The sequence below is a fragment of the Campylobacter concisus genome (assembly GCF_002912895.1).
Classification (GTDB): domain Bacteria; phylum Campylobacterota; class Campylobacteria; order Campylobacterales; family Campylobacteraceae; genus Campylobacter_A; species Campylobacter_A concisus_G.
The window spans coordinates 1-44,176 of the sequence record NZ_POZX01000023.1 but is presented as its reverse complement, the minus strand read 5'-3'; the positions used below and the strand labels follow the sequence as shown (position 1 = coordinate 44,176).

General features: G+C 38.2%; 49 protein-coding genes and 1 other RNA gene. 32 read left to right on the top strand and 18 right to left on the bottom strand.

Annotation, left to right across the window (positions count from 1 at the left end):
- From CYP51_RS03005 to CYP51_RS02995, 3 genes are all read right to left on the bottom strand, one after another.
- A partial coding sequence (locus CYP51_RS03005; RefSeq protein ID WP_103624322.1) for an Rrf2 family transcriptional regulator occupies positions 1–349 on the bottom strand: 349 nt, incomplete at its 3' end.
- Positions 350–449: 100 nt separating this feature from the next.
- Positions 450–1,067: an NAD(P)-dependent oxidoreductase gene (locus tag CYP51_RS03000; protein ID WP_258032773.1), complete on the bottom strand. Its 618-nt coding sequence runs from the start codon at positions 1,065–1,067 to the stop codon at positions 450–452.
- Positions 1,068–1,109: 42 nt separating this feature from the next.
- Positions 1,110–1,484 carry a cupin domain-containing protein gene (locus CYP51_RS02995; RefSeq protein ID WP_103624320.1) on the bottom strand — a complete coding sequence of 125 codons (375 nt, stop codon included), beginning with the start codon at positions 1,482–1,484 and terminating at the stop codon, positions 1,110–1,112.
- Positions 1,485–1,636: 152 nt separating this feature from the next.
- Here CYP51_RS02995 and CYP51_RS02990 point away from each other — a divergent pair, with 152 nt between their 5' ends.
- The 7 genes from CYP51_RS02990 to CYP51_RS02960 all read left to right on the top strand — a co-directional run bounded on the left by CYP51_RS02990 (position 1,637) and on the right by CYP51_RS02960 (position 7,565).
- Positions 1,637–2,521, top strand: coding sequence for an ABC transporter six-transmembrane domain-containing protein (locus CYP51_RS02990; RefSeq protein WP_103624319.1), 885 nt, complete (start codon positions 1,637–1,639; stop codon positions 2,519–2,521).
- The gene (locus CYP51_RS02985) at positions 2,499–3,419 is read left to right on the top strand and encodes a cation diffusion facilitator family transporter (RefSeq protein ID WP_103624318.1); all 921 of its coding nucleotides are present in this window, start codon (positions 2,499–2,501) and stop codon (positions 3,417–3,419) included. Before CYP51_RS02990 ends, CYP51_RS02985 begins: the two co-directional genes overlap by 23 nt.
- 80 nt (positions 3,420–3,499) lie before the next feature.
- Entirely contained in the window at positions 3,500–5,290 is a 1,791-nt protein-coding gene (lepA, locus tag CYP51_RS02980) for a translation elongation factor 4 (RefSeq protein WP_103624317.1), read from the top strand.
- Positions 5,291–5,480: 190 nt separating this feature from the next.
- Positions 5,481–5,711, top strand: a complete 231-nt coding sequence (locus CYP51_RS02975) for a 2-hydroxymuconate tautomerase family protein (RefSeq protein WP_009294206.1) — start codon at positions 5,481–5,483, stop codon at positions 5,709–5,711.
- Positions 5,705–6,427: a hypothetical protein gene (locus tag CYP51_RS02970; RefSeq protein WP_103624316.1), complete on the top strand. Its 723-nt coding sequence runs from the start codon at positions 5,705–5,707 to the stop codon at positions 6,425–6,427. Before CYP51_RS02975 ends, CYP51_RS02970 begins: the two co-directional genes overlap by 7 nt.
- Before the next feature lie 11 nt (positions 6,428–6,438).
- Positions 6,439–6,996, top strand: coding sequence for a YajG family lipoprotein (locus tag CYP51_RS02965; protein WP_103624315.1), 558 nt, complete (start codon positions 6,439–6,441; stop codon positions 6,994–6,996).
- The gene (locus CYP51_RS02960; protein ID WP_103624314.1) at positions 6,996–7,565 is read left to right on the top strand and encodes a ComF family protein; all 570 of its coding nucleotides are present in this window, start codon (positions 6,996–6,998) and stop codon (positions 7,563–7,565) included. The genes CYP51_RS02965 and CYP51_RS02960 overlap by 1 nt, the downstream gene beginning before the upstream one ends.
- A 96-nt stretch (positions 7,566–7,661) precedes the next feature.
- Here CYP51_RS02960 and CYP51_RS02955 read toward each other — a convergent pair whose 3' ends face one another.
- From CYP51_RS02955 to murJ, 10 genes are all read right to left on the bottom strand, one after another.
- Complete coding sequence (locus tag CYP51_RS02955; RefSeq protein WP_103624313.1) at positions 7,662–8,297, bottom strand: YggS family pyridoxal phosphate-dependent enzyme; 636 nt, start codon at positions 8,295–8,297, stop codon at positions 7,662–7,664.
- Positions 8,297–9,406: an RIP metalloprotease RseP gene (gene rseP / locus CYP51_RS02950; RefSeq protein WP_103624312.1), complete on the bottom strand. Its 1,110-nt coding sequence runs from the start codon at positions 9,404–9,406 to the stop codon at positions 8,297–8,299. Before rseP ends, CYP51_RS02955 begins: the two co-directional genes overlap by 1 nt.
- A gap of 196 nt (positions 9,407–9,602) precedes the next feature.
- Positions 9,603–10,148 carry a CDP-diacylglycerol--glycerol-3-phosphate 3-phosphatidyltransferase gene (gene pgsA, locus CYP51_RS02945; RefSeq protein ID WP_103624311.1) on the bottom strand — a complete coding sequence of 182 codons (546 nt, stop codon included), beginning with the start codon at positions 10,146–10,148 and terminating at the stop codon, positions 9,603–9,605.
- A gap of 31 nt (positions 10,149–10,179) precedes the next feature.
- Entirely contained in the window at positions 10,180–10,968 is a 789-nt protein-coding gene (locus CYP51_RS02940) for an enoyl-ACP reductase (protein WP_103624310.1), read from the bottom strand.
- On the bottom strand, positions 10,968–11,837 hold the full coding sequence (gene dapA, locus CYP51_RS02935; RefSeq protein WP_219809027.1) for a 4-hydroxy-tetrahydrodipicolinate synthase: 870 nt from the start codon (positions 11,835–11,837) through the stop codon (positions 10,968–10,970). The genes CYP51_RS02940 and dapA overlap by 1 nt, the downstream gene beginning before the upstream one ends.
- A gap of 26 nt (positions 11,838–11,863) precedes the next feature.
- Positions 11,864–13,105, bottom strand: coding sequence for a M16 family metallopeptidase (locus CYP51_RS02930; RefSeq protein ID WP_103624308.1), 1,242 nt, complete (start codon positions 13,103–13,105; stop codon positions 11,864–11,866).
- An 11-nt stretch (positions 13,106–13,116) separates the two neighbouring features.
- A complete protein-coding gene (locus CYP51_RS02925; protein WP_103624324.1) occupies positions 13,117–14,190 on the bottom strand; it encodes a quinone-dependent dihydroorotate dehydrogenase in 1,074 nt (357 codons plus the stop codon).
- 53 nt (positions 14,191–14,243) lie between these two features.
- Entirely contained in the window at positions 14,244–15,968 is a 1,725-nt protein-coding gene (locus CYP51_RS02920) for an ABC transporter ATP-binding protein (RefSeq protein ID WP_103624307.1), read from the bottom strand.
- A complete protein-coding gene (gene cysS / locus CYP51_RS02915; RefSeq protein WP_103624306.1) occupies positions 15,961–17,355 on the bottom strand; it encodes a cysteine--tRNA ligase in 1,395 nt (464 codons plus the stop codon). Before cysS ends, CYP51_RS02920 begins: the two co-directional genes overlap by 8 nt.
- Positions 17,342–18,742 (bottom strand): murein biosynthesis integral membrane protein MurJ, encoded by a 1,401-nt coding sequence (gene murJ, locus CYP51_RS02910; protein WP_103624305.1) that lies wholly within the window; start codon positions 18,740–18,742, stop codon positions 17,342–17,344. The genes cysS and murJ overlap by 14 nt, the downstream gene beginning before the upstream one ends.
- Positions 18,743–18,865: 123 nt before the next feature.
- On the opposite strand from murJ, the gene CYP51_RS02905 reads away from it, so the two are divergent.
- The 7 genes from CYP51_RS02905 (at position 18,866) to CYP51_RS02875 (ending at position 25,331) form a co-directional block, all read left to right on the top strand.
- Positions 18,866–20,779: a flagellar assembly protein A gene (locus CYP51_RS02905; protein ID WP_103624304.1), complete on the top strand. Its 1,914-nt coding sequence runs from the start codon at positions 18,866–18,868 to the stop codon at positions 20,777–20,779.
- Positions 20,780–20,796: 17 nt separating this feature from the next.
- Entirely contained in the window at positions 20,797–21,351 is a 555-nt protein-coding gene (ruvA, locus tag CYP51_RS02900) for a Holliday junction branch migration protein RuvA (protein ID WP_103624303.1), read from the top strand.
- Between the two features lie 11 nt (positions 21,352–21,362).
- A complete protein-coding gene (locus CYP51_RS02895) occupies positions 21,363–22,403 on the top strand; it encodes a D-alanine--D-alanine ligase (RefSeq protein ID WP_103624302.1) in 1,041 nt (346 codons plus the stop codon).
- A 64-nt stretch (positions 22,404–22,467) separates the two neighbouring features.
- Complete coding sequence (locus CYP51_RS02890) at positions 22,468–22,698, top strand: type II toxin-antitoxin system Phd/YefM family antitoxin (RefSeq protein WP_021091404.1); 231 nt, start codon at positions 22,468–22,470, stop codon at positions 22,696–22,698.
- Positions 22,688–23,473, top strand: a complete 786-nt coding sequence (locus CYP51_RS02885) for an alpha/beta fold hydrolase (RefSeq protein ID WP_103624301.1) — start codon at positions 22,688–22,690, stop codon at positions 23,471–23,473. The genes CYP51_RS02890 and CYP51_RS02885 overlap by 11 nt, the downstream gene beginning before the upstream one ends.
- Positions 23,470–24,894, top strand: a complete 1,425-nt coding sequence (locus CYP51_RS02880; protein WP_103624300.1) for a Mur ligase family protein — start codon at positions 23,470–23,472, stop codon at positions 24,892–24,894. Before CYP51_RS02885 ends, CYP51_RS02880 begins: the two co-directional genes overlap by 4 nt.
- Entirely contained in the window at positions 24,891–25,331 is a 441-nt protein-coding gene (locus tag CYP51_RS02875; RefSeq protein ID WP_087580158.1) for a hypothetical protein, read from the top strand. The genes CYP51_RS02880 and CYP51_RS02875 overlap by 4 nt, the downstream gene beginning before the upstream one ends.
- Positions 25,332–25,342: 11 nt before the next feature.
- Here CYP51_RS02875 and CYP51_RS02870 read toward each other — a convergent pair whose 3' ends face one another.
- Complete coding sequence (locus CYP51_RS02870; RefSeq protein WP_103624299.1) at positions 25,343–26,356, bottom strand: HdrB C-terminal domain-containing protein; 1,014 nt, start codon at positions 26,354–26,356, stop codon at positions 25,343–25,345.
- Between the two features lie 63 nt (positions 26,357–26,419).
- On the opposite strand from CYP51_RS02870, the gene CYP51_RS02865 reads away from it, so the two are divergent.
- The 4 genes from CYP51_RS02865 (at position 26,420) to rnpB (ending at position 29,542) form a co-directional block, all read left to right on the top strand.
- Positions 26,420–27,241, top strand: coding sequence for a thiamine-phosphate kinase (locus CYP51_RS02865; protein ID WP_103624298.1), 822 nt, complete (start codon positions 26,420–26,422; stop codon positions 27,239–27,241).
- On the top strand, positions 27,219–28,343 hold the full coding sequence (truD, locus tag CYP51_RS02860; protein ID WP_103624297.1) for a tRNA pseudouridine(13) synthase TruD: 1,125 nt from the start codon (positions 27,219–27,221) through the stop codon (positions 28,341–28,343). Before CYP51_RS02865 ends, truD begins: the two co-directional genes overlap by 23 nt.
- Before the next feature lie 80 nt (positions 28,344–28,423).
- Positions 28,424–29,041, top strand: coding sequence for a Type 1 glutamine amidotransferase-like domain-containing protein (locus CYP51_RS02855; protein WP_103624296.1), 618 nt, complete (start codon positions 28,424–28,426; stop codon positions 29,039–29,041).
- A gap of 174 nt (positions 29,042–29,215) precedes the next feature.
- Positions 29,216–29,542: RNase P RNA component class A (rnpB, locus tag CYP51_RS02850), an RNA gene on the top strand.
- A gap of 14 nt (positions 29,543–29,556) precedes the next feature.
- On the opposite strand, the gene CYP51_RS02845 is transcribed toward rnpB, so the two are convergent.
- The 4 genes from CYP51_RS02845 to CYP51_RS02830 are packed head-to-tail and all read right to left on the bottom strand — an operon-like array spanning position 29,557 to position 32,316.
- On the bottom strand, positions 29,557–29,784 hold the full coding sequence (locus tag CYP51_RS02845; RefSeq protein WP_054196712.1) for a hypothetical protein: 228 nt from the start codon (positions 29,782–29,784) through the stop codon (positions 29,557–29,559).
- Positions 29,777–30,148 carry a flagellar export chaperone FliS gene (gene fliS / locus CYP51_RS02840; protein ID WP_072594313.1) on the bottom strand — a complete coding sequence of 124 codons (372 nt, stop codon included), beginning with the start codon at positions 30,146–30,148 and terminating at the stop codon, positions 29,777–29,779. The genes CYP51_RS02845 and fliS overlap by 8 nt, the downstream gene beginning before the upstream one ends.
- 9 nt (positions 30,149–30,157) lie before the next feature.
- Positions 30,158–31,918, bottom strand: coding sequence for a flagellar filament capping protein FliD (gene fliD, locus CYP51_RS02835; protein WP_103624295.1), 1,761 nt, complete (start codon positions 31,916–31,918; stop codon positions 30,158–30,160).
- 2 nt (positions 31,919–31,920) lie between these two features.
- On the bottom strand, positions 31,921–32,316 hold the full coding sequence (locus CYP51_RS02830; protein WP_054196709.1) for a FlaG family protein: 396 nt from the start codon (positions 32,314–32,316) through the stop codon (positions 31,921–31,923).
- A gap of 120 nt (positions 32,317–32,436) precedes the next feature.
- Between CYP51_RS02830 and CYP51_RS02825 the strand changes: the two genes are divergently transcribed.
- From CYP51_RS02825 to CYP51_RS02760, 14 genes are all read left to right on the top strand, one after another.
- Positions 32,437–32,781 carry an ornithine carbamoyltransferase gene (locus CYP51_RS02825; RefSeq protein WP_103624294.1) on the top strand — a complete coding sequence of 115 codons (345 nt, stop codon included), beginning with the start codon at positions 32,437–32,439 and terminating at the stop codon, positions 32,779–32,781.
- Positions 32,778–33,344, top strand: a complete 567-nt coding sequence (gene rsmD, locus CYP51_RS02820; protein WP_103624293.1) for a 16S rRNA (guanine(966)-N(2))-methyltransferase RsmD — start codon at positions 32,778–32,780, stop codon at positions 33,342–33,344. The genes CYP51_RS02825 and rsmD overlap by 4 nt, the downstream gene beginning before the upstream one ends.
- Positions 33,345–33,408: 64 nt before the next feature.
- The gene (locus CYP51_RS02815; protein ID WP_103624292.1) at positions 33,409–34,461 is read left to right on the top strand and encodes a flagellar basal body P-ring protein FlgI; all 1,053 of its coding nucleotides are present in this window, start codon (positions 33,409–33,411) and stop codon (positions 34,459–34,461) included.
- Positions 34,461–34,760: a rod-binding protein gene (locus CYP51_RS02810; protein ID WP_103624291.1), complete on the top strand. Its 300-nt coding sequence runs from the start codon at positions 34,461–34,463 to the stop codon at positions 34,758–34,760. The genes CYP51_RS02815 and CYP51_RS02810 overlap by 1 nt, the downstream gene beginning before the upstream one ends.
- A gap of 58 nt (positions 34,761–34,818) precedes the next feature.
- The gene (locus tag CYP51_RS02805; RefSeq protein ID WP_180997728.1) at positions 34,819–35,022 is read left to right on the top strand and encodes a flagellar biosynthesis anti-sigma factor FlgM; all 204 of its coding nucleotides are present in this window, start codon (positions 34,819–34,821) and stop codon (positions 35,020–35,022) included.
- A gap of 13 nt (positions 35,023–35,035) precedes the next feature.
- Positions 35,036–35,467 (top strand): flagellar export chaperone FlgN, encoded by a 432-nt coding sequence (gene flgN / locus CYP51_RS02800; RefSeq protein ID WP_103624290.1) that lies wholly within the window; start codon positions 35,036–35,038, stop codon positions 35,465–35,467.
- Between the two features lie 3 nt (positions 35,468–35,470).
- Positions 35,471–37,342: a flagellar hook-associated protein FlgK gene (gene flgK, locus CYP51_RS02795; RefSeq protein ID WP_084107861.1), complete on the top strand. Its 1,872-nt coding sequence runs from the start codon at positions 35,471–35,473 to the stop codon at positions 37,340–37,342.
- The gene (locus tag CYP51_RS02790; protein WP_103624289.1) at positions 37,339–38,106 is read left to right on the top strand and encodes a TIGR02757 family protein; all 768 of its coding nucleotides are present in this window, start codon (positions 37,339–37,341) and stop codon (positions 38,104–38,106) included. Before flgK ends, CYP51_RS02790 begins: the two co-directional genes overlap by 4 nt.
- A gap of 66 nt (positions 38,107–38,172) precedes the next feature.
- Positions 38,173–38,709, top strand: coding sequence for a superoxide dismutase family protein (locus CYP51_RS02785; protein ID WP_103624288.1), 537 nt, complete (start codon positions 38,173–38,175; stop codon positions 38,707–38,709).
- 154 nt (positions 38,710–38,863) lie between these two features.
- A complete protein-coding gene (locus CYP51_RS02780; protein ID WP_084041069.1) occupies positions 38,864–39,625 on the top strand; it encodes a TSUP family transporter in 762 nt (253 codons plus the stop codon).
- A 65-nt stretch (positions 39,626–39,690) separates the two neighbouring features.
- Entirely contained in the window at positions 39,691–40,374 is a 684-nt protein-coding gene (locus tag CYP51_RS02775) for a F0F1 ATP synthase subunit A (RefSeq protein ID WP_054196701.1), read from the top strand.
- A gap of 164 nt (positions 40,375–40,538) precedes the next feature.
- Complete coding sequence (gene gatB / locus CYP51_RS02770) at positions 40,539–41,960, top strand: Asp-tRNA(Asn)/Glu-tRNA(Gln) amidotransferase subunit GatB (protein ID WP_103624287.1); 1,422 nt, start codon at positions 40,539–40,541, stop codon at positions 41,958–41,960.
- Positions 41,961–41,973: 13 nt separating this feature from the next.
- Positions 41,974–42,864, top strand: a complete 891-nt coding sequence (locus CYP51_RS02765; RefSeq protein ID WP_103624286.1) for an NAD(P)H-dependent glycerol-3-phosphate dehydrogenase — start codon at positions 41,974–41,976, stop codon at positions 42,862–42,864.
- Positions 42,861–43,916 (top strand): glycoside hydrolase family 3 N-terminal domain-containing protein, encoded by a 1,056-nt coding sequence (locus CYP51_RS02760; protein ID WP_103624285.1) that lies wholly within the window; start codon positions 42,861–42,863, stop codon positions 43,914–43,916. The genes CYP51_RS02765 and CYP51_RS02760 overlap by 4 nt, the downstream gene beginning before the upstream one ends.
- Positions 43,917–44,176 lie beyond the last annotated feature (260 nt).

Below are 44,176 nucleotides of genomic sequence, written 5' to 3'. Positions count from 1 at the left end.
CTTGTGCTTTTAGGAAGTGGGGGGTTAAAAGTCCCTCGATCTTACTGCCAAGTGGGCAGGCTTTAGGTGAGTCAGAGTGGATCTTAAAAAGTTTTTCTTTATTATTTACTGCGTTAAAGATTTGAAGTAAATTTATATCTTTTGGCTCTTTTACAAGGCTCACTCCACCAACTCCGGCTGCGACATTTACAAGCCCTGCAGCCTTTAGAGTGCCAAGCAGGCGCCTAACTATGACAGGATTCGTGTTTATACTACCTGCTATAAATTCGCTCGTGATTTTCTCGTCTTTGAAAAAACAAGCCGCTAAAACTACATGGATCGTGGTTGAAAATTTAATGCCAACTTGCATGATCGTCCTTAATTTTTTGTGATTATACTTAAAATTTTCTGCCAAAAATAGTCAGCTAAATTTGACAAGCCAGCCTTTGCTAGCTTTCAAATTTATAAATTTACGCTCTCTCGCCAACTGCAGTGAAGCGCTTTTGGATAAATTTCTTATTTTTTAGCTCGTCGATGATCGCAAGTGCAAGGTCTGCGTAGCTTATGTAACTCTCATTTTTTGAGTTTAGTATGAGATCGTCCCCGCCAAGCACGTATTTGCCGGTGCGAGCGCCGTTTTCGTCGTAATCGCCTGCTGGACTTACGTATGTCCAAAGTACATTTGCGCTACCTTTTAGCTCAAAATAAGACTCTGCCGTAGCCTTTGCCACGCCCATATATGCTGCTGGGAATTCTGGGGTGTCCATGAGCATAGTGCCTTTGCTATCAACAAATAACGTACCAGCGCCGCCAACTACGATGAGCCTTGTGCTAGTGCCTTCTAGTAAATTTACTAGGTGAGCGGCCACTTTTTTATGAAGCGGGAAAGTCTCTTCGCTCCATGCTGCAAATGCGCTGATAACCGCGTCAAAGCCTGCTAGATCGGCCTTTGCTAGCTCAAAAATATCTTTATAAACAACCTTTACGCTTTCGTTTTTATACTTGTTTCTAACGATCGCTGTGACGTCATGTCCTTGTTTTAGCGCCTCATTTAATAAATTTGCACCGCTTTTGCCGTTTGCACCGATGATTGCTATTTTTGTTTTTTTCCTTTAAATTTATCTTTAAATTTACAGCCAGCTTGGCTTTACGTCATCAACTATCACGCCGTCGCTCATTGTGTATTGCTCTAGGCTACCTCGTTTTGTTTGGATACAGATCATTTTGATGCCGTTTTTGCCAGCTCTAAAGCACCTCTTGCCCTCTGGATCTATGCGCACCGCGTCGCCTTTGCCTACTTTTATCACTTTGCCGTCGATGAAAAGCTCGCCGTCACCTTCTAGGATGATGTAAAGCTCCTCGTTTTGCTTGTGTGCATGGACAAATGGCACGCTCACGTTTGCTGGAAGCTTGTTTATAGATACCTCACAGCCAGTTAAATTTAAAGCCTCTTTTAGCTCAACTCTTGGCTCGTTTGTGATCTTTGCAACCTGATAATTTTTCATTTTATTCTCCTTGTTTTTTGTGTTGTAATCTTTTTATTTACAACCGATGAGCGAAGTATAATAATTTTTTGTTGTAATGTCAAGAGTTACAACAAAAATTTTTCAAAATTTATAAATTTGAGCTAAAATTCGCAAAATTTTTAGGAGTAAGTTTGCAAAATAACGCCTTTAAAACGCTAAAGAGCATAGCGACCGAGCACAATAAAAAGCTTATATTGACCTTCGCTTTGGTGCTAGCCGAGAACGGACTTTTTCTAGCATACCCGATATTTGCGGGCTTTGCGATCAATGCAATCATGCAAGGCAACACGTCAAACGCCATCGTTTATGCACTTTTTGTGCTCATAGTGTGGCTTGTAGGAGCCGTTAGACGCCGCGTGGATACGCAAGTCTTTGCAGGCATCTACGCAAAGCTTGCTGTAAACGTCATCATGAATGAAAAACAAAACACCAAAGACGACTCCGCTATCATCGCTAGAGTGGCACTTTCACGTGAGTTTGTAAATTTCTTTGAGACGCACTTTCCGATGTTTTTTACATCGGTTATTTCGATCATCGGCTCAGCGTTTATGCTCATCTTTGTCGAGCCGAAGGTCGCTGTGGCGTGCTTTGCCGTGATGATCTTTTTTCTTATATTTTTGCCAAGATATGTTAAGAAAAATGACGATCTTTATCTTCGCTTAAATGACCGCTTAGAAAAAGAGGCGAAAGTTATAGGTGCTTTTAACAAAAGCACGCTAAATAGGCACTACGACGTTGTTTCTAAATTTCGCATAGCGATCTCAAACAGGGAGGCGATGAGCTATTTTATCATCGGCATTAGCGCTTCGCTGCTCTTTTTGGTAGCGATAATAGTGTTAAGCTCGCAGCAAACAAATGCCGGCCACATATACTCCGTGATGACTTACATTTGGAATTTTGTCATCAGCCTTGACGACTCACCAAAACTCATCGAGGAATTTTCAAATTTAAAAGATATCGGCAAGAGGATCGACGCCCAAAAAAAGGACAATAATGCACAACAAGAGCGTTCTTAGAAATTCGTTTTTACTTATTTTTGCGTTTATGGTGGTCGAGGCTATCTTTGGCTTCTTCTCAAACTCGCTTGCGCTCATCGGCGATGCATTTCACATGCTCTCAGACGCAGCCGCACTATTTTTGTCGCTCATGGCGTTTAAAATTTCAGAAAAAAGGGCAAATTTAAAAAAGACTTTTGGCTATAAAAGAGTTGAGATCATCGCTGCTTTTGTGAATGCCTCGGCTCTTATTGCTCTAGGTATTTTTGTGATAATTGAAGCGGTTGTGAGATTTTTTAGCGAGCCGCAGATTGAAGCCAAAACAATGCTTGCTATTAGCATTTTGGGACTTATTATAAATTTGATCGTAGCTATTTATATGCATAAAAGTAGCGATATAAAAGAGAATTTAAATATAAAAGGAGCTTATCTTCATGTCCTTGGTGATACGCTTGGTTCCGTTGGAGCAATCATTGCGGCACTAGTCATAATGAAATTTGGCCTTACGCAAGCTGATAGTATAGCAAGTATATTTGTTTCGATACTTATCATAAAAAGTGGCTTTGGCTTACTAAAAGATAGCTTTAATATCCTTATCGAAGCCGTGCCAGTCGATCTTAATACGGATGAAATTTTAGCTATCATAAAAGGCGTGGATGGCGTTAGACAGGTGCATGATCTACATATATGGGCGATAAATGCCGGCACAAATGCGCTCATAGCCCACGTAGTGGTGGATGATACGCTAAGCGTAGCTGAAATTTCAAAGATGATAAAGCGCATCGAGCACGAGCTTTCTCACGTTGGCATCGGCCATGTTACGCTTCAGTTTGAGGGTAGCGGCCACGGGCATAAAGATGATCTTATCTGTGAGCTAAAGGGCAAAGAAGAGCACGAACACTTTGGTCACAAGCATTAACATCGCTTTTCTTATGCAAATTTTAAATCAATTTTAGGCAAAATAAAAGCCAAAAATTTAACAAAAAAGTAAAAGAGTAAATGAAAAATATTAGAAATTTTAGCATCATCGCTCACATAGACCACGGCAAAAGCACGCTTGCAGATCGTCTCATTCAGGAGTGTGGTGCCGTAAGCGACCGTGAGATGAGCAGTCAGATCATGGATACAATGGATATCGAAAAAGAGCGCGGTATCACGATAAAAGCCCAATCTGTTCGCCTAAACTACGCACTAAATGGGCAAAATTTTGTTCTAAATTTGATAGACACTCCGGGCCACGTCGATTTTAGCTACGAGGTGAGCCGCTCTTTGGCTAGTTGTGAGGGTGCTCTGCTAGTAGTGGACGCTAGCCAGGGAGTGGAGGCACAAACCATCGCAAACGTCTATATCGCGCTAGAAAACAACTTAGAGATCATTCCAGTCATCAACAAGATCGACCTACCTGCGGCTGATCCTGCTAGAGTAAAAGACGAGATCGAGCACATCATCGGACTTGACTGCTCTGGAGCGATCGAGGTTAGCGCAAAAACAGGTGTTGGCATAAAAGAGCTGCTTGAAGCGATCATCACAAGAATTCCAGCACCAAATGGTGATGCAAATAAGCCAACAAAGGCGCTAATTTATGATAGTTGGTTTGACAACTACCTTGGTGCGCTTGCTCTTGTACGTGTATACGACGGCACTATCTCAAAAAATGATGAAATTTTAGTCATGGGAACAGGCAAAAAGCACATCGTGCTCGATCTCATGTATCCAAATCCTATCGCTCCTATAAAGACAAAGAGTCTTTCTGCTGGCGAAGTAGGCATCGTTGTACTCGGACTTAAAAATGTTAGTGACGTCCAGGTGGGCGATACGATTACGCAGGCTAGAAATCCCTTAAAAGAGCCAGTTGGTGGCTTTGAGAGGGCTAAGCCATTTGTATTTGCGGGACTTTATCCTATTGAAACTGATAAATTTGAAGATCTGCGTGATGCGCTGGATAAGCTAAAGCTAAATGATAGCTCTATAAGCTACGAGCCAGAGACCTCGGTCGCACTTGGATTTGGCTTTAGGGTTGGCTTTTTAGGTCTTCTTCATATGGAGGTCGTCAAAGAGAGGCTGGAGCGTGAATTTGACCTTGATCTCATCGCCACAGCGCCGACTGTGACTTATGAAGTCATCCAAACTGATGGGCTAAATTTAAAAATCCAAAACCCAAGCCAACTACCACCAGTCAATAAAATAGACTCGATCCTTGAGCCATACGTGAAGGCTACTATCATCACGCCAAGCGAGTTTTTGGGCAACATCATCACGCTTTTAAACAATCGCCGTGGCATACAAACAAAGATGGACTACATCACGACTGACCGCGTGCTGCTAGAGTATGACATACCGATGAACGAGATCGTGATGGACTTTTACGACAAGCTAAAATCAAGCACAAAAGGCTACGCAAGCTTTGATTATGAGCCTAGCGACTACCGCGTGGGCGATCTAGTGAAACTTGATGTTAAAGTGGCTGGTGAAACGGTCGATGCACTCTCTATCATCGTGCCTGAGAGCAAGGCGCAGACAAAGGGCAGGGACTTTGTAAAGGCAATGAAAGAGATCGTGCCTCGTCAGCTCTTTGAAGTAGCGATACAAGCGAGCATCGGCAATAAAATAATCGCTCGCGAAACCGTGAAATCAATGGGTAAAAACGTCACAGCCAAGTGCTATGGCGGCGATATCACTCGTAAGAGAAAGTTGCTTGAAAAGCAAAAAGAGGGAAAGAAGCGTATGAAAGCTATTGGAAAGGTGAATTTGCCGCAGGAGGCGTTTTTATCCGTCTTAAAAATAGACTAATGCGTTGTCTCGCTTTGCCATACTTCGTTGTGTTTAAAATTTACTCTGTCATTACCTATCATGGTAACTCCCGTCGTAAATTTTACCCACGCCTCGTCTGACTTTGCGATACTGCTGCAGTAAGGATCTTATTTTGGCAAATAGGTTTTTGATTAAAATTTAAGTGCTAAATTTACAAAAAAGGAAGCATATGCCATTTGTGAAAATTTGTGTAACAAAAGAGGGTGATAGCCCAAGTGTGGAGCAAAAAGAGAAGATGATAAGCGGAGTTACAAAGCTAATAAGCGAAATTTTAGGTAGAAGCGCTCAAAATACCGTTGTCATTATCGATGAGATCGATACGAATAACTACGGCATCGCAGGCGAGAGTGTGAAAAATCTCCGCAAAAAACAAAAAGAGCAAAAGGAAGTAAAATGTTAAGAGCGACATTATTAGCAGTTTTTGCAGCTATCTTTCTAACTGGCTGTGTGGCAAAAGCCAGCCTTTGCCTCTCATGTGAGGGAATAGATGGCGTGCAAAGTGCGAGCATAAACAGCGAAGATAAGATGTATTTTGAAGAGGTTATGAGGATACCGGCTGATTGCAGTGCTTGTAAAGGCAGGGGCGATGGTCTTTTTATAAATGGTGTTAAATACAAAAGTGATGTAGCAATAAACTGCTGCTTGGAAAAAAATATGATCGATACTAATGTTGGATTAAAAAAGGTTTATTTCCACAGGATCGTCGATGCTAGAAGTAGCGCTAGATCGATATATTACACAGGTGTTGAAGGAAATACTGCAGTTTTTAACTCAAATCCACGCCTTGAAGTGCTTTTTTACATGTTTTTACAGCGTGAGTTAAATTCTCGTGGAATCGTTGTTGTCGATACTCAAACATCACCTTACACATATAGACTTGATTTTAGATTTGACGAACTTAGAGGAAGCTATTCGGGAAGTTCAGAAATTTTAAATGGACATCTAAATGGGCTTCTTATTCTTTCAAATATAAATTTCAAAAAAACGTTACCTATCTCGACTAGGCACCATGTGGAGAAGCTAGAGGCTTCAGAGTCTGGTCAGTTTGACTTTTTTATCGCACTTTTAGTTAAACAAGCTGCGATAAAAGTAGCCGATGAGATCACTAAACTTTAAAAGGAAAAACGATGAATAAATTTAAATTTTTAGCTATTTTTGGACTTTTTGTTTTATTTTTAACTGGTTGTGCACCAAGTCAAAGTGTTGTCGCATTTGATCCATATAAGGCTGCTTCAAGCCAGCAAAATAGCGGCTTTGAGGCCTATATAAGTGCAGTGCATGACAACCGCAAAAACAAAAGTACTATTGCTACGATCACTGATAGCAAAGGCACAGTAAAAGAATATGTCGTGCTTCAAAACGATCTTGCTACTTATTTTAGTGATTCGCTCAAAAAAGAGCTTATGGCGCGCGGTGCAAATGTAAATGGCATGGGTGGAGTCGTGGTTGAAATTTTTATCAACGAGTTTGAAGCAAATATGAGCGGATACGGCACCGATAATACAAAAGGTAATATTAAGATCACGCTTAAGATCCAAAAAGGCGATCAAAGTATCGTTAAAAATATTTCAAATAATCAAACCAAATTTGAGTTAATTCCCACAGGTGGAGCATTTAAATCATTTTTAACTGAGATCATAAATGACGCCATCAAACGCACAGCAATTGCTATTTTAAATAGCTAATGTTTTGTGCGTTTTGCAAGAGCTTTACACTAAATACGTTTTGTAAAATTTGCTCACAAATTTTAAGCGAGCCAAGCCCGATAGTAAGAGAACTAGAGGGCTTTAAAATTTATAGCTTTTACGGCTACTCTGAAATAAAAGAACTCATCCACTCTAAGCACCAAATGCACGGATATTTTATATATAAAAACTTAGCCAAATTTGCATTTAAGAAATTTGTCAAAAGTTTTAGCTTTCCGGAGCAAGTCTATGCTTTGCCGATAGATGATAGAGTGCATCATGGCTACTCGCACACGGCTATTTTGGCAAATGCACTAAGGGCTAAAAATCTAAAGCCCATATTTCACGCACTGCATGCAACCAGCAAGACCAGTTATAGTGGTAGGGATTTACAATTTAGACAAAATAACCCTAGAAATTTTAAAATTCCAAAAAAGATCACAGCACCAGTTATCTTGGTAGATGATATCATAACCACTGGCACTACGATACTTGAGGCTAGAAATACTCTCGAAAAAGCTGACGTAAAAGTACTTTTTGCTTTGGTTTTGGCCGATGCTAAATATTAAATTTTAATTTTTTCTCAAGTCTCTTTGGGTAGAAATTTACATAGCTCCAGCAGTAATCTATTTCGTTAGCAGTAGGAGCTCGCAAAAGCGATAAATTTATAGATAAAGCATAGTGCCAAGGCGGATCATATTTGAGCCGCATTTTATCGCTAGCTCGAAGTCACTACTCATACCCATCGAGCAGATAGCTGCACCTTTTGGCTTTAGGCTATTAAAAATTTTATAAGTTAGCTCAAAGCTCTCTTGAATCTCTTTTGGCTCATCCACATGCGCTCCAATACTCATCACACCTTTTAGATTTATATTTTTGCACTCGCTTTGGATACGCTCATAAATTTCTGCCGCATTTGCTACGCTTACACCTTGTTTTGTATCCTCATCGGCTGAGTTTATCTGAAGTAGGGTATCTAGCTTGTAACTAAGTCTTTTATCGACTTCTATAGCTCTTTCAAAGCTATCGCAGCTTTGCCATAGTGCGGGCTTTAGACTTATCATTTGATTTATTTTGTTATTTTGCAAGCGGCCGATCATATGCCATTTTATATCAGTAAAATTTTGCAGTTCTAGCTCTTTTTTGGCTAGCTCTTGGACTCTGTTTTCGCCAAAATTTCTTTGCCCTTGCGCGTAAAGCTCTTTTACTTCAGCACTTGTGACATTTTTGCTAACAGCGATTAGTGTCACGTCTTTGCTTAAATTTTCGATCTTTTCTAATAGCTCTTTTAAAACTATCATTATAAACCTCCGCTTAATCTCATAATGTCGTTAAAGGTCGCAAGTACCATTATGCCAAGTAGTAGCGCCCAACCGCAGTAGGTGAGCGTCGTGAGCACTCGCTCATTTACCTCGCGTCTAAAAATTAGCTCATATAAGTTAAAAAGTATGTGGCCACCATCAAGTGCAGGGATGGGGAATAAATTTAGGACACCTAAATTTACTGAGATTAAAGCGACGATCGTCAAAAGCATGCCAAGACTTATTTTTGCGGCTTTTGAAGTGACATCAGCGATCTGTACGATGCCACCGACCTCTTTTAGCGGCACAGCTCCACTTACTAGTTTGGTAAAGCTTTTAAAGATTAGTTTTGATGCCTCGATCGTCTCACTAAGGGCAAAATTTATGCCTGCAAGACCAGTGTGGTAAATTTTTATCACTTCTCCATTTGGAGAAATTCCGATCAGTGGGCGTTGCACCTTTTCATTAAATAGATTTATCGTCTCGCCTATCTTTGGTGTTAAATTTATAGTCATTTGCGAGCTGTTACGATCTACCAAAATGGCAATTGGCTCTAATTTTACATTTTTACTGATCTCATCCCACTCGTTTATCTTTACGCCATTTATTGCTAAAATTTTATCATTTTTAGCTAGTCCAGCGCTTGCAGCTGCTGAGTCTTCAGCTATGTGGCCTACACTTGGCGCAAGTCTTTCAACTCCGATAGATCCAAGCAAAATGTATATAAAAAACGCTAAGATAAAGTTAAAAAATGGCCCTGCAAAGAGGATGTAAATTCGCTTTATAGGACTTAACACGTTATAGCTGTCCGTATCGTAATTTTTGGCCTTTGGGTCGGTGTCGTCTTGTCCTTTTAGCTGTACATATCCACCAAGTGGGATCGCGCTTAGGCAGTAGTCGGTGCCACCAATGTTTTTGGTATAAATTTTCTCACCAAAGCCGATACTAAAGGTATTTACCTTTACTCCAAGCGTTCTTGCTACCAAAAAGTGGCCAAGCTCGTGAAAAAATATGAGAAAACTAACGGCTAAAACAGTCACTAAAAAATAAAACGAATATGCATAAAGCCCAAGACAAAGTAGGGCTAACGTGAAGAGAATACCTTTCAAAACTTACCTTTTTTTGAAAAATTGATGAGATTTTAGCCAAAATTTATAAATTTACTCTCAAACGACGTTTGGCTAAAAATTTCTTTTAGCTAGGAGAAATTTTTAACTTAATTTTACTTATTTTGAAAATGAAGTTTTTATTATTTATATAAATTTTTTCAAGTAAAAACTTTGGGTCTTACGAACGAAAGAAATTTTAGCTCTTTTTCATCGCCTTTACATAGGCAAAGATATACTCAAATCCAGAATAAAGCGTAAGAGCAACAGCAATCCAGAGCAAAAGCTCGCCACCAGGCCAGCTCATCAGTAAAAATCCAACCGCAAACATCTGTGAGACGGTTTTTACTTTGCCAGCCATCGAAGCTGCGACCTCTACACCGTCACTTGCCATAACGACACGAAAGCCGGTTATGAAAAATTCTCTTATCAAGATAAGATAGACAGCCCAAGCACTAGCTCTACCAAGCATCATAAGGCCTAAAAATGCAGCAAGAATTAGCATCTTGTCTGCCAGTGGATCAAGGATCGCCCCAAGCTTAGTTTTTTGATCCCAGCTTCTTGCGATGTAGCCGTCAAAAAAGTCAGTTACCGAGGCGATCACAAAAATAAGAGCTGCGAAGTAGTTTATCCAGCTCATGTGAATTTGCGTAAAAATTCCTGGCGCATTTACGAGCATAAAAAACATAAGTGGAGCCAGAAGTATCCTAAAAAACGCTAAAGAATTTGGTAAATTTAAACTCACAAATATGCCTTTATGTTTAGAAATTTCACTCTCATTTGAAAGTCGTGCCGCCGTCGATCACAAATGTATGCCCAGTCACCCAGCTAGCCTTAGACGAGCATAAAAATAGACACGCTCCGGCTAGGTCTGTCGGCTGTCCCATGCGGTTTAGTGGGCTAAGCTTTGCCGTCATATCGCGCACCTCTTCGTAGTTTGTAAAGGCTCTTAGTGCATCTGTTTCGATAGGGCCGCCACTTACGACGTTTACACGGATATTTTTCTCGCCAAGCTCGGTTGCAGCGTATCTTGCCATCGCCTCAACGGCTGCTTTTGCTGTGCCGTGACCTGCGTAGTTTTCGATATATACTAAATTTCCAGTCGATGATAGGCTGATGATGCTACCACCACCCACTTTTTCCATGCGTTTTGCAGCTTCTTGTGTGCCTACGACAAAGGCATTTACTGTTGCTGTAAAGATATTATTTATGCCTCTTGGTTTTAGCTTCATAAATTTAGTGTATCCACCAGCTACTGCGCGACCTGAGATGATAGCATTTGAGATGAAAAAATCAACCCTGTCAAAGTCCTCTTCTATCTTTAAAAATAGCTCCTTATAAGTCTCTGGCTCAAGGATATTTAGCGCATAGGCTCTGGCTTTTATCTTGTAAGTAGCCTCAAGCTCTCTTGCTTGCTCATTTGCAAGTTCTTCGTTTGAGTTATAGGTAAATGCTATGTTTACGCCAGCTTTTGCAAATTCTTCAACTATGGCTCTACCGATACCTCTAGTGCCGCCACTGATAACTAGCGTTTTACCTTTAAATTCGTTTAGTGTGTCCTTCATTAAAATCCCTTTATTTCATAATTTTTTATTACTTCTTCGATTTTCTTAAAATTCTCTTTACTTGGTTTGCAAAGTGGCAAGCGATACTCTAAAGAGTCGATGAGCCCGGCTAGATACATCGCTGCTTTGATCGGTATCGGATTGCTTTCGCAAAAGAGTGTTTTATTTATCGTGTATAGATTGTCGTTTATTAGTTTTGCTTTTTTGTACTCTTCGTTCATTGCAAGGTGCGTTAGCTGAGAAATTTGATCTGGTAAGAGGTTTGCAGTGACTGAGATGACGCCCTTGCCGCCGTTTGAGAGAATAGGGTAGTTGATCGCATCTTCGCCGCTGATGACTACTAAATTTGGTTCGTGAGCCAGTAGATCGACACATCTATCAATGCTTCCAGTAGCTTCTTTGATACCATAGATATTTTTGCACTCTTTAAAAAGTCTAAAAACGGTCGCTGGCAAGATATCCACGCCAACTCTACCTGGAACATTATAAAGAAGGACAGGAATTTCAATGCTATTTGCAATGGCTTTATAATGCTCATAAAGTCCTTCTTGCGTTGGTTTGTTGTAATAAGGCGCAACTGAAAGGATGCCATCAGCACCATGAGCCTGGGCAAATTTAGCGATATCAATAGCTTCGTGAGTGGCGTTGCTACCAGCACCAGCTAGTACTTTTACATTTGTGCCTTTACATGCATCTACGGCTATTTCGATACAAATTCTATGCTCATCATGCGTCAGTGTTGCACTCTCGCCAGTGGTTCCAACTGGCACAACAACATCTATGCCGTGTTTTATCTGTCTTTTTATTAGTTTTTCAAAACTAACTTCATCTACTTTTTGATTTTTAAATGGCGTAATGAGTGCGGTCATCGCACCTTGAAGCGAATTTTCCACGTTTATTCCTTTTTTAATATTATTGTTGTGCTGGTTTTTTCATTAAAATATCTATTTGCTATCTCTTTTAAAAGCTTGGCATCTATCTTATCGATATTTTTTTCAAGCTCGTAAAGTGGCTTTATGTCACCTCTAGCAAGGTACGAGCCATATAAATTTGCAACCTTGCTTGCACTCTCAAATGAGTAAATAAAATCAGTTTTTATCAAATTTTTAACTCTTAAAACATCATCTTTGTCGATTGGTTTATTTTTTAAATCATCTATGATCTTTAAAATTTCAGCCTCAACCACGTTTGCTTCGACATCTGGGTTGCAAACTGCTAAAAATATAAATAAATTTTCATCAACGCAGCTCATATTATAAGCATAAATTTGATTTACGAGCATTAGCTCATCGATTAGACGTTGCTGTAAAATAGAGCTTTTGCCAGTGGCTAGATATTCACTGATCGCATTTAGACCTACTTGATCGGCGTGTTTAAAATTTGGGATTTTGTAAGCAATCGCTAGCATTTGTGTTTGGCTATCTTTGTAGATGATAGCTCTTCTTGCGCCGTCTTGTTCAGGTTCTTTACAGTGAGATTTTGGGATGGCTCTTTTGTTTTTTATACCGCTAAAATTTTTCTTAGCTAGTTTAAATGCCTCATCCTTGCCGATGTCGCCACTTATCATCAAAATCGCATTTTTGGGCTGATAATACGTAGCGTGAAATTCTTTTATGTCGGAGATATTCCAGTTTTCGATATCTTTTATAAAGCCTATCGGTGTCCAGTGATATGGATGATAGATAAATGCGTGGTTGTAGAGCCTAAAGTAGAGGTATCCCATAGGGTTGTTGTCTGTTCGCCACCTGCGCTCCTCGTGCACCACCTCGCGCTCTGGCTGAAATTCTTTGTCTTTTAGGCTTAAATTTTTCATAAGCTCGGCAAAAAGCCCAAGCGTTTTGTCTAAATTTTCATTTGAGGCTTTTATGAAGTAGTGAGTATAGTCAAAGCCTGTACTTGCGTTATTTACGCCGCCAAACCCCTTTACGATCTCGTCAAATTCACCAGCACGTAAATTTTTGGTTGACTTGAAATTTAGATGCTCTAGCATGTGAGCGATACCGCTTTTGCCCATCACTTCGTTTCTTGATCCAACTTTATAAAAGACATCGACGCTTATCACTTTTGAGCCCGGATTTACTGGTACGTGATAAATTTCTAGTCCGTTTTCTAGTTTTGCTTTATTAAATTTTATCAATCTTTTGCCTTTTATTTTTTAACATCTATGCCGACCGCTTCGCTAATAGAGGCAAAGCCATCCCTTTTTAAAAGCTCTAAAATTTCTAAATTTATATCTCTTGCGATCATTGGCCCTTTAAAGATAAAGCTTGTAAAAATTTGCACTAAATTTGCACCCATTTTTATGCGCTCATATGCCTCTGCACCGCTATCTATGCCACCGCATGCTATAAGTGTCGTCTTGCCGTAAAGCTCGTCTGCAACGGCTTTAAATATCTCTTTTGACTTTTGAGCGATCACCTTGCCACTTAGTCCACCAAAATCCTTTAAATTTGACGAGTGAGAGAGCAAGTAATCAACGCTTGTGTTTGAGATAAGCACGCCACTAGCGCCGTTTTCTACTGCGCAGCTACAAAGCTTGATCGCATCTTCGTGGCTCATATCAGGAGCGATTTTAAAGATGATCGGCCTTTTAGTAAGTGGCAAAATGATACTAAAAAGCTCTTTTATAAAGCTCTCATCTTGCAATGCTCTTAAATTTGGCGTGTTTGGCGATGAGACGTTTATGACAAAGGTGTCGCAAATTTCACTAAATTCTCTTACTAAAATTTCATAGTCTTTTATCGCATCTTCGTTTGGTGTGACCTTGTTTTTACCGATGTTTGCCCAGATAGGTAAAGTATAAGGATAAAGTTTTTTGACTCTATTTTTAATAGCTTCACAGCCTTCGTTGTTAAAGCCCATCGCGTTTTGGATGCTCTCTTCGTCTACGAGCCTAAAAAGTCTTGGTTTGTCGTTGCCAGGTTGAGGTTTTGGAGTAAATGTGCCAAATTCTAAATACCCAAAGCCAAGAGCTGTGAGCGCTTCAAACATTGTGGCATTTTTATCAAAGCCCCCAGCTATGCCAACTGGATTGTGATAAGTGCTTGAGAATAAATTTTGTTTTAGCGCATTGTCATTGACCACGCACTTATTTGCTACAAAGCTTAATGATCCTGGAAAAATTTTATTTGCTCCGATCATTGCAAGTTCCGCGATTTTATGGGCTGTTTCAGGATCAAATTTAAAAAATATAGATTTTAAAGTTTCGTAGTTTAAGCTCATTTTAACCTCTTTAAAATGCCTAAAATTTTGTGCAAATCTTAGCAAAAATCGCCTTAAACTAAGGCTTTGTCTTTAAGTTTTGCATAAATTTCATTTCTCTTGCTAAGCTCTTCATCGCTTCCAATATCAACGACCTTTCCACCACTTAAAACCGCGATCTTATCGGCACTTTCAACCGTGCTTAGGCGGTGAGCTATGACAAAGATGATCTTTTTGGTTCTTAGGTTGTTTATAGCCTTCGTGATCTCTTTTTCACTCTCGTTATCAAGTGCTGAAGTGGCCTCGTCAAAGATAAGAATTTGTGGGTTTTGATAAAGCGCTCTAGCTATGGCGATGCGCTGTCTTTGACCGCCTGAAAGGTTTGTGCCAAATTCGTTTAAGATAGTGTTTATGCCGTTATCTAGTTTGTTTACAAACTCATAAGCATTTGCCATTTTTAGTGCATTTATCACGGCTTCTTCGTTAAATTCTCTGCCGTAAGCCACGTTTTTAGCGATTGTATCGTTAAAGATATAGACACGCTGCGTTACAAGTCCGATGTTTTGGCGAAGTGAGTGGATTTTGATATCTTTTAAATTTGTATTATTTATTAAAATTTCTCCGCTATTTACGTCGTAAAATCTCATGAGCAGATTCATGAGCGAGGTTTTCCCGCCACCACTTGAGCCAACAAGGGCTATAAATTCTGACTTGTGAGCCTCTAAATTTATACCTTTTAAAACCTCTTTGTCACCGTAGTTTAGACAGACATCATTAAATTTAATCAAATTTATCTCTTCACTTAACTCTTTTTCGCCATCTTTTATCTGGCTTACTTTATCCATCAAGAAAAAGGTTCTCTCGCTCGCAGCGATCGCATCTTGCATTTTATTGTATATATTTACGATACGTTTTAGCGGGGTGTAGAGCATAAAAAGTGCGGTTAAAAATGAAAAGAAAGCACCCATATTTATATTTCCGTCGATAACGTCCTTGCCTCCTACGATAATAACGGCTGCAACACCAATAGAGCCTATCGTCTCCATAAGCGGACTTACTAGTTGTTCAATTTTTACGGTTTTAAGATTTAACTTGAAAAATTTGTTATTTTCTTCAACAAAACGTGAGTGCTCGTATTTTTGGGCGTTATTTGCTTTAATTATCTCGATATTTGTAAAAATTTCACTCAAGGCTGAAGTGATATCAGATGTCTTTTCTTGTGATTTTTTTGAAATTTTTTTCATCTTTTTAGCAAGGCGCGAGATTGGATAAATCGCTAATGGCATAACAATAATTGCAAAAAATGCTAATTTAGGGCTTTGATATATAACTACACAAAGCAGACCCATGATAGTTACAAGCTCTCTAATAAGCTCAGGTATGAAACTTGAAACAATAGATCTTATGCGCTCTATGTCGTTCGTGGTTCTACTTATTAACTCGCCTGTTCTAAAATCATTAAAAAATTTCATGTCCAAATTTAGTAAATTTTCGACCATCTTTTCACGAAATCTTCTAATCGTATCTTGGCCGATATATGCCGTAAAATAAGCCTGCATAAAAGTTCCAACATTTTTTAACAGATAAATAGCGATGATCGCACATGGTAACAAATAAAGCAGTGTTTCGTTTTTTTCAACGAAAATTTTATTAAGTACTGGCTCCACCAAATACGCGCTGACCGCTGTTCCGCCACTTGCAAGCCCCATGCCGATGAAGGCTAGGATGAAGTGTGGAATGTAGTCTTTAAAATATGGACCAAAGCGCTTTAGCACATCTTTTAAGCCAAAGTTATTCATTGTTTTTCTCCCAAACTACGCCATTTGGTGTATCCATGATAGAGATATTCATCTTTTCTAGCTCGTCTCTTATCTCATCAGCTCTTGTAAAATTTCTCTCTTTTTTAGCTACCGCGCGCTCATCAAGAAGTCTTTTTATCTGCTCTTTTTGCTCGTTACTTACACCAAATTGAAAATACTCCACATAGTTTGTGCTAGCAATGCCCAAAATTTCACTTATAAGCTCCAAATTTGCCACTACTTCGGCCTTGTAGGCTTTATCTTTTGGGCTATTATCAAGCCTTTCGTTTGCTGTTTTTACAAACTCATCAATACTTGCAAGTGCTTTTGAAGCGTTTAGATCATCACTTAGTGCCTCAAGTAGCTCATTTTTAAAGCTCTCGTTTATAGCGCCAGCTTGCACGCCATCAACCCTTTTTTTAAGGCGGTAAATTTTATCTAGCCTCTTTTTTGAAGCCACTAAGTCTTCATCTGAATAATTAAAATGCGCCCTGTAATGGCTCGTAAGCAAGTAATATCTAAGTACTTCACCATGAACGTTTTTTAGGGCGTCCTTTACGAAAAAGCTGTTATTTAGGCTCTTGCTCATCTTTTCGTTATTTACTTTTATAAAGCCGTTGTGCATCCAGTATTTGCTCAAATTCTTGTGATAAGCACATCTGCACTGGCTTGCTTCGTTTTCGTGGTGCGGAAAGAGTAGGTCGATGCCACCAGCGTGGATGTCGATCTCAAATTCCTCATTTTCTTTATCGCTTAGAAATTCTCTTATCATAGCCACACATTCGGTGTGCCAGCCAGGACGACCCTTACCAAATGGGCTTTCATACCATTTCTCGTCAAATTTCCAAAGAACAAAGTCTTTTTCATCTCTTTTTTCACCAAAACTTGCCACGCGTGCGACAAGATCGGTGTTATTGTCCTTGCCGCTGATGCTAAAATAGCCACTATCCTTGCTTGTGTCAAAGTAAATTCCATCACTTGTCTTATAAGCAGCTCCTTTTTGCATAAGCAGCTCGATGTAGCTAATGATCACCTCCAGACACTGCGTTGCCTTTGGTTTAAAGTCTGGATCAAGCACGTTTAAAGCGTTCATGTCGCTTTCGTAATGTGCTATATATTTGTTTGTGATATCCTCTAGGCTTTGGCTAGTTTGGGCCATTTTGTTTAAAATTTTATCGTCAATATCAGTATAGTTTCTTGCAAATTTGACCTTGTAGCCAAGCGCTTTTAAGACCCTTCTTAAAAGATCAAAGCTAACGGCCGACTTTGCATGCCCTAAATGTGCATCGTCATATACCGTTGGGCCACACAAATAGATGCTAACCTCGCCATCTTTGATCGGGCTAAACTCAACCTTTTCTCTTTTAGAAGTATCAAAAATTCGCATTAAATATATCCTTTAAAAATGTTAAACCAAAATAGAGCAAAACCGCTAAAACAGCGATGGCGGCTATAAATTTAGGCTCAATTATAGCTAAAAATCGCTTAGCCCCAAAGGCTCTTATATATAAAACAAGCTGTAAAAACCCTCCAAGCGAGCTTGCAAATGCAAGGCCGGCAGCTCCAAATTTTTGCATTAAAATGACTGCAAGGATCAAATTTATCACAAGACAGATGATGGAAATTTTGGCCGCCTCTTTTTGCTTCATGTTTGCGTAAAGCCAAAGTGAGAAAATTTTAGCCAGTCCAAATGGCGTAAGTCCCACTAAATAGGCACTTAGTACCTTGGCGCACTCAAGCGTGTTTGTCCTTGTGAAATTTCCCCTTTCAAACAAGAGCCAGATGATAAACTCACTCATCACTACGCCTATGATCGTGGCTGCTAGCAGGGCACAAAGAAGTAGGTAAAAGCTCTTTTTCGTCCAAACTAGGGCGTTTACCTCGTCTTTTTGTTTTAAAAGCCTAGTGATCTTTGGAAAGAGCGCCTGAGAGAGCGCGATCGCAAAGATGGCTAGCGGAAGCTGAAAAATTCTATTTGCATAAAAGAGATAGCTTATCGAGCCACTTACTAAAAAGCTCGCTAGCCAAGTGTCCATAAATGCGCTTATCTGCATCGCACTTGAGCCAAGTAAGCCGTGATAAAAATTTATAAAAAAACCTTTGCTACTAGCTTTTTTGCCTTTAAAATATCCGCTTAGACCGCCCCAGAAAATTTTATTTAAGGCGTTAAATTTCATTGCCAGTAGATGAACAAAGACTTGCAAAACGCCACCAGCAACGACGCCAAAGCTAAGATAAAGCGCAACTACGCTCTCGCTCTTGCCACGAGCCAAAAGTAGTGAAGCGATCATGGCTAAATTTAGTAGCGCAGTCGAAAACGCAGTCGTGGCAAAATGCCCTTTATACTGAAGCAGCGCACCCATGAAAGTGACGATATAAACAAGAGCTAGATAGTAGAAATTTATGCGTACAAGTGGCACTGCGTCTGTGATATTTTGTTCACTCAAGCCGCTTGCGATGATCTTTATAAAGTAGGGCGTAAATAAATTTACAAGAAGCGTCAAAACGCCTATAAAAAGTAGAAATTTGATGAAAATTTCAGCTTGAAAGATCGCTTTTTTCTTGCTATTTGCAAAATTTGGCAAAAACGCCTGTGTAAAGGCACCCTCACCAAAGATGCGGCGAAATAAATTTGGTATCTTAAATGCTATAAAAAAGAGGTCACTAAATATGCCAGCCCCAAGGATAGAAGCCGTTAAAAGATCTCTTATAAGCCCTAAAATCCTTGAAGTCATGATGCCAACTGAGTTTGAGAAAAAACCTTTTATAAACATCGCTCGCCTAAATTAAATTTGAAAACGCAATAGTAACAAAAGATGCTTTAAAGCTTACATAACCCAAATTTAATAAAATTTTAGCGATAATAAGAGCCAAATTTTATGTGAAATGGATCAATTTTGAGCGAGAACGTGCAAAAAAACGAGAGATTTTTACCGCCAACGCAAATTCAAACTTCAACGCCTTATATATCGCTTAAAGAGCTAAGCAAGCAACACAGCGTACCGGTAGAATTTATAGATTTTAAAATTTTAGATATTTTGACTTATTATAGAAATAAAGATAATGAAGAGCCAGTTTTTGTCCCTGAAGAAAATTTAAACTTTTTTGATGATAATGCATTTTATCTTGACGAGACACTAGAGATCGAGCAGATCTATGACGTGGAATTTTTTGATGTTAGGCTAAATGCTGTGCCAAAGCTTCCAAAGATAGAAATCGGTGTAAATTCAACAGTTACAAAAGTAGTCGCAAAGGTAAAAGCTACAAAAGATTGTGAATACGAACATCATTACGAAGATAAGCTTTTTGAATATATCGCCAAACAGCTTATGAAAGCTCAAATTTTAATAGGCATAAGGATCGGCAAACTAAAAGACGAGCTAAAACAAATCGCCTCAGTTGTGCATGTAAAGGGCGAACTTGATAAAGACTACATACTAAACATAACACAAGGTATAAATCCAAAAAAAGCTACCGATGCAAAGATACTTTACTACTACAAAGATAAACTTGATGCGATAAAAGAGGAAGATAAGGTTGATTACGCTGATAGAGGCTTTGTTTTTGGTGTAGCACAAGATGAAGTGATAATGGAAGAGAAAAAATCTCACGAAGGGCAAAATGGCCGTGATGCGAGAGGTAAATTATTAGCAGTAGAAAAGCCAAAAGAAGATACTGGTAAAGAGATAAGTATAAGCGAAAATATAGAGAGAGTAGAAAATGACGATAGCATAATATATATCGCTAAAAAATCAGGATATGTAGTTGAGAAAAATGGCTCATTTGATATTGAAGAGCGCATAGAGATAAATGAAGCAAATTTTAAAACAACTGGCTCTATTCAAGCAGGCACTGATACAAATGTGACTTTGGTGGTTAGGGAAACTGATACTATAAAAGACGCCATCGGCACTGGCATCATCGTGGAGGCTGACGAGATCGAGGTAAAAGGAAACGTCGGTGCAAATGCGATGGTTAAAGCAAATGAAGTAATAATCGGCGGTCAAACACACCAAAAGGCTAAAATTTATGCAAAGAATGCAAAAATTTCTATCCACATCGGTAAGGTTGAAGCTGAAAATGTCGAGATAAATAGGCTAGAAGGCGGAAATATCGTAGCAAAAAGGGTTAAGATAAATAGCGTCGTTGGTGGCTCTATAACTGCTCAAAATATCCAAATAAATACGCTTGGCTCAAACTGCACTATCACAGCTTCACACTTAATAGACGTAAGATATCTAAGAGGTACTGATAATAAATTTATAATCGATACTAGCAAAATGCCTGAAAGTGCTGAGGCTACGCAAGAGCAATTAAATAAGATCGAATATACAAAAGCAGAGCTTGCCTCACTTCTAAAAAATATTGAAACAAAGAAAAATGTCATAAATGAAAATAAAGACTCGATTTATACCATAAAAGCAAAGGTAGAAGAGCTCTCAAAAGCTAAAGTGATACCGCCAGTTACCTTCATGAAAAAGCTAAAAGAGTATCAAGGTTTAGTCAATGAATACAACACTTTGCTAAAAATTTTTAAGGATAAAAAAGAGTTGTTAGCTACTCTAAAAGATGAGCTTGAGATAATGCAAAATGGAATATTTTCTGCAAAAGTGATAAATAGAGGCAACTGGGTTGAACTAAATGAGATTAGATTTGTTATCGTTGATCCTCCACAAAATGTCACTTATATCTCAAAGCAAAATGAAACCGCGCATGCTATTACTTTGGAGAAGATCGGCGATGGCGATGAAGCTGAGTATAAGATCAAAAAGTCAAATAAATTAGAAGACTACACAGATACAAATTTCTAAGAATAAAAGGTTAAATGATGATAAAAGCGATCGAAGGTGTCGTCAGCAGAAAAGATCCCGCATTTGTGATACTTAAGACAAATAGCGGCGTAAGTTATGGGATTTTCATTTCGCTTTTTTGCTCAGCCAAGCTTAGCAAGGGCGAAAAAGTCGAGCTTGCCATAACACAGATCATAAGAGAGGACGCAAATTTACTTTACGGCTTTTTGGATGCAAATGAGCAAAAGATGTTTGAGATGCTTATTAAATTAAATGGCATCGGAGCTAGCACGGCTATGGCAGTTTGCTCAAGTCTTAGCTCACAGGCATTTACAAGTGCCATAATAAGCGGCGATGCAGATACCTTTAAAAGTGTGCCAGGTATCGGACCAAAGACTGCTAGACGCATCATAGCTGAGCTAAGTGACGCAAAGCTAATAAGTGACGAGAGTGTGCCAAGCTACCAAAATGAGGCACTTTTGGCACTTGAGGCGCTTGGCTTTAAACGTGAGAAGATAGTGAAAATTTTGCCTGAGTGCAAGAGTGAAAATACGAGTGATCTTATAAAAGAAGCATTAAAGAAATTAGGATAAGGATTAAAAAGATGAATTTAGGTGTGATATTTGGAGCAAAGAGCTATGAGCATGAGATAAGCATAGTTAGTGCGATAGTTTTAAAAAATGTCCTAAAGCAAGAGCTAAAATTTATATTTTGCGACGCAAATAGATATTTTTATCTTATCGAAGACAAAGATATGAGAGCAAATTTCTTTAGCTCTGGTAAATACAAAAATTCAAAAAAGCTCATTTTGTCTAAAGGCGGATTTTTCATACACTCTCTTTTTGGCGATAAAAAAGTAGAGTGCGATGTCATTATAAATTTGATCCATGGCATGGACGGCGAAGATGGCAAGATAGCAGCGCTTTTTGACTTTTACGGCATAAAATATATAGGTCCAAGGCTTGAAGTAAGTGCGCTTAGCTACAACAAAGAGCTTACTAAATTTCTAGCGCAAAAAGCTGGCGTAAAGGCGCTTGACTATGAGATGCTAACTCGTGAGAGCCAGCCAAAATTTCACTATCCTATTATCTTAAAGCCAGCAAGACTTGGAAGCAGTATAGGTGTAAACATAGTGCATGACGCCAGCGAGCTAGCTTATGCAAAAGATGTGGCATTTGAGTTTGATAAAGATGTGCTTGTCGAGCCTTTTATAAAGGGAGTAAAAGAGTACAACCTTGCAGGCTGTAAGATAGATGGAAAGATAAAATTTTCTATCATCGAAGAGCCAAAAAAGAAAGAATTTCTTGACTACGAGCAAAAATATCTTAGCTTTTCAAATGAAAACAAGGTAAAAGAGGCTGAAATTTCTGAGGAGCTAAAACAAAAGCTTAAATTTAACTTTTCAAAAATTTATGATTGTGGATTTGACGGAGCGATTATTAGATGCGACTTTTTCGTGATAGATGATGAGGTCTATCTAAATGAGATAAATCCAAATCCAGGAAGTCTTGCAAACTATCTATTTGAGGATTTTGAGAGCACTCTAAATGCTCTTGCAAACTCACTTCCAAGAGAGCGTAATATAAAGATCGATTATAGCTTTATAAACTCGATCACTTCAGTAAAAGGTCGCGGGAAAATTTAGACCATTTAGTAGATTATAAAGTAGTTTGTGATATTTTACATAAAATTTTACATAAAGAGCGACAATGGTAACTTTTACAAAAGACGAAATTTATACAGCAACTGAAGTGGTTAGAAATTTTAGTTCAGTACTCTCTCGTGTGGGAGCTAATGAATTAAAAAGAGCGGTCATTGTTAAAAATAATAAATTTGAAGCAGTGCTTTTAAATATGGAAGAGTATGAGCGCCTTTGCGAAGCAGTGAGTGTGCTTGAGAGCATTTATACTGCAAAAAAAAGAGAGAACGATGGCGAGTAGGGTGGTAAAGTACGGCTCAGACGAGTATGAGATCAGCTACGAAGTAGTAAATCCAAAATGTAAAAAAATAGTACTTTTCTTGCACGGCTGGGGCGCTAATAAAGAGATAATGAAAAAGGCTTTTGGCTCATATTTGAGCGAGCTGTGTCACGTTTATATCGATATGCCAGGCTTTGGTAAAAGCTCAATTAATGATCCTTTAAAAACAAGCGATTATGCAAAAATCGTTGAAAATTTCTGTGATGAGCTTGGCATAAATCCAGATATCATCGTAGGTCATAGCTTTGGTGGCAAGGTCGCAACGCTTCTAAAACCGCCACATCTTGTGCTTTTAAGCTCAGCTGGCATAGTTGTCAAAAAGCCATTTATCGTGCGCGCAAAGATCGCTATTTTTAAAATTTTTAAGCTTTTTGGGTTTGGAAAATTTTATAAATTCTTTGCCACAAAAGATGTGAGCGGTATGAGCAGAGTGATGTATGAGACCCTAAAAAACGTAGTTGATGAGGATTTTACGAAGCATTTTGCCGATTTTGGGGGCAGGGCTTTTATATTTTGGGGAGAAAATGATAAGGCAACGCCTATAACAAGCGGGGAGAGCATACATAAGCTCATAAAAAATAGTTCATTTTTTCCGCTTAGTGGCGATCACTTTTTCTTTTTGCTTCACGCTAAATTTATAAGCGAAGAGATAGAAAAAGGGATAAATTTTGAGCCAAATGAGGCTAAAAATGTTGTGATAGATGACGATGAGAGCGGGATCGAGGAGATAAGATGAATATATTTTTAAGCATAAGCACAGTTTTATTTATCTTTGCGCTCGCTTTTTATACGATCACTTGCTTTCAGTGGTTTTCATATAGGCCTGAGCGCGTGCTCTTTCACTTCACAAAGCCTGCTTGGCACGTCTTTTTCTTTATTGTGCCGTTGGTGCTTTTTTACACGACTGGTAAGTGGTTTTTCATCTATTTTTACTTTGCGCTTTTGCCAGCTCTTTATCTTTGGCACAAAAAACTTGATAAAAAGCTAGTCTTTACTGCCAGGATCAAGCACTTTTTTGCGATCCTTGCTTGCGCTATCATCTTAAACTACGCTTTAAATTTTATCATTCACAAGGCGTTTTTGGCTCCGATGCCGCTTTTTGTCTTGGTTGTGAGCCTATTTTTTAGTGAAATTTTAGAAAAGATTAAATTTCAAGGCTTTAAAAACAAGGCGCTTAAAAAACTGGGTGCAAATAAAGATCTAAAAATCATCTTGATCACAGCAAGCTACGGCAAAACGAGTATCAAAAATTTCTTATTTGAAATTTTAAAAGATAGCTTCGTCTGCTACAAGACGCCTCGCAGCGTAAATACAATGGCTGGCATCATCAAAGATATCAATGAAAATTTAAACGAGCAAACGCAAATTTACATCGCAGAAGCAGGCGCTAGGCTAAAGGGCGACATCCTAGAGATCACAAAATTTCTAAACCCGCAAATCGTCATCGTTGGCGAGATCGGCGCACAGCACATTGAGTATTTTAAAACGCTTGATAATATCCGCTCTACCAAGCTTGAAGCACTTCAAAGCGCTCGCTTGCAAATGGCATTTTTACATAGCTCGACAAAGAAAGAGTCAAGCCAAAATTTAGAAATTTACGATGAAAGTCTAAAAGATATAAATGCAAATTTAGATGGAATATCATTTATGCTTGATGACAAGAGTTACGCTTCGCCGCTGCTTGGCAAATTTAACGCTACAAATTTAGCTGTTTGCATCAAGGTGGCAAAATACCTAAAAATGAGCGATGAAGCGATAAATAGTGCGCTATCTAAGATGAAAAACGTCGAGCACCGACTAAGCAAGATCGAGGCTGGCGGCAAGCTGATAATTGACGATAGTTTTAATGGAAATTTTTCAGGTATGAGCGCAAGCTACGAGCTTGTAAGCACCTACGCTGGCAGAAAAGTGCTGCTAACACCTGGTATCGTAGAAAGTGATGCGGAGCAAAATGCAAATTTAGCCAAGGTGATAAATGAAATTTTCGACCTTGTCGTCATCACAAGCTCGCTAAATGCCGAAGTTTTGCTAAAACACATCATAAAGCCAAAGATCATCATCTTAAAGGATAAGAACAAAATGCAAGAAATTCTAGCTCAAAATACGCGTGTTGGCGATCTTATACTATTTTCAAACGACGCACCGAGCTTTATATGAAAAAAATAGTTTTTTTAATCCTAACTTTAAATTTGGCATTTGGCTTTGATATTGATGACTATGACAGAGGTATTGAGGCGCTAAATGCCGGAGATTACGTAGCTGCGTATGAAATTTTCTATGATGGCTGTGAGCAAAAAGATGTGCTTTCGTGCGAAGCTTTGGGCGATATGTTTGTAAATGAAGAGATAAGTGAGCAAATGGATAGTGATCTAAAAAAGCACTCAAATATCGAGCTTGGCGTGAGTTATTATATGAAAAGCTGTGACCTTGGCTACCAAAATGCTTGTGATGATGTGATGAGCTTAAGGGATGATTTAAACATAAGCCTTCCAGCTGGTGTTTATGAAAACGCCAAAGCAAGGTACGATGAGATAAGACAAGAAGACGAAAAAGAAGAAGCCTTAAGCGAGCAAAATGCAACTTTGCAAAAATAAATTCTCTAGTTTTAGACTAGATTTACTTTTAGCGTATGCTCTTTTAGGCTTGCTGGAATTTTGCCATTTTCAAGCTCGATCAGTTCGCTAACTCTTAAAACATAAAAATCCTGCAAACTTCTGTTTGCAAATTTTTCAAGCTTTTTTGAAAGCGTGTCAAACATATAAAACTCAGCCTCATTGCTAGCTAGTAAAAAATCAGCCCCACTATCAAACGCATTAAAAATGGTCTTACTTGCAAATGCAAATGCAAGCTTTTCGTTTACTTTTAAAAGTTCAAATCCACAAGGAATTTTGATATTTAGATTTATAAAATTTGCTCTAAATTTATCTAAATTTACAGGGATTTTATCGCTTACGGCTATTTTAAACTCTTTAAATTTATCCAAGTTTTTTATCTTTTCAAGCTCATTTTTTGAGGTTTCATCCTCTTTTATTCCTAAAATTTCTTTAAAAAACCTAATCGCTTCGGTATAAATTTCGCTTCCGCTAAAGATAAAATCATCAATCTTGCAAGCTATCAAAATACCATTTGCATTGTTGATAAGCCTCATGATCTCATCATTTTTTTCTTTTTTATAAAGATGATGAGCCAGTGTGATAGCAGCTGCACCTATAAAATTTGGCTCGTATTTTCTCACAAAATCAGCATAAAAATATGGCTTTAAACTTGCATAAAATTCTTTGTCTGCTTGATCGCAAAATTTATCAAATGGCTTAAATTTCTCCCAAAAGTCATCATCGTTTATCTCAAGATCTAAAACCGCTCTTTTTTCATCAAGCGGGGCGATACAAAGCTCGCTGCCAAATTTTTGAGCTAAATTTGCAAGTGGTTGGGCGGTGCTAACTACGACGTCATTTACCTTGACAAAGCCTTCAAAAGGGCTAAAGTAGGGGTCTATGCTCTTTACGTGGGCAAAAAGCTCGTTTAAGTTTGCAAAGTCTGAAATCTCTAAAAAATAGGGCTTAAAATATGCCAAAACATCTCTTTTTGCGTCAAATCTAAAAATCTCAACTCTTTGCATTTTCATCCTTTTTTTGGGCTTATTTTATCCTAAATTTAAAAGGAGTTTCATTATAATAGCGCAATGGATAAAGAAAATTTCACGATTGCATGCTTTAGTAACGCATATATCGGCGATGATGCGGCAGTGGCTGGCAAAATGGTCTTTAGCAAGGATATACTTGCGCAAAATTCGCACTTTAAGCTTGGCTGGTTAAGCCTTGAAGAGATCGGCTACAAGGCGATGATCGTAAATTTCTCAGACACGGTCGTGATGAATGCAAAGCCAAAATTTACCCTTCTTGGCCTTAGCCTGCCAAAGAGCTTCACACCTCGGCAGATCAGTGAGCTAAGCAGCGGCATAAATAGGGCGTGTGAGGAGTTTGGCGTAAAGATAATAGGCGGCGACACGATAAGTAGCCCCATTTTAAACATAAGCGTTAGCGTGATCGGCGAGCTAAGGGGCAGGGCTGTGCTTAGAAGAAATGCTAAATTTGGCGATTTTGTTGCATTTACTGGCAAGCTTGGAGGCAGTCAAAAGGGGCTAAACTCACTTCTAAGACTGGCTCAAATTTCAAAAAACTCACGCTTTAAAAAGCCTGTTTTAAGAGATAAATTTTTTTACAAAGCAACTCATCTTATAAATTCTGCCATGGATATCTCAGACGGGCTAAATACCGACCTTGGCAAGCTTTTAAAGGCTAGTAAAAAGGGAGCTAAATTTACAAAAAAGCTAAGCAAATTTGAGCTTAGTAGCGGCGAAGAGTATGAGGTTTTATTTACCTTTAGCCCTAAAAATTTAAGTGCTATTAAAAGGATCGCCGATAAAACTAGGACAAAGATCACGATTTTTGCCAAAATTTCACACAAAAGGTTAAGACAAAATGCAAGAAGCCACCACTTTTAAGCCACTCTATGCGCTCACTCATGCGCCCATCGAGGCATATTTTTCTAAAAATTCAGATGATTTTGTCGTGCGCGAGATACCGCTTTACGAATTTAGTGGCGACGGCGAGCACTTGATCATTGAAATTTCTAAAAAAGATATGACGACAAGCGACGCTTTGCATGCTTTAAGCGAGGTTACAGGGGCAAAGATGCGCGACTTTGGCTATGCTGGGCTAAAGGACAAACAGGGCATGACGACGCAGTTTATCTCGATGCCTCGTAAATTTGAGAGCGCACTTGCAAACTTTAGCCATGAAAAGATGAAAATTTTAAATTTAAACGTCCATAAAAACAAGCTTCGCATCGGACATCTAAAGGGTAATAGCTTTTTCATCCGCCTAAAAAAGGTGCTGCCAAGTAGCGCTAAAAAGCTGGAGCAGGCATTTGCTAGTATCGATAAAATGGGCTATGCAAACTACTTTGGCTATCAGCGTTTTGGTAAATTTGGAGATAATGCTGAGACTGGGCTTGAGCTACTTAAAAATGGCACAATAAATGGCAAAAAGAGCAAAAATCCAAAGCTAAACGACTTTTTGATCTCGGCATATCAAAGTGATCTTTTTAACCGCTGGCTTAGCAAACGCGTGGAAATTTCGAGATTTGCACAGGATTTTAGCCTAGGCGAGCTAGCTCAAATTTACCCGTATCTTGACGGCGCGATTTTGAAAAATTTAAAATCGCAAAAGAGATTTTTTAAGCTGATAGATGGCGAAGTTTTGGTACACTACCCGCACGGTAAATGTTTTTTGTGCGAGGATTTGGATGCGGAGGGCGTGCGCTTTGACGCGAGAGATATCACCAGCTGCGGGCTGATAGCAGGCGCTAAGGCGTACGAGGCGCAGGGCGCGGCAAAAACAGTAGAAAATGAAATTTTTGCTCAGGCAAATGAATTTAAGGCTAAAATGACTGGCTCAAGGCGTTTTGCGTGGTCTTATCTGGAAGACACTGCTTATAGGTATAATGAAGAAAAGGCACACTTTACGATGAATTTTACACTACAAAAAGGAAGCTACGCAACCGTGGTGCTAGAGGAAATTTTGCACAAAAATATCTTTGATTAAGATGGCTCTTTGTTGTTTTATGTGCCTATTTTGGTAACATAATGCATCTAGAGGCATTTAAATTTTAAAAGGCTTTAAAAATGAAAAATATTTTTCTTTGTTCTTATTTTGCGGAGATTGCAAGCAAGATCAATGAACTGGTAAAATTTAGTGGCAAGAAAGTTGCTTTTATCGACACGGCAGCAAAATTTGAAGAAGTAAATTTTTATGTAGGTGAAGCGGTAGAAATTTTAGAAAATTTTGGTGCAAAACTGACTCGTATTGATCTTTCTTGCACTCAAGATTTGGCTGCACAAATTTCTGAATGCGACGAGCTTTTTGTTGCAAATGATATTTTGACTACCATCAATGAGTGCGATATCATTTATATAAGCGGTGGAAATACATTTTATTTGCTTAATGAGTTACGAAAGTCGCATGCTGCACAAGCCATCAAAGATGCAGTTCAAGCAGGCAAAATTTATATTGGTGAGTCAGCAGGTGCGGTCGTAGCGGCACCAGATACGAGATATGCTACGTTTATGGATGAAAATAGCGTAAACGTGAGTGATTTTATAGGCTTAAATTTAGTGGATTTTTTCGTAGTGCCACACTTTGGTTGTGAGCCTTTTGTGGAAGCTACACGCGAAGTAATGGAAAAATTTGGCAATTCTTGTGATTTGCGTCCTATAAATAATGCAGAATTTATCGCACTTTGAGATAAAAATTTATGTGATCTTCGATAAAACATACGCCAAATATTTACTAAAAGCATTTTCCATAAAAAATCACTTTTTGTCTGTAAATCTGCCTTATAAATAAACAAAATAATTAAAACGTAAAGTTTGAAGTTTAAAGCCAGAAATTTAAGCCAAAACCGCTATAATTTTATCCTGGCACGGTAAGCGGTCGCTTTTGCACCATGCAAAAGAGGAAAGTCCGAGCTGCGATAAGACAAGGTTCCATCTAACGGATGGCTAGGGAAACCTAAGGGATAGTGTAACAGAAAGTAAACTTCCGCTTTGGCGGTAAAGGTGAAACGGTGGAGTAAGAGCCCACCGGCACGCTTGGTAACTTGCGTGGCCATATAAACCCAACCTGCAGCAAGAAGGGATGGTTTTGGTCTTATATTAAAACCCTTCGCTAGAGTTTGTTTGTAAAAGCAAGTGTAGATAAATGATCGCTCAAGACAGAACTCGGCTTAACGCCGTGCCTTTAAAATTATAAAAACAGATTAGTTTGTTACGTATTTTTGAGCTTTTTGTAGTTTTATAAGCTCATTTTGAATATGTGAAGACTTGCTTTTTAAAAGCTCTATTGCGCCGCCAATTAGTGCTTGTGCTTCTTGTGCTAGAGCTAGGCTTGTAAACATATCCTCACTAAAATTTTGTGACAATGCAGCTATCTTACCTGTGTCTTCATTTATCAATGCTAATTTAAATTCGTTGATCCAACTATTCACCTGAAGTTACCTCTCTCCATGCTTCTGATAGTTGCTTTACGACATTGGTTACTTCATTTAAAGCTGCGACATCGTTTTGAATATTTGCCATAGCAAGAAGCTGCATCTGTCTTGTATAAAGGCCGCTAAGATAGTGAGCTACATCACCTTGAGAATAATCAAGCGAATTTAAAAGCTCAACAAAAATAGCGTTTGTCCTATTAATATAATAAACTTTTTTCTCTATATCCCCAGCTTCTATCGCCTTTTTGGTACGAAATATAAATTTTAAAATTCCGTCATAAAGCATCTCTATTAATTTAGTTGGGGACTCAATGCCCCCAAAACTAGACTGTGCGTATGCACTATATGCACTTTGATTCATCTTTCTCTCTTATTTTCTGCTATTTATCTCTGCATCGATCATTGATTTTAGTGTTGAGAACTGATTTTCTAAACTCGCGATGATAGCGTTATACTTGATAAAGCGCTCTTGCATTGTTGTATATTTCTCATCTAAAAGCTTTTGTGTGCTCTCTTTATTTTTTGTGATCGACTCGTTTTCGTCTTTTAGCTGATTTTGCATAGCGATCATTGTGCCTTTTTTACCAACGACACCATCAAGCATTTTAGCTAGCTTTGTAAATAGCCCATCTGTCTTTTTGGTTACTGGATTTATGGTAGCTTCATTCATACCTAGAGCTGTTAAGGCTGAATTTTTACCTTTTACCTCGATATTTTCGCCATCGCTTCTTTTTAAGACGATTCTTTTGCCACTGTTATCAAGACTGGCTGTAACTCCAGTTATGCCAGCGTCATTTATGGCTTGTTGAAGTTTTAGTGCATTCTCTTCAGCTGTGGCAGTAGCAGTAGTTGAAAATGTAACTGACTTGCCGTTTATCGTAAGATCACCAGCTTTTATGTCTAGTGCTCCAGTGCTAACAGTCGATGCTCCCATATAGCTTATTGGCTCGATCTTGCTTGATCCCATGAAAAATTTCTGAATCTCTTCAGGATCTTTGCTAAGTGCTGCGTTAAATTTATTTAGATCAAGCTGAAGCTGACCGTCTTTATCAGGCACTATGCCATATTTACTTAATGCTTTGCCTTCGCTATCTTGTCCATTTACAAGACGGCCAATGTTTGATCTTAAACTTGAAATTTCGCTAACGCCTTGGAAAGTGCCAGCTCCTTTTTCCTCGTCATATTTTGTAGCTATGCCAAGGTTCATAGTCATTAGGTTGTAGTCTTTGATAAATTCTTCAACCGCTTTTATTACCTCTTTTGTATCTTGAGAGACACTTACGTTTGTTTTGCCGGTTTCATTTAATGTAATAGAAATTCCTGGCCTTAAGTCGTTGAAGGTATTTTTGCTTCTTTTTACATTTACTCCGTTATATGTAAATTCCGCATCTTGTGCTTTCAAAATTCTATTCTTTTCAAAATTTGATGTCATCTTTGGTGTGCCATCAGGATTTGTTAGTAGAGTGCCATTTGCATCTTTATCTTGAAACTGCGTACTATCCCAGCCCAGCTTATCTAAAACACCAGCCGTATCATTTGAAAATTTAATAGTCTGCGTTGCACCAGTGTTGCCTGATTGAAGCATGATTTGATTTGGCTTATCTCCGCCAACATTTAAAATTCTAGCTTGTAATTTACCGCCACTGATATCATTTATCTTGTCTACAATATCTTGATATGTGGTTGATCTAGTTACGCTAATAGAAAATTTTTGTCCATCGATTTCAACGTCAAAAGAGCCGTTATTTGTCGCACCTACTAAGCTTGAAGCGTTTTTGAAATTTGAGCTTTGAAATGTATCTTTTTGAGCAAGTTTTTGCACATCGATACTAAAATTTTGCACGCTAACGCCATTTGCCGCTGAGGCTGTTACACTTTTACCAGCGTTATTTGTAGTTCTTTTTAGATAAAGTGCCTCTCCGCCAAGTGTTTTGCCACTTACGTTTACGTTGCTAACTAGAGTTTTTAGCGCTGCAAGGTCTTTTTGCTTTAGATCATTTCTTTCTAGCCTTTTTGTTAAAGGCTTGATCTGTCCTGCTTCATCTGCTTCTTTTAATTTCTTGATAAGATCATCATTTAGTCCGCTATTTTTTGTACCGATGCCTAAATTTGTTACGTTACCTACTGCCATTTTTAACTCTCCTTGTCAAAAAGTATTCCGATACTTTCTTTAAAATACTCGCTTATTCTTATAGCTTCTTTGCTTGGAAGTTGTGTTATCTCTTCGCCAGTTTTAGCATCTTTTACTTGCACAACCATTAAATTTAGCTTCTCATTGTAAGCAAATCTTACATTAGTATCGAGCTGCTGCATTTGATAGTTTAGTCTGTCAGTGACCTCTCTTGTTCTTTTGGCAAGCTCTTCGTTGCTAAGTCCGTCTAGCTCGTTAATGTCTTTTGTTTCATTGTTTTTATCAGCACTTAATTTAACATCAGAATGCTCAATAGGTCTGCTGTCTATTTGACGCTGAGCAGATGTGCTCATGCTCGTATCTAGCACCTGATTTGCTGCTACCTTAAAGATTTCCATAGTTTTACTCCTTAAAACTTACGTTAGCTTCTACATCGGTAAAATTTTAAAATCCTTTAGTGTTTATATAAATTTTTGATTATTTAGGCTAAAATCGAGCAAAAATTTATAGGAAGAGATATGAAAATTTCATTTGAGTGCGAGTGTATTTTACTTCAAAAGACACTGCTGCTTTTTTGTGGAAATTTGGCTGCTCATCATAAGGATTGTGATTTTGTAGTGAGCGACCGCGAGATTGCGACAAAAAAACCACTATTTATAATAGGAAAAAATGCTCATCTTTCTCATCCTTTTACCAAAATGGCACTTCTTGATACGCTTGAAGAATTTTACTCAGCTATGCAAATTTCAAAAGCAAATGAGCTAAATGAAACTAAAAATGAAAAAGGCTTAGAAGAGAAAATTTCACTTTTGATAGATAAATTTAAAGCCGATCTGCTAGAAATTTTAAGGGTAAATCAGTGAAGCTCTATACCAAAATCTCAAGTGGTAAATTTAAAGGCAAAAGGCTTGAGCTACCAAGTCTAAGCACGACTAGAAGCACAAAAAGTATCGTAAAGGAGTCCTTTTTTAACGTCATTAGAGATGAAATTTACTCACTTGTATTTATAGAGGGCTTTGGTGGAAGCGGCGTGATGGCATGTGAGGCCGTTAGCAATGGAGTACGTAAGGCTATCGCTATCGAAAAAGATAGAGCCGCTTTTAAGATCACGCAAAGCAACATTGCAAGCCTAGAGTGCTCAAATTTAAAAGCGATAAATGGTGATACTTTTGTTCTTTTGCCTGATCTTGTAAATTCTCAAAGTGGCAAGGTGTTGCTCTATCTGGATCCGCCATTTGACATAAGAGCTGGCTTTGATGATATCTACATCAAGCTTGTAAATTTAATCTCACAGTTAAAAAAAGAAAAAATTTACATGATAGTTTTTGAGCACAACAGCGACTTTAAATTTAGTGATGAAATTTCTACATACAAGCTCGTAAAATTTAAAAAATTTGGAGCTACTTCGCTCTCTTATTTCCAATAATTTATAAAAATTTGGAACATCTTTTGCTTTAAAAACCTAAAATAGCTAAATTTTAGGAAAAAATATGAAAAAATTTTTATCTTTTGTAGCAGCTTCAGTGATAGCTACTTCAGCTTTTGCTACGCAGATAAAAGATCTTGCAAACATCGTTGGCGTAAGAGATAACCAGCTAATAGGCTATGGTCTAGTTGTCGGACTAAACGGCACAGGTGATGGCTCAACGTCGAAATTTACGATACAGTCTCTATCAAACATGCTCCAAGGTGTAAACGTAAAAATAAATCCAGATGATATCAAGTCCAAAAATGCAGCTGCTGTTATGGTAACAGCCAAGCTTCCTGCATTTGCAAGGCATGGCGACAAGCTTGATGTCGTGATCTCATCTATTGGTGACGCTAAGAGCTTGCAAGGTGGTACGCTTCTCATGACGCCATTAAAAGGCGTTGATGGTGATATTTATGCTTTGGCTCAGGGCGCTTTAAGCATCGGTGGTAAAAGCATGGGTAGATCAGGTGGAAATCACCCAACCGTCGGTTCTATCCTAAATGGAGCTTTGGTTGAGAGAGAAGTAACTTATGACATTTATAATCAAGACACTATAAGACTAAGTCTAAAAGATACAAATTTTAAAATCGCTCTTGATATCCAAAATGCCATAAATGCAAATATTTCTGATGATGTTGCAAAGGCGATCGATCCAAGAACGGTTATTATTAAGAAGCCAGATGATGTTAGTATTATCGAGCTTGCAAGTGCTGTGCTTGATCTTGATGTAGAGTACAAGCCAGATGAAAAGATAGTGGTTGACGAAAGAACTGGCACAATAGTAAGTGGTATAAATGCTGTGGTTAGTCCAGTTGTCTTAACGCATGGTGCAATCACAATAAAAATAGAGCCAAATAGCTACGATGAAGCAGCGCAAAACGATGTAAATATAGGAAGCGATACATCTGTCGCACCTAGTCAAAATTTACTTAAAATTTCAGGCGAAAAAACTACCGTTGCAAATGTCACAAGAGCTTTAAATAAGCTTGGGGCAACACCAAGCGATATCATATCAATACTTGAAAATTTAAAGCGAGTTGGTGCGATACAAGTTGATTTGGAGATCATATAATGCAAATAGACAACACATTAGCACTAAATTCATACAATGAAATTTCGGCAAATAAGATAAAAAATGCAAATGCTAAACAAGATGCACTTTTAAAAGAGCAAACTGATGCATTTGAGGCATATATGGTAAAGGCTGTGCTTGATATTGCTTTAAAAGAAGATGAGCACAACTCGCTATATCCAAAGGCTACTGGTAGCGATATCTATAGATCAATGTATAACGATGCAATGAGTAAGGCACTGAGCGGAAATCTTGGTTTTTCAGAACTTTTGTACGATTTTTTAAAGAGAGACTCTTAAGTAAATTTATATTCTGCCGATGTAGTGATATAAACATTTTATTTTAAGAGGTATGAATATGATAACACCTTTGAATCAAAGACTAAATTTTCAGGCAAACACGCTAAATAAAAATGGCGATACCAAGGTCGAAACTCAGAGTAAAGAAGTAAGAACAAACGAAAACGCAAAGCTAAAAGAGATAGCTGATGCCATAGCAAATGGAACTTATCAAGTTGATATCTCAAAAACGGCTAGGGCTGTGGCTGATGCGTTGCTGTAATTAAGGAATTTAAATGATAAAAAAGCTTTTGGACGAGGCTATAGGCGAGCTTGATGAGCTTATAAATTTAACTATACAAGATATCGCAAATATAAAAGAGGCTAAGCACTCAAGCGTTGATGAGAGTGTAAAGAAAAAAAATGCCTTAGTTCGTGCATTTGAAGATACCAAAAGAGCACTAGATAAAGAGCTTTTAAAGGTATCAAAAGAGAGCGGTACGACTACACTTGCTAGTGTTTTAGACGATGAAGTGAAGTCAAAGCTTGTGCTTATGCGTTCAAAGCTTGAAAATTTACATAAAATTAATAAAGAATATGCAAGACATGTTGTTGCTGTTAAAGAATTTTTTGACTCACTTAATGAAAAAATTTTTGGTACTAAAGCAAGTGAATACGGCCAAGATGGAAACAGCATAGATAATAATTTTTATAAATCAAGGGTTTAAAAAATGGCTAATATCTTTATGTCATTAGGCACGGGTGTTTCAGGACTAAATGCAGCCCAGCTTCAAATAAGTACAACCGGAAATAATATCGCAAACGCTGATAGCAACTACTATACAAGGCAGCGTGTTGTCCAATCCGCATCTCCAGCGATGAATACAGTACCTGGCGGAGTTGGTACAGGCACGCAAGTAGATACTATAACAAGGCTTCATGATGAGTTTGCCTACTCAAGACTAAAATACTCATCGTCAAATTTAGAAAATACAGCCTATAAACAAAGAATTTTGCAAGAAGCTACAAAATATTTTCCTGATCTAAAAGATAATGGAATGGTGAAAGATATTCAGGAGTATTTTTCCGCATGGAATAACTTTGCTTCAAACCCTAATGCAGGTGCTCAGAAAGTAAATTTGATAAATAAAGCAAGTGTATTGACTGCAAGTATCAACCGCTCATCAAAGATGCTTTATGATATGCATGAAAAGATTGATGAAACAATAAAAATAAATATAAATGAGATAAATTCGCTAGGCAGGCAAATAGCAAATATTAATAAGCAAATCCAAAGAATAGAATCAGGCGCGGACGCTGGTATAAAAATAAATGCAAATGATCTTCGTGATAAACGTGATGAGCTTGAGCTTGCTATGTCAAAGCTGGTAAATACAGCAGTTTATAAAAGCGATCTAAAGAGCAATTCTAGGGTAGATACAGGAATAACAGATCAAGGAAAATACTACAATCTAAACATTGGTGGCGTAAGTATCGTTGATGGTGTAAATTTTCATGAAATTTCTATGAGTTCAACTGAAAGTGGACGATATACAAAAATTTATTATGAAAGAGAAGATGGTAGAAGAATCCCAATGGAAGAAAAGATCACAGGTGGTAAAATCGGTGCTGCACTTGATCTTAGGGGTCGAAACTACGAGCCAGATAATGATAAATTTAGTGACGGAACGATCCAAAAATACATTGATAATCTAAATACATTTAGTAAAACCTTGATAACAAGCACAAATAATATCTATGCTGAGTCTGCAGTTGAAATTTCTAACTCAGATCCGATAAGTTATTTAGAAGGCGATAAAACGTTGATGAATCATGATAATAGTATAAGAAACGGAAGTTTTGAAGCTATTGTTTATGATAACAAAGGCAATGTCGTGGCCAGAAAAACTATAAATGTAAATGGTACGACGACAATGAATGATACAAGATATGGCAACTCTATCGTCAAAGACTTTAACTCAAACTCAGATGACAATAAAGATAATAATATGTTAAATGACGTTGATGACTTTTTTGAGGCGTCATATTTTTATGATAAAAATACTAAAAAAGGCACATTTTCTCTCATTCCAAAACAAGCTCAAGGGCTTTATAGCATATCGATAGTCGATCACGGTACAAATTTTCCAGGCGCTGTTGGCATAAATAGATTTTTTTCAGGTACTGACTCAAATAGTATCGGCATAAATCAAAATTTTACCCAAGACCACACAAAGCTTAGAGCCTACTCAAAGCCAGTTATCGGAAATAATGAAGTTGCTAATAAGATGATCCAGCTTCAGTATCAAAAGCAGACCTTTTACTCAAGTGGCATAGCGCTTGATAGAGATGAGACGATCGAGGGATATTACCGCTATCTTACGACTGACATGGCGAGTGATACAGAGGCAAATAATACGATCCACGATACAAATACATCTTTACAAAAGACAGCTGAAGAGGAATTTCAATCAACAAGTGGCGTAGATACCAACGAAGAGCTTACAAACTTGATCCGTTTTCAAGCTAGCTACGGCGCAGCAGCAAAGATCATCACAACCGTTGATCAAATGCTAGATACCCTTCTTTCATTAAAACAATGAGCGATCTAAAAAGCCTTTTAGACTCACACGTACTTAGCAAAAATACAAATTTGGGGCTGTTTGAAGCCCCAGATCCACTTCAAGTAGCCACTAAATTTAAAGAGCCAAACATAGCGCTCATTTGTGCGTTATTTGCTTATGGCAACGCAAAAATGATAGTGAAATTTCTAAATTCGCTTGAATTTGGTTTGCTTGATGAGAGTGAGCAAAATATCAAGAAAAATCTTTCAAGTTTCAAATACCGCTTTCAAAATGAAAATGATGTAAGAGAAATTTTTATTACTCTCTCACGCCTTAAAAAAGAGGGTGACATAGAGAAAATTTTACGCCAAGGTCTAGCAAAAAATGGCGAGATGATAGATGGCATAAATGAACTTATCAAATTTATATACAAGCTAAATTCTTACCGCTCGGACGGATATGAGTTTTTCTTTGGTAAGAGTTTTGATAAAGAGCCACAAAGCCCATATAAACGCTATAATATGTATCTTCGCTGGATGGTTAGAGATAGCGATATTGACCTTGGACTATTTAAAAATTTGCCAAAAGATAAGCTTTTGATGCCGCTTGATGTTCATACACATAGAGTTTCTTTAAATTTAGGACTTATAAACAGAAAGAGCTACGATTTCAAAGCAGTCATGGATCTTACAAAAAAACTTAGAGAATTTGACGAGCTAGACCCGATAAAATACGACTTTGCACTTTATAGAATAGGGCAGAGCAAAGAGCTAGAAACTATCATAAAAAATCTTAATCAATAAAAATTATTGCTAAATTTTTAAATTTAGGGTAGACTTGCCATACAATTTTATCCATAAGGAGCTTGTATGAAAAAAATCGTTTTACTAAGTGCAGTTTTGGGAACTTTGCTTTTTGCTCACGAAGGTCATCACTTTGATGCAAAAGCTGGAGAGCATCTAGTTATACCTGTTAATGAGCTAAGCGAGAAGGGCGATAAGAGTGTCGGCGAAGTAGTAGTTGTTAAGACAAATTACGGCGTTGCATTTTTTCCAAATTTAAAAGGACTTACTGCAGGACTACACGGCTTTCACATCCATGAAAATGCTAACTGTGGTGCGACTGAAAAAGGCCTTGGTATGAAAGCAGGCGGTCACTGGGATCCAGCTGGCACAAAAATGCACTCTTTTGCTTGGGATGATAAAGGTCACAAAGGTGATTTGCCAGCACTTTACGTAGATGCTGAGGGTAATGCTAACTATCCAGTGCTAGCCCCAAAGATAAAAAGTCTTGACGAGCTAAAAGGTCACTCATTAATGGTTCATGTTGGTGGTGATAATCACAGCGACAACCCAAAAGCACTTGGCGGTGGCGGTGCTAGAATGCTTTGTGGCGTTATTAAGTAATCACTTTAATAAACGAGTCTTTGAGCTAGATCTAAAGGCTCGTTAAAATTTATAAATTTTAAAAATCTCTCATTTCAAATATAAAAATTTTACAAAAAGATAAGTACAAATAAATTACAATCTGCTTTTATTTCAATTATCAAAAGAGCAAAAAATGGAATTTGATCTACTTAGCTATGTCGTTTTTTTTGTAGCTGCGTTTTTAGGTGGTTTTATCGATTCTATCGCTGGTGGAGGTGGGCTTATAACGCTTCCAGCTATTATGGCGATGGGCGTGCCGCCACACCTTGCACTTGGTACAAATAAGCTCCAAGGAGTTTTTGGTAGCTTTACAGCGACTCTAAATTTCACAAAACGGGGATTAATTAATTATAAAGAGTGCTTTGTAGGTATCGTTTTTACTTTCATTGGAGCTATCATCGGAGCGGTGGTTATCCTATTTTTAAATACAAATTTTTTAAAGATAATTATCCCATTTTTACTGATTGCTATTTTTATCTACACGCTTTTTATGCCAAAAGTCGGCGAAAATGATAGAGCTGCAAAGATGAATGAGAAGCTATTTTATGTAGTTTTTGGGCTGATACTTGGCTTTTATGATGGTTTTTTTGGTCCAGGAACAGGCTCTTTTTGGACATTTGCGATAGTGGCACTAATTGGGCTAAATTTAAAAAAAGCTGTCGCTCATACGAAACTCTTAAATTTTACTAGCAATATCGTTGCTCTTGGCATTTTTATAGCTGGCGGACAGATGCTTTGGGCTGTTGGACTTTTGATGGCAGTTGGTCAAATTTTAGGCGCATATTTTGGATCAAATCTTGTCATTAAAAAAGAGGTAAAATTTATTAGAACAATGTTTCTAGTGGTAGTTGCAGTGACTATTTGTAAATTGATTTTCGATTATTTCAGAGTTTAAAATTAAAAATGTTTTAACAATAATTTTGTTACAATCACGCAAAATTCTAAATCCAAGGTAAATTAATGAAAGATTTGTTTCTATTTTCAAATTTCCTAAATAGCTCCCACGCCTTTATATATGCGTTTCACTTTCTGCTTGTAGCTTTGATTGTTATCATAGTTGCTTATATAGCAAGGAGTAAGATGCAGCTTGTACCAAGAGGTCTTCAAAATATAGTTGAAGCTTATTTGGAGGGCGTTATATCGATGGGAAGAGATACTTTAGGCAGTGAAAAACTAGCTAGGAAATATCTTCCACTTGTTGCAACTATCGGTTTTATCGTATTTTTTTCAAATGTTGTAGGTATTATTCCTGGATTTGAGTCACCAACATCAAGTCTAAATTTAACTCTAGTTTTGGCTTTAGTTGTATTTGTTTATTACAACTTTGAGGGTATTAGAGAAAATGGATTTTTCAAGTACTTTGGACACTTTATGGGGCCAAACAAATTTCTAGCTCCGATTATGTTTCCAGTTGAAGTCATCTCACATCTTTCACGTGTAGTTTCGCTATCATTTCGTCTTTTTGGCAATATCAAGGGAGATGATTTGTTCTTGCTAGCAATGCTTACACTTGCACCTTGGTTTGCTCCACTTCCAGCCTTTGCACTTCTAACACTTATGGCTGTTTTGCAAACATTTATCTTCATGATGCTAACTTACGTTTATCTAGCTGGTGCAGTCGCTATTAGTGAGCACGAGCATTAAAATTTAAAGCCATATTTTTATATGGCTTTTTCCTTTTTAAAACTATTTAAATTTTTAAATCACATTCTTTATTTTTCCATTCAAAACGCTCATTTTTAGATATTTTAAAAGAAAGTATCGCTAAAATACGCCTTAAAAATTTGTATAAATTTAAAGGTAAAAATATGTTTGAAGTCGTTATTGGTTTAGAAGTTCACACTCAGCTTAATACAAAAACTAAAATTTTCTGCTCTTGCTCGACTAGCTTTGGCGACGAGGCAAATACTCACGTTTGTCCGACCTGCTTAGCTTTGCCTGGAGCGCTACCTGTGCTAAACAAAGAGGCAGTCAAAAAAGCAATTAGCTTTGGCACAGCGATAAACGCTAAGATCAATAAAAAATCAGTCTTTAATAGAAAAAACTACTTCTATCCGGATCTTCCAAAGGCATATCAAATTTCCCAGTTTGAGATCCCTATCGTAGAAGGTGGCGAGCTAATAATCGACGTAAATGGTACTAAAAAACGCATCGGTGTAACAAGAGCACACCTTGAAGAGGACGCTGGAAAGAACATCCATGAAGAAACCGAGAGTCTGGTTGATCTAAACAGAGCCGGCACGCCACTTCTTGAGATAGTTAGTGAGCCAGATCTTAGAAGCAGTGATGAGGCGGTGGCTTATCTTAAAAAACTACACTCGATCCTTCGCTTTTTAAATATAAGTGATGCGAATATGCAAGAGGGTAGCTTTCGCTGCGACGCAAATGTCTCTATCCGTCCAAAAGGCGACACTAAGCTTTACACAAGAGTTGAGATAAAAAACCTAAACTCATTTAAATTTATTCAAAAAGCGATCGATTACGAGGTGGAGCGCCAAAGTGCAGCTTGGGAAGATGGCAAATACGACCAAGAAGTCTATCAAGAGACGAGGCTGTTTGACACGACAAATTTGGTGACAAGATCGATGCGTGGCAAAGAGGATAGTGCGGAGTATAGATACTTTCCTGATCCTGACTTGCTACCTGTTGAAGTGTCAGAGCAGATGTATAACGAAGCGATAAAAATTCCAGAGCTTGCCGAGCAAAAGGTCGCAAGATATGTTAGCGAGCTAGGCGTAAAAGAGAGTGATGCGCTAAATTTAACCCAAAGTGTTGAGATGGCTAGATATTTTGAAGAGCTGATCGCTGCTGGAATTCAGCCAAAGCTTGCTACTACATGGCTCATAGTCGAGCTTCTTGGTCGCTTAAATAACGGCGTAACGATCGAGACAAGCCCAGTTAATAGTGCTAAAATGATAAATTTACTAAAACGCATAGAAGATGGCACGATAAGTGGCAAGGCTGCAAAAGAGGTTCTAGACTACCTAATGGAAAATGATGCGGACGTTGATAGTGTCATCGAAAAACTTGGCTTAAAGCAAGTGAGCGACGACTCAGCGATTATCGCGATCATAGATCAAATTTTAGCTGCAAACGCCGACAAGGTCGAAGAGTACAAAAACGGCAAAGATAAGATGTTTGGCTTCTTTGTTGGTCAGGTGATGAAAGAGGGCAAGGGTGCCTTTAACCCAGGTAAGGTCAATGAGCTTTTAAAGGCCAAAATAGGCTAAAAAAAGGGCTAAAATGAGCATAGCAGTCATCGGAGCTGGCAAGTGGGGCAGTGCGCTATTTCACGCATTTAGTGAAAATAACGAGTGCGTCATCAGCTCAAGAACGCCAAGAGAGATGCTAAATTTTGTAAGCTTGGATGAAGCTTTGGAGTGCGAATACCTAGTTTGCACGATCCCAACGCAAGCTACAAATTTATGGCTAAAGCAAAACTACAAAAACAAAGGTCAAAAGATCTTAGTTGCTAGCAAGGGTATAGATACGGCAAATCTTAAATTTTTAAATGAAATTTACGAGGATTTTGTGGATAGTGAAAATTTGGCTTTTCTCTCTGGGCCGACCTTTGCAAAAGAGATCATGCAAAAGCTGCCTTGCGCTTTGGTGGTAAATTCTAAAAATGAAAATTTAGCTTTAAAATTTGCTTCATTTTTTCCAAGCTACATGAAAGCATACACCTCAGATGATGTGATCGGAGCTGAAGTGTGTGGGGCGTATAAAAACGTGATCGCCATAGCTGGCGGCATCTGTGACGGCCTTGGCCTTGGTAACAACGCAAGAGCAAGTCTCATTTCACGTGGGCTTGTCGAGATGGCTAGATTTGGCAAATTTTTTGGTGCAAAAGATGAGACATTTATGGGGTTAAGCGGCGCAGGTGATCTTTTTTTGACCGCTTCATCGATACTTTCACGCAACTACCGCGTAGGTCTAGGCATCGCAAGGCACGAGAGATTAGAGAAAATTTTAAATGAGCTTGGCGAAGTGGCCGAGGGTGTGGATACCGCAAGGGCTATTAGTAATATCGCCAAAGAAAAGGGCATATATGTGCCAATCGCAAGCGAGGTTGAAAATATGCTAAATGGCAAAGATGTTTTTGAAAGCGTTAAATCGCTTTTGGGAAGAAGATGAGAGCTTTTAAATTTATACTTTTTATGGCTATTTTTGCTCTTGGGCTAAACGGCGCAGAAGTGAGCCTAAGAGCTAAGGTCTCGCAGATGATAATGGTTGGTTTTAACGGAGCTAGTACAAAGGATGCTGCGTTTCGTGCGATGCTAAGCGACGCTGGATATGAGAGGTTTGGCGGTGTGATGCTGCTTGGCAGAAACGTCACCAATAAAGCCCAGTTAAAAGCTAGCATAAAAGCTATCAAAGAGAAAAGTCCTAAAATTTTCATCGCTATCGACGAAGAGGGTGGAAACGTAAGCCGTATGAAGGATAAGAGCTTTGAGGGCCCGTATCCTAGCGCATACGAGGTCGCAAACACGCTTGATATCAAAAGCGCATACGATCTCTACTCAAAAATGGCTATAAATTTAAAAGAGCGTGGCATAAATTTAAATTTCGCCCCAGTGGTTGATCTGCACGATGAAAACTCGCCGATCATCGCCGCTAAACAAAGGGCGTTTAGCGAGTATGCAAGCAAGGTTGTGATCTATGCTGATGCCTTTATGGATGCATTTAAAGAGCAGGGCATTCTAACGACACTTAAGCATTTTCCAGGACATGGCAGCTCAAAAGAGGACTCGCATAAAAATAAGAGCGAAGTCACGCTAAGTAAAGACGCGCTGCTGCCATACAAAGACGCTATAAGCACTGGTAGAGCGCAGATCATCATGGTCGGACACCTTTTTGTAAAAGGCATCGACGAGGACAATCCGGCCACACTTTCTAAAAAAATAATAACCGATCTGCTTCGCAATGAGCTTAAATTTAATGGCGTGGTTATCAGCGATGATATGCTGATGAAAGGCATTGGCGATGAAGCTTTGGCTCAAAAAGTGGTGAAATTTATAAACGCTGGTGGCGACATCTTGCTCTTTAGCGAGTTTAAGATAAATAATCAAAGAACGGCCGATCTGATCACTCAGATCATAATCGATGCTGTAAATGAGAAAAAGATCAGCAAAGAGCGGATAGACGCTTCATATAAGAGGATAATGGCTCTAAAAGCGAAGCTTTAAATTTGAAAATATAAATTTAGAGTATTAGATTTCTGCTAAGTTCATTTCTCTCTGGATAAAAGTATAAAATTTCAAGTCGATTTTTTTGGTTATATGAATAATTAAAATATTTTTTTATATAGTTATGTTTTTAAGCTATATTTTAGTGTAGCTTCTTTAATAAATGATTATTGCAATAAATGGAGTATAGAATTGAATAAAAGAATAAAAAAAATAGAGTTGAATAGAATTGTAAAAAGTCTTAAAAATAATTTTAATAC

Bases quoted from the DNA above. Each gene is read 5' to 3' on its own strand.
- CYP51_RS02985 (WP_103624318.1), top strand. From the start codon at position 2,499: ATGCACAACAAGAGCGTTCTTAGAAATTCGTTTTTACTTATTTTTGCG.
- CYP51_RS02895 (WP_103624302.1), top strand. From the start codon at position 21,363: ATGAATTTAGGTGTGATATTTGGAGCAAAGAGCTATGAGCATGAGATA.
- fliS (WP_072594313.1), bottom strand. From the start codon at position 30,148: ATGAATCAAAGTGCATATAGTGCATACGCACAGTCTAGTTTTGGGGGC.
- dapA (WP_219809027.1), bottom strand. From the start codon at position 11,837: ATGACCGCACTCATTACGCCATTTAAAAATCAAAAAGTAGATGAAGTT.
- CYP51_RS02785 (WP_103624288.1), top strand. From the start codon at position 38,173: ATGAAAAAAATCGTTTTACTAAGTGCAGTTTTGGGAACTTTGCTTTTT.
- CYP51_RS02925 (WP_103624324.1), bottom strand. From the start codon at position 14,190: ATGAGCTTAAACTACGAAACTTTAAAATCTATATTTTTTAAATTTGAT.
- CYP51_RS02890 (WP_021091404.1), top strand. From the start codon at position 22,468: ATGGTAACTTTTACAAAAGACGAAATTTATACAGCAACTGAAGTGGTT.
- flgN (WP_103624290.1), top strand. From the start codon at position 35,036: ATGATAAAAAAGCTTTTGGACGAGGCTATAGGCGAGCTTGATGAGCTT.
- CYP51_RS02780 (WP_084041069.1), top strand. From the start codon at position 38,864: ATGGAATTTGATCTACTTAGCTATGTCGTTTTTTTTGTAGCTGCGTTT.
- CYP51_RS02920 (WP_103624307.1), bottom strand. From the start codon at position 15,968: ATGAATAACTTTGGCTTAAAAGATGTGCTAAAGCGCTTTGGTCCATAT.
- CYP51_RS02995 (WP_103624320.1), bottom strand. From the start codon at position 1,484: ATGAAAAATTATCAGGTTGCAAAGATCACAAACGAGCCAAGAGTTGAG.
- CYP51_RS02765 (WP_103624286.1), top strand. From the start codon at position 41,974: ATGAGCATAGCAGTCATCGGAGCTGGCAAGTGGGGCAGTGCGCTATTT.
- CYP51_RS02855 (WP_103624296.1), top strand. From the start codon at position 28,424: ATGAAAAATATTTTTCTTTGTTCTTATTTTGCGGAGATTGCAAGCAAG.
- CYP51_RS02865 (WP_103624298.1), top strand. From the start codon at position 26,420: ATGGATAAAGAAAATTTCACGATTGCATGCTTTAGTAACGCATATATC.
- CYP51_RS02830 (WP_054196709.1), bottom strand. From the start codon at position 32,316: ATGGAAATCTTTAAGGTAGCAGCAAATCAGGTGCTAGATACGAGCATG.
- CYP51_RS02955 (WP_103624313.1), bottom strand. From the start codon at position 8,297: ATGATAGTTTTAAAAGAGCTATTAGAAAAGATCGAAAATTTAAGCAAA.
- lepA (WP_103624317.1), top strand. From the start codon at position 3,500: ATGAAAAATATTAGAAATTTTAGCATCATCGCTCACATAGACCACGGC.
- ruvA (WP_103624303.1), top strand. From the start codon at position 20,797: ATGATAAAAGCGATCGAAGGTGTCGTCAGCAGAAAAGATCCCGCATTT.
- cysS (WP_103624306.1), bottom strand. From the start codon at position 17,355: ATGCGAATTTTTGATACTTCTAAAAGAGAAAAGGTTGAGTTTAGCCCG.
- CYP51_RS02970 (WP_103624316.1), top strand. From the start codon at position 5,705: ATGTTAAGAGCGACATTATTAGCAGTTTTTGCAGCTATCTTTCTAACT.
- CYP51_RS02880 (WP_103624300.1), top strand. From the start codon at position 23,470: ATGAATATATTTTTAAGCATAAGCACAGTTTTATTTATCTTTGCGCTC.
- murJ (WP_103624305.1), bottom strand. From the start codon at position 18,742: ATGTTTATAAAAGGTTTTTTCTCAAACTCAGTTGGCATCATGACTTCA.
- truD (WP_103624297.1), top strand. From the start codon at position 27,219: ATGCAAGAAGCCACCACTTTTAAGCCACTCTATGCGCTCACTCATGCG.
- CYP51_RS02805 (WP_180997728.1), top strand. From the start codon at position 34,819: ATGATAACACCTTTGAATCAAAGACTAAATTTTCAGGCAAACACGCTA.
- flgK (WP_084107861.1), top strand. From the start codon at position 35,471: ATGGCTAATATCTTTATGTCATTAGGCACGGGTGTTTCAGGACTAAAT.
- CYP51_RS02815 (WP_103624292.1), top strand. From the start codon at position 33,409: ATGAAAAAATTTTTATCTTTTGTAGCAGCTTCAGTGATAGCTACTTCA.
- CYP51_RS02790 (WP_103624289.1), top strand. From the start codon at position 37,339: ATGAGCGATCTAAAAAGCCTTTTAGACTCACACGTACTTAGCAAAAAT.
- CYP51_RS02885 (WP_103624301.1), top strand. From the start codon at position 22,688: ATGGCGAGTAGGGTGGTAAAGTACGGCTCAGACGAGTATGAGATCAGC.
- CYP51_RS02775 (WP_054196701.1), top strand. From the start codon at position 39,691: ATGAAAGATTTGTTTCTATTTTCAAATTTCCTAAATAGCTCCCACGCC.
- CYP51_RS02875 (WP_087580158.1), top strand. From the start codon at position 24,891: ATGAAAAAAATAGTTTTTTTAATCCTAACTTTAAATTTGGCATTTGGC.
- gatB (WP_103624287.1), top strand. From the start codon at position 40,539: ATGTTTGAAGTCGTTATTGGTTTAGAAGTTCACACTCAGCTTAATACA.
- CYP51_RS02870 (WP_103624299.1), bottom strand. From the start codon at position 26,356: ATGCAAAGAGTTGAGATTTTTAGATTTGACGCAAAAAGAGATGTTTTG.
- CYP51_RS02825 (WP_103624294.1), top strand. From the start codon at position 32,437: ATGAAAATTTCATTTGAGTGCGAGTGTATTTTACTTCAAAAGACACTG.
- fliD (WP_103624295.1), bottom strand. From the start codon at position 31,918: ATGGCAGTAGGTAACGTAACAAATTTAGGCATCGGTACAAAAAATAGC.
- CYP51_RS02975 (WP_009294206.1), top strand. From the start codon at position 5,481: ATGCCATTTGTGAAAATTTGTGTAACAAAAGAGGGTGATAGCCCAAGT.
- CYP51_RS02810 (WP_103624291.1), top strand. From the start codon at position 34,461: ATGCAAATAGACAACACATTAGCACTAAATTCATACAATGAAATTTCG.
- CYP51_RS02960 (WP_103624314.1), top strand. From the start codon at position 6,996: ATGTTTTGTGCGTTTTGCAAGAGCTTTACACTAAATACGTTTTGTAAA.
- CYP51_RS02760 (WP_103624285.1), top strand. From the start codon at position 42,861: ATGAGAGCTTTTAAATTTATACTTTTTATGGCTATTTTTGCTCTTGGG.
- CYP51_RS02940 (WP_103624310.1), bottom strand. From the start codon at position 10,968: ATGAAGGACACACTAAACGAATTTAAAGGTAAAACGCTAGTTATCAGT.
- CYP51_RS02965 (WP_103624315.1), top strand. From the start codon at position 6,439: ATGAATAAATTTAAATTTTTAGCTATTTTTGGACTTTTTGTTTTATTT.